Raw genomic sequence first — 57,671 nt, forward strand, 5'->3', positions numbered from 1 at the left:
TGGCGTTTTTCCTGTACTGGGGCGACAAACGCAAGGCCCAAGCCGAAGGCCCGCGCGTGCGCGAAAATATCCTGCATGCCGTGGAGCTGGCGGGCGGTTGGCCGGGGGCGCTGATTGCCCAGCAGGTGTTTCGCCACAAGACGCGCAAGGTGTCGTATCAGGTGCTGTTCTGGGTGATTGTGTTGCTGCACCAAGTGTTCTGGCTGGACCAGCTGTTCCTGGGCGGCACGCTGCTCTCGGTTTTATAGTGTTGAGGTGTCTGGGATATTTCCTACGCGATTGCGGGAGGCAGCTTACCCAGACGGCCCTGTAAACCGGCAACAGGCTCGCGTTATGCTTCGGGCACTTGAGCGCACGGGGCCCACACGAATGTCTTTTTCAGATTCATTGCTACATCATTCGGCAACTGAGCTTGCAGCGCTGATTCAACAGCGCAAGTTTACTTCCACCGCCATCGTCAGCTTTTACCTTGCGCGTATCGAGGCGCTCAACCCCTCGGTCAACGCGCTGGTGCAGGTCTGTGCCGATACGGCGTTGGCCGATGCCTGGGCGGTTGATCGTGCTATCGCCCAAGGCGAGTATGGCGGCGTGTTGCAGGGCGTTCCCTTCACGGTCAAAGATGTTTTCGATACCCGTGGGGTGGTGTCGGCAGCGGGTCTGGTTGATCGGGCTCATTATTGTCCTCAGCACGATGCTGTTGCAGTGACGCGCATGAAAGCGGCCGGCGCCATTCTTTTGGGTAAAAGCAACTGCCCGCCGGGCGGTGGCGGTGGAGTGACCGATAACCCGGTCTACGGCGCTACCCGTAACCCCCATGCGCTGTCCCATGGCCCCGGCGGCAGCAGCGGTGGCGAAGCTGCTGCGGTGGCTGCCGGCCTTTCGCCGCTGGGGCTGGGCAGCGATTCGGGTGGCAGCCTGCGCATACCGGCGCATTTTTGCGGGGTCAGTACCTTGAAGCCCACCACGGGCCGGGTGCCCAACACCGGGGTTTTCGATCACCCGGGTGGGTTGAGTGATAGCCGCAGCCAGATCGGCCCGATGGCCCGGCATGTCGAAGACCTGGACCTGGTGTTCCGGGTGATCGCCGGTGAGGATGGGCACGATTGTGGGGTGATTCCAATGCCGCTGCCGGATATGCCTCCACAGGCACTGAATGGTTTGCGCGTCGCCTGGTACAGCGAGGGCGGTATCGAACCGATAGACACGTGCACCCAGGTCACGCTACAGGTGGCTGCCGACCTGCTGGCGGGTGCGGGCGCCGTGGTCCGTCAGGCGTTCCCTTCGGCATTGCGTAATGCTCGCGATATTACCGAGCGCTACTGGGCAATGGGCAAAGGCTCCGGGGCACAGGCGATACAGTTGCTCTCGGATTGGGATCAGTTTCGCAGTGCCATGCTGGGGTTCATGGCGGACTACGACATTATCCTGTGCCCGGTTGACGCGGCCCCGGCGCCGCTGTTGGGCACCGCCCGGCCAGGGTTGTTCAGCCATACGCTGCCATACAGCCTGGCCGGTTGGCCCTGTGTGGTGGTGCGCGCCGGTACTGCTGACTCGGGTTTGCCGGTGGGTGTACAGATCGTTGCACGGCCCTGGCACGAGCATTTGGCGCTGGGGGCGGCGATGGCCATTGAGCGCGCACTGCCGTTTGCGCGTTGAACCATCAATCCAGCTTCAGTCCCACCTGCGCGCGCTTGGGCAATTTGCTTACCACCAACTGGTGCGAGCGCTGCAACAGGCCACGCAGTTCCTCGGCGCCCAGCGGGTAGGGCGTGTTCATGATCACCCACTGCGCCCGCGCCAGGTACGGCGCGGGGTGGATGCCAGGGCGGTCCACATGGCCGAGGAACAGCTCCTTGTCGACCTTGAACGCCAGCGAGTCACCGCGCAGGTTCTGCAGGGCGAACATCTTGTTGCCGGCAATCGAGAACACGCGCACGCCGCCCCATTTGTAGTCTTCCCGCGCGCCGGGCAGGCCCAGGCAGAATGCCGCGACTTGTGCTTCGCTCATCTTCATAGCAAACGGTCTCCGCAACCCTTGAAGGCTTCTTCCAGATAGTCGATCCAGGCCCGAATCGCCGGTAACACGCCACGGCGGTGCGGGTAGACCGCCTGCAACCAGCCGCCCGGCGAAGACCATTGCGGCAGCAACTGCACCAATTGGCCGCTGGCCAGCTCCTCTTCGCAATACATCATTGGCAGCAGGGTAAAGCCCAGGCCCTGCAAGGCGCAGGCTTTGCGCACGATAAAGTCGTCGATGCCCAGGCGCGCTTCCATGGATAGGTTTTCGGTATTGCCCTGCGGGTCGATCAACCGCAAGTGCACCAGGCGATCGGCCTCAAGCGCAGCGAGTACCGGCAATTGCTTGAGATCGTCCGGGGTGTTGATTTGGCGGCCTTGCAGGAACTGCGGGCTGGCCACCAAGACTGTCTGGGCCTGGCGCAGGCGCTTGGTCACCAGCAACGGGTCTTCATCGCCCAACTCGCGCACGCGCAGGGCCACATCGATACCTTCGGCCACCAGGTCGACGCGTCGGTTGACCAGGGTCATCTCCAGCTGCACCAGTGGGTGAGCGGCGAGAAAGCCGGCAACGATGCCTGGCAACATGTGCTGCGCCATGCCCACCGGACAACTCACGCGCAGGCGCCCGCGGGGTTCGCTGGACATGCTGGCCACGGCCTCGTCGGCCATTTCCGCTTCCAGCAGCATCGCCTGGCAATGGCGCAGGTAGCGCTCGCCGACGGCAGTGAGGGTCAATTGCCGCGTGGTGCGTTGCAACAGGCGGGCGCCAAGGCGTTCTTCCAGTTCAGCGATGCGCCGCGACAGCCGTGACTTGGGAATCCCCAGCAGCCGGCCGGCCGCCGCAAAGCCGCCGGCTTCGACGACTTTGGCGAAGTAGTAGAGGTCGTTGAGGTCTTGCATGGTCAACCTATTGTCCTGTCAGTGGGACGAACTATCCGCGTGTGGCGTGCGCAAATCCAGCCTAAAAAAAGCCAGCACCTTGCAGGCACTGGCTTTTGGAGGGTGAGAGGGCTTAGAACTGCGCCCCCGCCATCAACACATACTTCACGTGCACGTACTCCTCGATCCCGTAATAGCTGCCTTCACGCCCATAGCCGGACTGCTTGATGCCACCAAACGGGACCGACGCCGTGCCCACAGAACCCGAGTTGAGGATCACCATGCCGGCCTCCAGTTGACGTGACAGGCGCAACGACCGGCCCAGCGCGCTGGTGTAGGCATAGGCCACCAGGCCGAACTCGGTCTGGTTGGCGCGGGCGATGACTTCTTCTTCGTCCTTGAACGAGTAGACGGCGAACACGGGGCCGAAGATCTCCTCGGTCGCCAGCGGTGAATCGTCCTGCAAGCCGGTCAATACGGTCGGTTCATAGAACAGCCCGCCCTTGGCGTGGGGTTTGCCGCCCATCAGCACCTTGGCGCCCGCCGCCTTGGCGTCCTCGACCAGACGCACGACTTTGTCAAAACCCAGTTGATTGACCAGCGGCCCGACCACAAAGCCTTCGCGCAGGCCCTGGTCCACTTCGATGTTGGCGACGGCAGCCTTCATGCGTTCGATAAAGTCTTCGAGAATGCTCTGCTGCACAAAGATCCGGTTCGGCGAGATGCACACCTGGCCCGAGTTGCGCAGTTTGGCGCCGACCAGTCCTTTTACCGCCTCATCCAGGTTGGCGTCCTCAAACACAATAAACGGCGCATTGCCGCCCAGCTCCAGGGTCATCTTCTTGATAGTCGCTGCGCACTGCGCTGCGAGCAATTTGCCCACACCGGTGGAGCCGGTGAACGAGATCTTGCGGATACGTGGGTCGCCAGTGAGGATCAGGCCGATCTCCTTGGGATCACCCACCACCACTTCAAGCACACCGGCTTCGATACCGGCCTTGCGTGCGTAGTCCAGCAGCTTGAGGGCGGTGAGCGGTGTGTCTTCGGCGGGCTTGATCACCATGGTGCAGCCGGCGGCCAGGGCCGTGGCGACTTTGCGGGTGATCATCATGAACGGGAAGTTCCACGGCGTAATGGCCGCTACGGGGCCGATGGCTTCTTTGGTCACCATGACATTGGCATTGCGGTCGTGGGTGGGAATGGTGTCGCCGTAAACGCGTTTGGCCTCTTCGGCGTACCACTCGATAAAGCCCAGGCCATAGTCGATTTCACCTCGGGCTTCGCTCAGGCACTTGCCGTTTTCACGGCACAGCAGTTCGGCGAAGGCCTCCTTGTCCGCCTTAACGCTGTCGTGCCAGCGGCGCAGAATGTCGCTGCGCTCCTTGGCGAGTTTGCCGGACCATTCGGGGAAGGCGGCGCAGGTGCGGTCAACGGCGGCCTTGACCTGGGCTGAGGTGTGCTTGGTCACACGGCCGATTTCTTCGCCGGTGGCAGGGTTGTAGACGATAAGCATGGGCAAACTCCGAAGGCTGAAAGTGCTGTTTCAGGCTACGGAACACTGCGGTTTGAGCGAATATCCATTCCAATGTGCTGATTGCCTATTCCTATGAGTGCATAGCCATATCGGTGTTTGCGCAGTACCGTGCTGTTTTCGCCAGGAGCCATGCGCCATGGGCCGCACCCAAAAAATCATCGAGCTGATGGGGCGCTTGGCGCCTGTCGAAGGCTATAACCTGAGCGCTCTGGAGGATGTGCGTTTCCTGCGCTCAAATCGGCCGCTGCACCGGGTGTCGGTGCTGTACGACCCCGGCATCGTGATCGTCTGCCAGGGGCGCAAGCGCGGTTACCTGGGTGAAGAGATTTACCTGTACGACGCCCAGCATTACCTGGTGGTGTCGGTGCCGGTGCCGTTCACCATGGAAACCGAGGCCAGCGAAGCAGAGCCGATGCTGGCGGTGTACTTGCGCCTGGATTTCACCCTCGCCGCCGAATTGATGTTGGCGCTGGATGCGTTTCCCGAATTGCTCGAAGCCAAGCCGCGCGGCATGTATTCCTCGCCTATGGACGACAAACTCAGTGAGTCGCTGCTGCGGTTTCTCGAAGCCATGAGTGCGCCGATGGAGGCACAGGTTCTCGGCCCCGCGCTGATGCGCGAGATCTACTACCGCATCCTTACAGGCGAGCAGGGCGGTTCGATGCGCGCCGCGCTTAACCGCCAAGGCCAGTTCGGCAAGGTGGCACGCGCAATCCGCAAGATTCATGGGGACTACCACCAGCACCTGGACGTGGAAGCGTTGGCGCGCGAGGCGATGATGAGCGTGCCGAGTTTTCACGCACACTTTCGCACGGTCACCGACACCTCACCGATGCAATACCTCAAGTCCACGCGCCTGCACCAGGCGCGTTTGCTGATGCTGCGCAACGACATCACTGCCGCCACGGCATGTGCCCAGGTGGGCTATGAAAGCGCCTCGCAGTTCAGCCGAGAGTTCAAGCGCTTGTTCGGGCGTACGCCCCAGGAGGAGATTCAGTGGATGAAACGCACCTATGCGCTGCCGGCGCCTACGTCGGCATCGATTTATGTGTCTTCGCACTGAGTTGGCGAGCTGATTGTCCTGCTGGCAGGACGAACAATCACATTTGTGCCGTCTAATCGACTATTGGGTTCATGTGTAGGATTAACTTCATTCGATCGCCCAGCCGCGATCCTCACTTGGAGAACCCGCATGAAACTGTTGCATATCGATTCCAGCATCCTCGGCGACAACTCGGCTTCGCGTCAGCTCAGCGCTGGTGTGGTCAAGGCCTGGCAAGCGGCTGAGCCAGGTGTGGAAGTGACCTATCGTGACTTGGCTGCCGAAGGCATCAGCCACTTTTCCGGCCTGACCCTGGGCGCCCTGGGCACCGCTGCCGAATTGCGCGACGCCGTACAAAAACACGAGGCCGAACTGAGCGCTACGTCCCTGGCTGAATTCATCGCCGCCGACGCTGTAGTCATCGGTGCGCCGATGTACAACTTCTCGGTGCCGTCCCAGCTCAAGGCCTGGATCGACCGTATTGCCGTGGCCGGCCAAACCTTCCGTTACACCGAAGCCGGCCCTGAAGGCCTGTGCGGCGGCAAGAAGCTGATCATTGTTTCCACCGCTGGCGGTCTGCATGCGGGCCAGGCGAGCAATGTGGGGCACGAGGATTACTTGAAACTGGTGTTTGGCTTCCTCGGCATCACTGATATCGAATTTGTCCGCGCCCAAGGCCTGGCGTACGGTGAAGAAGTTCGCAGCAAGGCCTTGAGCGACGCCAACGTAGTGATCAACGAACAATTGTTCGCCGCCGCGTAAGGCTTGTGTAAAGTTCGCCTCTGTTCGGTTCCAATCTGAACCGGGGCGCCTAAACTCTGTATTCTGATCGCCTGAACGCGACCGGAGTACGGAGTTTTTTCGTTTACCCGCTGTCATTACTTTGGCCCAGGTTATGCACGCATGGGTTTATCACCCGGAGCGAGTGCCTTGGCCCATGGACTTTTCAAACCGACATACCGCGGGTGTTGAACGTGGTCGCGCAGCAAAGGTGGACATCCCCATGATGCGTCTTTGTGCTGTTTTGGTTCTTTCCCTGCTCGGTGGCCTGATTTCAGTGCACGCCGCCCCGGCGCCGCACCCGCATTGGAGTGTGGGCTTTCATCGCATGAGTTTTCTCGACCCGCTGGATCAGCAGCCGATGAATGCCATCGCGTTTTACCCGTCTACCGACGATGAACATTCCACGCAGTTGGGTCCCTACCACGTGGCCGCCACCCAGGACTCCAAAGTCGCTATCGGGCGTTTCCCGATGCTGATGCTGTCCCACGGCAACACCGGTACACCGCTGGCGCTGCACGACCTGGCCACTTCGCTGGCGCGCAAAGGGTTTGTGGTGGTGGCCGTTTTGCATCCCGGCGACAACTACAAGGATCACAGCCGCCTGGGCACGGTGAGCAACTTGTACGGGCGGCCGATTCAGATTTCCGCAGCCATTACCGCGACCCTGGGCGACACGATGCTGTCGCCGTTCGTCAATGTCGACCAAGTGGGGGTCATCGGTTATTCCGCCGGCGGCGAAACCGCGCTGATCCTGGCCGGTGCCAAGCCGGATTTCGACCGCCTGCGCCGCTATTGCCAGGAGCGCCCGGAAGACCGCGACGCCTGCACCACCAAAGGTGAGCTGGTGGTCGACCGTGAAGACCTGCAGCCGCAAGCCGACCCGCGTATTCACGCCTTGATGCTGATGGCGCCGTTGAGCCTGATGTTTGGCCGCCACACGTTGGCCGATGTGCACGTGCCGGTGCTGCTCTACAGTGGCGACGGCGACAAGCTGGTGGCCGTGGACAAGAACGCCGCTGCCCTGGCGCGCAAACTGCCGCAGCCGCCGGATTTCAAACTATTGGCCGGGGCCGGGCACTTTGTGTTCATGGCGCCGTGTGACAGCGACCAACTGCTGGCCATGCCGGCGATTTGCACGGATGCCGACGGTGTCGACCGCGAAGGCATCCACCGCGACCTGATCTCGGAGGCGGGGCGCTTCTTCGTGCATACCCTGGGTCAGTCGACCCGCGCCGGTTTGCAGACCGCTGATCAGTAAGCGCGGCGCTTGAGCTGCACGGTCAGGCACAGGGCCGTGACCGACAGCAGCGCGGCGCAGAAGAAGATCCAGCCATAGCCGAGGTTCAGTGCCACGGCGCCCATCAATGGCCCGGCAATCGCCAGGGCCAGATCAAAAAACACCGCATACGCACTCAGCCCCGCGCCACGGCTGCTGTTGGGCACTTGCTTGATGGCCTCCACGCCGAGCGCCGGGTACACCAGCGACAAACCGAAGCCGGTCAGCCCGGCGCCGATCAGCGCCACACCGGTGGAGGGCGCCAGCCACAACAGGGTCAGGCCGACGGTCTCGATGGTCATGCAGGCAATCGCCGCGCTGAACCCGCCGAAGCGGCTGATGGCGGAGATAAACACCAGGCGCGACAAGATAAAACACACGCCAAACACCGTCAGGCAGTACGCCGCACCGACCCAGCCACGGTTGAGGTAATACAGGGTGATAAAGGTGGTCAGCGTGCCGTAGCCGATAGACGCCAGGCACAGGCTGGCGCCAAACGGCGCGATGCGCCCGAACACCGACCAGAACGGCAGCCGCTCGCCACGCACCACCGGCACCGACGGTTTATTGCGGATCAACACCAGGCCCAAGGCGGCCAACACGGACAGCGCGACGCCCAGGCTGGTGTAGCCATAGTCGGCCACCATCACCACGCCCAGCGGCGCGCCAATCGCGATGGCGCCGTAGGACGCGATACCGTTCCAGGAGATCGAGCGCGCCGTGTGTTCGGCACCGACCGCGCCCATGCACCAACTGATGGTGCCAACGCCGATCAGGCCTTGGGCCACGCCGAGCAACAGCCTGCCGACGATCAACACCCCAAGGCTCACGGCGGGGATGCTTTCAAGCAAGGTTGCGAAAAATGTCAGCACGCCACTGACCAGGATGCCGGCCAAACCCAACACAATGGCGCGTTTGGTGCCGACGTTATCCGACATGCGCCCAGCCATCGGGCGGCTGAGCAGGGTGGCCAGGTATTGCGAGCCGATGGTGACCCCGGCGACTACGGCGCTGAAGCCCAGTTGTTCATGCACATAGCCTGGGATCACCGCAATTGGCAGGCCGATGCAGATAAACGCGATAAAGGTGTAGAAGACAATGGAGACGATCTGCAGGGTGATCGACAGGGAGCTGGGGGCGGCGGCAGGCATGGTCACTCATTCGCGGGCGGGCGGTGAGGGCATGATGGCAAGGGCGTGGGGGAAAAGGAAGCTGGCTAACGGGTTTTGCTGAAGAGGCCCGTCATCATAAGCCGGTCTATTGTGGTGAACAGGCTCGATGTGGCGAGCAGGCTTGCCCTGCGCTGGGCTGCGCAGCGGCCCTAAAACCAAACACCGCGTTTTGCCTGGCAGAACGCGGTGTTTTTTATTGGGGCTGCTTCGCAGCCCAGCGCAGGGCAAGCCTGCTCGCCACAACAAGCCGGCTAGCCGCGGGGGCTTAGAACACCACGCCTTGGCTGCGCAGGTAGTCGTCATAGGTGCCGCTGAAGTCGATCACGCCGGTGGCGCTCAACTCGATGATGCGGGTGGCCAGGGACGATACGAACTCACGGTCGTGGCTGACGAAGATCAGCGTGCCCGGGTAGTTTTCCAGTGCCAGGTTCAGCGCTTCAATGGATTCCATGTCCAAGTGGTTGGTGGGTTCGTCCATGATCAGCACGTTCGGCTTTTGCAGGATCAGCTTGCCGAACAGCATGCGGCCTTGCTCACCACCGGAAATCACCTTCACCGACTTCTGGATCTCGTCGTTGGAGAACAGCATGCGGCCCAGGGTGCCACGGATCATTTGTTCGCCTTGGGTCCACTGGCCCATCCAGTCGAACAGGGTGACGTCGTCTTCGAAGTCATGGGCGTGGTCCTGGGCGTAGTAGCCCAGCTCTGCGGCGTCGGTCCACTTGATGCTGCCGGCGTCCGGGGTCAGTTCGTTGACCAGGGTGCGCAGCAGGGTGGTCTTGCCGATACCGTTCGGGCCGATGATCGCCACGCGCTCGCCGGCTTCAACCTGGAAGCTGAAGTCCTTGAACAGCGGCTTGCCGTCGAAGCCCTTGGCCATTTTTTCGACCATCACAGCCTGGCGGTGCAGCTTCTTGTTCTGCTCGAAACGGATGAACGGGCTCACACGGCTCGACGGCTTGACCTCGGCCAGCTGGATCTTGTCGATCGCCTTGGCGCGGGACGTGGCTTGCTTGGCTTTAGAGGCGTTGGCCGAGAAGCGGCTGACGAAGGATTGCAGTTCGGAGATCTGCGCCTTCTTCTTGGCGTTGTCCGACAGCAGCTGCTCGCGGGACTGGGTCGCCACGGTCATGTACTCGTCGTAGTTGCCCGGGAACAGGCGCAGCTCGCCGTAGTCCAGGTCAGCCATGTGGGTGCACACGCTGTTCAGGAAGTGACGGTCGTGAGAGATGATGATCATCAGGCTGGAACGCTGGGTCAGGATGTTTTCCAGCCAGCGGATGGTGTTGATGTCCAAGTGGTTGGTCGGTTCGTCGAGCAACAGCACTTCAGGGTCGGAGAACAGCGCCTGGGCCAGCAATACGCGCAGTTTCCAGCCTGGTGAGACTTCGCTCATCGGGCCAAAGTGCTGCTCCAGCGGAATACCCAGGCCCAGCAGCAGTTCACCGGCGCGGGATTCGGCGGTGTAGCCGTCCATTTCGGCGAATTCGGTTTCGAGCTCGGCAACGGCCATGCCGTCTTCTTCGCTCATTTCCGGCAGCGAGTAGATGCGGTCACGCTCAGCCTTGACCCGCCACAGCTCTTCGTGGCCCATGATCACGGTGTCGAGTACGGTGAATTCTTCGTAGGCGAACTGGTCCTGGCGCAGTTTACCCAGGCGCACGTTTGGCTCCAGCATGACCTGGCCGCCGGACGGCTCGAGGTCGCCGCCGAGGATTTTCATGAAGGTCGACTTGCCGCAACCGTTGGCACCGATCAAACCATAACGGTTGCCGGCGCCGAATTTGACCGAGACGTTCTCAAAGAGCGGCTTGGCGCCGAACTGCATGGTGATGTTAGCTGTGGAGATCAATTACTTTACCTATCAATGAGTTGCGAGCGTGGCGGCATGAGCCTTCAGGCATGCGTCAACAGCGACATCAAGGCGCGAAACCCGGTCGCTGAGCAGAAAATTTTGGCTGTGTGTTGGAATTTGGCGCGCATTGTCGCATATGTCAGGCGACAGTTGTATGGCAGGCGAACGATGGTTTCTCCAAGGTCTCCGGCATCGCCAGCCATAACAGCGCCAAGGCCACGGCCGCCACGCCTGCCAGGGTCAGGAATGCCGCGTTGTAGCCGGCCTGTTGCACCACGAAACCGGCCAGGCTGCTACTCAACGCCGCACCCAGGCCAAACACCGTGGACAGCGCGCCGAGGCTAACATTAAAGCGCCCGGTGCCCTGGGTAAGGTCCTTGACGATCACCGGGAACAGCGCGCCAAAGATCCCCGCGCCGATGCCGTCGAGCATCTGTACCGCCACCAGCCAGTAAGGATCACTGGACAAGGTGTAGAGCACGCCGCGCAGTGGCAGGATCAGGAAACCTGCGAGCAGCAGCGGTTTGCGACCCCACACATCGGCCTTGAACCCCACCAGCCAGGCCATCGGCACCATCACCAACTGCGCGGCGACGATGCACGCCGAGGTCAGCGGCGTAGCCATTTGCAAGTTGATCTGCGCAAGCTTCTGGCTGACCAACGGCAGCATCGCCGCATTGGCCAGGTGGAAGAGGGCGCAGCAGATGGCGAATACCAGCAGCGGCCGGTTGGCCAGCAGGACTTTCACACCGGACGGTTGTTCGTGATCGCTGTGGTGGGCCGGGTCAAAGCCCCTGGCGACTTCATGGTCAATCGCCTTGGCCGACACACAACTCACGGCCACGATACTGGCCAGCGCCATAAAGGCCATCAAGTAAAACACCACCACCGGGCCGTACAGGTACGCCAGGCCGCCGGCCAGCAGCGCTGCCACAGCATTGCCGGCGTGGTTGAAGGTTTCGTTGCGCCCCGTTCGGCGGGTGAAGGCGCGTGGCCCGGTAATTCCGAGGGAAATGGCCGATATGGCCGGTGCAAACACCGAGGCGGCCACGGCACTGGCGGCCTGGGTCAAGGCCACCCAACTGAAGGCGCTGACAAATGGCAGCATCAGGCAACTGATGGTCACCAGGATGGCAGCCGCCGCAATCACCGCGCGCTTGCTGCGTGTGCGGTCGATCAGCGCGCCCGCCGGGCCTTGGGTGACCAGTGCGGCGATGCCCGCCAGGGTCATGACCACGCCGATGCTGGCCGGGTCCCATTTGTGCACGGCCAGCAGGTAAATCGCCAGGTAAGGCCCGAGGCCGTCGCGCACATCGGCCAGGAAAAAATTGAGGCTGTCCAGGGACAAGGTATTACGCAAGTCAGAGTGATTGGCCACGGCGTTGTCTTCGCAAAGGGTGTTCAGGGGCTGGACACTCATTGGGCTAGTGACCCGTGGGCCTGAACAGAAGTTTCGCTGCCGCTGAGGGTTTCATCTGGCGGGCGTTTGGATTATTTTCCGTAGCCCGCTGAAATGACTCCCTGGAGACGCAATGGACATGCCCTCAGCCCAACAGGCAATCGCCGATAATAAGGCCGCCTGGGACGCCTCTGCCGCGCTGCACAAAGATACTGCGACCTGGAACACCTTGCTGCAATCAGTCGTTGAGCCGGCTTTTTCCTGCCTCGACCCCACCATCACCGCGTTGTTGCAAACCGTCGGCGTTGCCGGCAAGTCGGTGGTGCAAGTCGGCTGTAACAACGGGCGTGAAAGCCTGTCGCTGTTTGGCCTGGGCGCGCGCGAGGTGGTGGGTGTCGATCAATCGACAGCCTTTCTGGCGCAAGCTCGGGAGTTGGCTGATATTTCCCCGCATAACCCGCAATTCATCGAAGCCGATATCCATCACCTGCCTGAGCGTTTGCTTGGCCGGTTCGATATTGCCTTGGTGACGATTGGCGTACTCGGCTGGATGCCGGATGTGGCGCTGTTCATGCAGCACGTGGCCAGTACCCTCAAGCCCGGCGGCACCCTGGTGATCTACGAGACTCACCCTTTCCTGGAAGTCTTCGACCCTCAGGCCAGCAACCCGTTTTTGCCCGACAGCTCGTATTTTCAACGCGATCCGTTCGTGTTGCAGGCGTCAATTGTGTATGAAGGGCTGACAGAGGTGCCTGGGCCGACGTCCTACTGGTATGTGCATACCCTGGGCAGCGTCGTCACCGCGGCGATTGCGGCGCACTTGCAGATCGAGCATCTGCAGGAGTATCCGCACTCCAACCGCGAGGAGCTGTATGACCAGTACGAGCACCAGTCGGCCCAATTGCCGTTGTGTTTCACCCTGACGGCCATCAAGCGCGCCGTTTGAGCGGGTTTTTCGCGCTCAAAAAAAGGCCCGCGAGAGAAGAGGCGGGCCAAGTGATTCACTGGAGTAGGTGGCCTTACGCTAAAGGCCAGGAAGTAAACACCGTGTGAAAAGCATGTCGGCGTTTCGGATGGCATGCGGTTTTCAGGTGCGGCGCACGAAGGTGCGCATGGTTTGCCCTGGCCCGGTGCTGAAGACCGTTGGGCGGGGCATGCCTTCATCCGCTGCGATAAACACAAAATTATCGCCCTCGAGGCGATAACTGGCGGGTAACGCTTTGCCGGCGTCATCGCCCATGGAATCTACCCAGGTAATACGTTTGGGCGTGGTGCTGCTGTCCAGGGAAAACCGGCCAGCCAGCAATACGTTGCCAGCGACGGTTCGGACTTCGAACTGATCACCCTCAATCGTGGTAATGGCGCCTGGCGCGCTGTGTGCGTCCGCAGGGTTGAGTACGCCGCTGTCTTCCAGGGAAGTCTGCTCCCAGGCGCCCTGAAGCGCGGTGAAGTCCGGGTCTGGTTGAAGTTTCATGCAAGTTCCTTTTGCTGGAGATTGATTGATTGGCGCGATGGTAACTGAAAGGGGATTGAACCTGGTTGGATGCCGAGTTTTTTGTGGGTTGCCAGCGCAACCGCCTGCGCTGTAAATAGCCTCACTCTGGGCTTGCATCCAGGCAGGCGCACGTGAGTCCTACGCGTTGCGTAGACAGCTTTTCACAATTCTTAGTTAACCTTTGGTTACAAACTGTGGCTAAATAAAGGTCTAAGGCGTGGTTTAGGAAGTGACTCGTCCGGCCAGCCGCCACTATGTAATCGTGATTTCAGGTGCTGCTTATTTATCCTCGGCCGTTGTGGGCATGCAGGAGCAGCCTGTTCTCTTCTAACTTGTGACGAATCCCTTGAAACTCATCATTGTTGTTCTCTACGTTGCCTCCATTGCGTATGTTCACCTGCGTGGCAGAGTGCGACACAAGCTGGGTCGCCAGCTTAGCGATCACTCGACGTTCCTTGCGCCGATCAACTGTTTCCTCTACTTGTTTTCCAAGCAGCCAAGCCGTCCGTTTCTGTCGCCCAGCGACTTTCCGGACCTGAGCCCGCTGCAGGAGCACTGGGAGGAAATCCGCCAGGAAGGTCAGAACCTGATGCGCGCGGGCGAGATCAAGCGCTCGGACCAATACAATGACGTGGGTTTCAACTCGTTTTTCAAGTCGGGCTGGAAGCGCTTTTACCTTAAGTGGTACGGCGACAGTCACCCGTCGGCGATGAAGCTGTGCCCGCGTACCACTGAGCTGGTGCAAGGCATTGGCTCGATCAAGGCGGCGATGTTTGCCGAGCTGCCGCCGGGCTCCAAGCTGGTGCGCCACCGTGACCCGTATGCAGGCTCTTATCGTTACCACCTGGGCTTGGACACGCCGAACGATCCGGGTTGCTACATCAATGTGGATGGCGAGAGTTACTACTGGCGGGACGGTGAGCCGGTGATGTTTGACGAGACTTACATTCACTACGCGGAAAACACTACGCAGCAGAACCGCATCATTCTGTTCTGTGACATTGAGCGCCCGATGAAGTACCGCTGGGCGGCGGCGTTTAACCGTTGGTTCAGTCGTAATGTAATGGCGGCTGCGGGTTCGCCTAATGATGAGGGTGACAAGACCGGTGGTTTGAACCGCGCGTTTACGCGGTTGTACAAGATTCGTTTGCGTGGCAAGGAACTGAAAAAGCGTAATCGTGCGCGGTATTACCTGGAAAAATGGGCGATTTTCGCTGGGTTGGCGCTAATTTTTATCCTGATCTGATCTGATCTGCCTGCTGCTCCAAGTGTGGGAGCTGGCTCGACAAGCCAGCCCCCACATTTGATCGCGTGCAGCTCTGCTGTTGCCAAGGTGAACCGCCGTCAGGGCGCAACCCTTAGCCGCCGTTACCCCAATAACGGGTATGCACTCATCCGCCACACTCAAACTCCCCCCGCAAATGTTATTCACGACCTGTTCACTCGATAAACGACACCCCCTCAAACATACCCATTGAACGACTGTTCAGTTTGCACTATGTTGACCGCATCCACCCGTTTGCACACAACCGGGTTCGCGCTTTTTCTTCTTGAACGAGAGGCTCTGGCATGCGGTTTTCCCCCTTCGTCGAACGAATTGCAGGGCAGGGCGTCGCCGCCTGGGACATCCACCACGCCGCGTTCCAGGCTGCCAGCCAGGGCGAAGACATCATCATCCTCAGCGTCGGCGACCCCGATTTCGCCACGCCGGCCTTCATCACCGAAGCCGCAGTCAGCGCATTGCACAGCGGTGACACGCACTACACCGAAATCCCCGGCCGCGCCGCCCTGCGCGAGGCTGTGGCGGCGCGCTACAGCAAGACCCTGGCACGCTCACTAAACGCCGACAACGTGATCATCGTGCCCGGCGCACAGAACGCGTTGTTCATCAGTTCCCTGTGCCTGCTGCAAGCCGGTGATGAAGTGCTGGTGCTCGACCCGATGTACGTCACCTACGAAGCCACGCTCAAAGCCAGTGGCGCCACCCTGGTGCGCGTACCGTGCTCGCCGGAGTCCGGGTTTCGCCTGGATGCACAACGCCTGGCTGCCGCCATCACCCCGCGCAGCCGTGCCATCTTCTTCTCCAACCCCAATAACCCCACCGGCGTGGTGCTCAACCGGCAGGAACTGCAAGCGATAGCCGACCTGGCCACCGCCCACGACCTGTGGGTGGTGGTGGATGAGGTCTACGAAAGCTTGGTGTTTGACGGCCAATACCACAGCCTCGCCGCGTTACCCGGCATGGCCGAGCGCTGCATCGTGATTGGCAGCCTGTCCAAATCCCACGCCATGACCGGCTGGCGAACCGGCTGGTTGATCGCCTCGCCGGAAATGATCGCCCACGCCGAAACCCTGGTGCTGAGCATGCTCTACGGCCTGCCGGGTTTTGTGATGGAAGCCGCCACAGCAGCCGTGCTGGCCCATGATGACGTGACGGTGGGCATGCGCGACATCTACCGGCGCCGCCGTGACTTGGTCGTGGCCGGCCTGAGTGCGTGCCCGGGCATCAAGGTACAGGCGCCGCAAGCCGGGATGTTTGTGCTGGTAGACGTGCGTGGCACGGGCCTGGGGTCGTTGGATTTTGCCTGGCGCCTGTTCCGCGAGGCGGGTGTTTCGGTGCTGGATGCCGCGGCGTTTGGCGAGCCGGCGCAAGGGTTTGTGCGGCTGTCGTTCACCTTGGGCGAAGCACGCCTGGCCGAAGCCTGCCAGCGTATCGCCAGGTTCGTCGCCAAGCTTGCGGGCGAGCCGCGTGTGGCGCCGACGCCTGAGATCGACGTGCTGCCGCCTGTCGAAGCGCGCAAGATGATTGAGGTGATCGACCTGCACAAGCGCTTCGGCAATATCGAAGTGCTCAAAGGCATCTCGCTCACGGCCAACGAAGGTGAGGTGATTTCGCTGATCGGCGCCAGCGGCTCAGGCAAAAGCACCTTGCTGCGCTGCATCAACATGCTTGAAGTGCCCGACCAGGGCAGCATCCATGTCGACGGTGAAAGCATCAAGCTCAACTACGGCATGCCCGGCGCGCCGCTGGTGGCCGATGCCAAGCAATTGGTACGCATCCGCTCGACCCTGGGCATGGTGTTCCAGAACTTCAACCTGTGGCCGCACCGCACCGTCCTCGAAAACCTTATCGAAGCGCCCACCCAGGTGCTGCGCGAAAGCCGTGCCGAGGCCATCGAGCGCGCCGAAGCCTTGCTCGACCGCGTTGGCCTGGCCGCCAAACGCAATGAATTCCCGGCGTTCCTGTCCGGCGGCCAACAGCAGCGTGTGGCGATTGCCCGCGCGTTGGCCATGCGTCCCAAAGTCATGCTGTTCGACGAACCCACCTCAGCCCTCGACCCCGAACTGGTGGGCGAAGTGCTGCGTGTGATCCGCTCCCTGGCCGAAGAAGGCCGCACCATGATCCTGGTCACCCATGAAATGGCCTTCGCCCGGGATGTGTCCTCCAAAGTGGCTTTTCTGCACCAAGGCTTGATCGAAGAAACCGGCACGCCGGACGCGGTGTTCCTCGACCCACGCAGTGAGCGTTGCCGACAGTTCGTCAACGCGCATCAAACTCGCTAACTCCAGAAAAAGACGGGGCAAATCATGAAATGCAAACGCATGGCAACGTGGTTGGGCAGTGCAGTGTTGATGTTGACCGCAGGTTTTACCCTGGCGGCAGAAAAACCCATCGTGTTCGCGGTGGCGGCCGAACCCTATCCGCCGTTCACCGTAAAAGGCGGTAACGGCCAGTGGTCGGGCTTTGAAGTGGACCTGATCCACAAGCTGTGTGAAGGCATGAAAGCCGAATGTCAGATCAAGGAAGTGGCGTGGGACGGCATCATTCCGTCGTTGCTGGCGAAGAAAATCGACGTGATTTTCTCCTCGATGTCGGTCACCGATGAACGTGAAAAACAAATCGCCTTCAGCCGCGCCTATTACGATTCACTGCTGGGCGTGGCAGGCCCCAAAGGCGCTACGGTGGACATCACCCCCGAAGGCCTCAAGGGCAAGTTGATCGGCGTGCAGATCTCCACGGTCAGCGCCAACTACCTGAAGAAGTACTACGAGAACATTGCTGACCTCAAGTACTACGACACCCAGGAATCGGCGAATGCCGACCTGATCGCCGGGCGTATCGACTACATGATGGCCGACGACACCGCCATCGCCATGATGGTCAAGACCCCGGAGGCCAGCGGCCTGGCGCATATCGCCAGCGTGCCCTACGACCCGATCATCGGGCGTGGCGTCGGCGCTGGTTTGCGCAAGGAAGACACCGCGCTCAAGGCACGCCTGGACAAAGCCATCGGCGAACTGCTGGTGAGCAAGGACTATGACGACTTGTCCCAGCACTATTTCGGCCTGTCGGTCAGCCCGTGCAAGCGCGGTGACACGCCGGCCTTTGTGAGCAAGACCTGTGACAGCCCCTATCAGCAAATCGCCCAGAAGACCGAATAATGCTCGATCTCCTCAGCTTTGGTGACCAAGGATGGGGCAACGCACTGCTCAAAGGGTTATGGATGACCCTGCAAATCTCCGTTGGCGCGTTTGCCGTGGGCTTGCTGATCGGCCTGGTGGTGGCCTGCGCCAAGCTCAGTGCGCCGCGCCCGATTGCGCTGTTGATGCGCGGGTACACCACGGTGTTTCGCGCGGTGCCGGAACTGCTGCTGATCCTGCTGCTGTATTACGCAGGCTCCATGGGCCTCAACGCGTTGATGCTGTGGCTGGGTTTTGCCCAGGTCAACATCAGCGGGCCGTTGGTGGCGATCCTGGTATTGGGGCTGGTACAGGGCGCCTATGCGTCAGAGATTTTCCGCGCGGCAATCCTGGCGATTCCCCACGGCCAGATCGAAGCGGCGCGGGCCTTCGGCTTGAGCGGCTTTGGCCTGTTTCGCCGGGTGACCTTGCCGATCATGGCGCCGTATGCGCTGGCGGGGATGTCCAACCTGTGGATCAACTTGATCAAGGACAGTGCCTTGATCAGCGTGGTCGGTACCAATGAGCTGCTGTACACCGCCAAGCAGGCGGCGGGTTCCACCCGTCATTACTTGCTGTTCTACCTCACGGCCGCCGCCTTGTATTACCTGGTGACGCTGGCTTCCAACTACCTGTCCGGACGCCTGGAACGACGTATTCGTCGCTGGATGCCGGTTGTCGAGTGAGGCGCGCATGCCTGAGTGGATAAGTTACTACGCCGGGCTGATCGCCAAGGGCTTGCAGACCACCTTGTCATTGCTGTTGATCAGCGCCGTGCTCGGTTTTGCCCTCGCGGTGCTGGTGGCTCTGGCGCGGTTATCACGGCGCAAATGGCTGGCGCGCGGTGCGCTGGCCTACACCAGTGTGCTGCGCGGTACGCCGCTGCTGATCCAGATCTACATTTTCTACTACGGCCTGGGCAGCCTGTTTGCCCAGTTCCCGATGATCCGCGGCAGTTTTTTGTGGCCGTTCCTGCGTGACGGCTACTGGTACATCGTGTTCGCCCTGGTGTTGTCGGTGGGCGCCTACGTCGGTGAAGTGATTCGCGGTGGCCTGCTGGCGGTGCCCAAGGGCGAGATGGAAGCCGCTTCGGCATTTGGTATGACCCCGCGCCAGGCCCTGCTGCGGGTGCGCTTGCCACGGGCAATGCGCCTGCTGTTGCCGACCTTGGCCGGTGAGACGGTGATGCTGCTCAAATCCACCGCGCTGGCATCGACCATTGCCGTGGTCGACCTGCTGGGCGCGGCTAACGTCGTACGTGCGCAGACCTTGCAGATCTATCAACCCTTATTGTTGGTGGCCGGTGTTTACCTGTGCCTGACCTTCCTCATCGAGGGCGTCTACGCCATCGCCGAACGGCGCGGCACGCCGCTGCGCAGGTCGGCGGGATGAAACAGGACGGCGCGCTGCAAGGGATAGCCCTGTGCTCATTGGCCTACGCGTTTCTGGCGTTGCAGGACGCGGTGATCAAATGGCTGGTGGCCGATTATTCGGTGTTCAGCATTCTGTTCTGGCGCAGCCTGGTGGTGGTCGGTGCGTGCGTGATCGCCGGGCGCATGGGCTTGTTGCGTCGGGCGTGGAGCTCGGTGAGCCGCAAGCTGCTGATCATTCGTGGGCTGCTCTCGCTGCTGGCGTGGTTGCTGTATTACACCGCCGCCAAGGACCTGACCCTGGCGGAAATGACCACCTTGTATTTCTCCGCGCCGGTCATGGTCACGCTGCTGGCTGCGCTGATCCTCAAGGAGCGCGCCAGCCGTGGGCAATGGGTGGCGCTGATCATCGGGTTTGTGGGTGTGGTGATCGCCTGTCGCCCCAGCAACATGCTCGATCCAGTGCCTATCGCGCTGACCCTGGCGGCCGCGTTGTGCTGGGCGTTCACCTATATCCAGCTGCGCCAGGTCGACCCGGCAACCTCGGTGCTGGAGCAGATGCTGATCACCAATGTGGTGTTCGTGGTTTGTATGGCGCTGACCTTGCCCTGGACCCACACGCCAGCGCCGACCCCGGCCTGGTTGGGGATGCTGGCCGCAGGTCTGGTCGGCGGCATAGGTCAGTTCCTGTTGTTTGCGAGTTTCCGCCGGGCCACGGCGACCTTGCTGGCGCCGTTCGAATACACCGGGTTGATCTGGGCGTTTTTGCTTTCGAGCCTGATCTGGGGCACGTCAATGGATGTGTCGCTGATCATCGGCGCCGTGTTGATCGCGGTCAGCGGCACCCTGGCCATGCTCAGCGCCCGCCACTCGGAATCACAAGATGTGGTCGGCGCCGAATGCTCCGTAACGCAACCCCTGTACCCAGCAACGACAGATGTGCAGCCCGTTGGCGGGGCTGAAAGTACCGGGGTTCAGACACCCCTCGAGCCAGAGCCCGTCGAGCATCGCCGATAGGCCAATGGCGGCCAGGTGGCTGTCGTGGATCAGCAGGTTTTCGCTGCGGGCCAGGTCGTCCAGCAGCTGTTGGATCAGCGCCAGGTAGGCGCGGTAGCTGTTTTCGTGGGACTGGTTTACGTGGGGCGAGTGGCGGATCAGGCTCCAGAACACCACCCACACGCCGAGCAGGTCGGGGTCCATCACCCGTGGCGAAAACGACGCGCTAAGAAACGCGTCCAGGCGCGCAGCGGCGCCTTCGGCCAGCTCGACTTGCGCCCATAACGCGCTGGTCAGCTCATTGGCGAGCTTGTGGTAAGTCTCGGCGATCAATGCGTCGATGCTGCCGAAATGGTGGTTGAGCAAACCCACCGAAACGCCGGCTTCGGCGGCAATGCGGCGCACGGAAATCCCGGCGTGGCCGTCACGGGCCAGGCAGGTAAGGGTCGCGGCAACCAATAAGTCGCGGCGTTCATCGGGGTCGGCGCGGCGCAGTTTGGGAGGGTCGATGGTCACGGGCATGCCTTTGATAAAAGACCAGGGTGCTCAGGTTAATTGAACGTGTGTTCAATCTCTAGCGATTAAATGATCAGAGGAGGGCAAGGCATGGCAAAAGACCTTTCGTGGCAGGTGCCAGGCGATGCCGGCAACACACTGCACATCGGCGCCTGGCGCTTTGAAGGCGACGGCAGTGGCCCCAAGGTGCACCTGCAAGCGGGTGTACACGCCGATGAAATCGCCGGAATGCTGGTGCTGCACCAACTGCTGCCGCGCTTGCAGGCGTGTCAGGCCCAGGGCCGCCTGCGCGGCAGTGTGACCGTGGTGCCCCAGGCCAACCCCTTTGGCATTGGCCAGTTTCGCCAGGGCAAATTGCTCGGGCGTTTCCATGAGGCCACCGGGCAAAACTTCAACCGTGCGTTCGATCATTCCCTGGCCATGGAGCGCCCGGCGAGCAATCTGGCGCATTGGCAAAAAAGTTTAGTGCAGTTGGCGTCCGACGCCGACCTGGTGCTGGACCTGCATACCGACGATGAGGCCTTGCCGTACCTTTACGTTCATCGCAGTTTCTGGCCTGAACAAGGCCTGGCATTGGCGGCCGCGTTGCAGGTCGAGGTGGTGATTGTCTGGGATGAAGGCGGTGACGGCTCTTTTGAAGAAACCATCATCAACCATGGCGCGCCGCGCTTGGCCGCGACTGTCGAATTGCGCGGGCAGGCCGATGTCAGCGATGCGCTCGCGCAACAAGACGCCGACGGGCTGTGGGCGTGGCTGTGCATCAATGGCGTGATTGATGAAGTCGCCACGATCAGCGAATGGCAGGGCGAAGTGGTGGACATGGGCTGCATGGAAACCGTCCTCGCGCCCTGTGCCGGCGTGCTGGTGTTTGAAAAAAGCCTGGGTGACCTGGTTGAAGAGGGCGAGCGTTTCGCGCGCATTATAGGCTGCCCTGGCGACCCGTCTTCGGAAGTGTTTTTGCAGGCAGCGCAAACCGGCCGCATGGTGACACGCCACCGTGAGCGCCGGGTGGCCCAGGGGGCGGTGGTGGCCAAATTCACCGGCACACGGTTGTCGGACAGCTACAGCGGCGGTGTGCTGGACCCTTAGATCTCCAGACCTACACATAACCCTTGTGGGCGCGGGCTTGCTCGCGAAAGCGGAGTATCTAGAGAAGGACGTGTAGACTGACCCACCGCATTCGCGAGCAAACCCGCTCCCACAATTTACCTTCGTAATCGGCAACCAGGTCGCCTTCGATCAATGGATAAGTGGGCTATACCTACAGTTCAGGACCATCGACGATGACTGCCAGGGAGTTCAATGATGAAATCAAGGCTAATGATCAGCACGCTGTGCGTTGCAATTGCAATGGTCGGCTGTGCCAGCAAGGTAACGCAACCGGACGAATATTCAGGCTTTCTCTCGGACTACAGCCACCTCAAAGAGGCGAAGTCGCCTTCAGGGGCCGAGGTGATGCGCTGGGTTGATCCCGAGCTGAGTCTGAATAACTTCACGGCGGTGTTCATCGAACCGACGCAGTTTTACCCCAAGCCCCAAGCTACTGCGAAAATTCCCGACAGCACCCTCAACGGCATCAACACCTATTACAACCAGGCGCTCAAGCGTGAGCTGGCCAAATCGCTGCCGCTGGCCAACGCGCCAGGCCCAGGTGTGATCGTGGTGCGCGCGGCCATTACCGCCGTCAGCAGCAAGACCGAAAGTCTCAAGCCCTACGAGTATGTCCCTGTGGCGCTGGTGGCTGCTGCAGTGAGCACCGGCACCGGCATTCGTGACCAGGAAACCACCCTGGGCACTGAAGCGCAGTTCCTCGACGGTGGCAGCGGCAAAGTAATTGCCCAGGTGGTGCGCAAAGGCACCGGCAAGCCGTTGTCCAACGACTCGCAGGTGATGAAGGCCGATGACGTAAAAAGCGTGATTGACGGCTGGGCGTCGGACTTGCATCAGTCCTTTGTGAAGCTCAAAAAGCCCTGACTACTAACTGTGGCAAGGGCGCAAGCACCCTTGTTGGCCTGATGTCTTCAGGCGCGTGCCCGCCCTTGCGCACGGGCACGCTGCTTTCACCCGAGCATTATTTAAGCGGTGTCAGTGGCGGCAGCTTCCATTGGCCATTCCCCACCTCAGGCTTGGGCAGGTAAATCCGCAGTACGGCGTAAAACGGACCGGGCGGGGCCGGCAACCAGTTGCTCTGTTCGGCCTTTGGCGGCTCGTGATGCTGTAAGGCCAAGGTCAGGCCACCGTCGGCGTCCAGTTTGAGGTTGGGCAGCATCGCTGAGTTGATCAGGTAGCGCTTCTTGAGGTTGGGCGCCAGCAGCTTGGTTTTGGCGTCGTACATGGTCAGCGACCAGAACGCTTCGGCCGGTGGCAGTTGGTCCTTGGCAAAGTGCACGGTGTAGCTGTGGCGTGCGCCGTTGACCGGTTTGCCTTCGCTGTCGACGAAGTAGCTCATGTAGATGGCTTCGTCGGTGGAGTTGCCGAAAATCCCCATGTTTGCGCCGGCATAGCGGTACAGGTAGTTGTTTTTCAGGCGGTCACGGCTGCCGAACAGGTCGCTGCTGGTGACTTGGTGAGTGTCGATTTTGTCTTTCTTGAACGCGGCGAACTCAGCGCGGCCATCGGCAATCCCATCTTCCAGGGCTTTGCGCTGTTCAGCGGTCAGGTCTTTGACCTTGAAGGGCGCGCCGGGGGCGATGCCGATCCTGGCAAAGCGCGTCATCAGGTCTTTCTCGCTGTCCTGAGGCGCGGCAAAGGCCAGCATGAAGTTGAGGTAACGAAACAGCTGCGGGCCTTCGGTCATGGTTGCCATGGGTTTGGGCCATTCGATCTTCGCTACTTTGGCCGGCGCAGGCTGTTTCACGTAGGCACTCAGCGGCTGCACTTTGTAGCCATTCTGGATCTGCTTGACCTTGTTCAAGTCCTTTTCATCAAACAGCTGCGTGCGGTACAGCGCATAGGCAATGTTGCTTTCGCTGTAGATCACGCGATCGACGTCGACAGGTTGCTGACCTTTCCAGTCCGGCCCGGCGATCATGTAGTGGCCACCATTGTTGCCGGTGCTGCGGGTGCCCAGGTAGGCGATGTTCTGGGTGTATAGATCGATCAACTGCACCGAGTAGTAACGGTTGTCTTCAATCTTGGGCAGCGTCAGCACCAACGGCTCTTTGCGCAGGTCCATCCACACGAAAGAGTAGGGTGTGTCCGAGTTCGGGGTGACGAATGCGGTGTCCCTGGGTGTGAACACCTGGGCGGTGTTGCCGATATGATTGAACGGTGCCTTGTAGTTGGCACCGCCTTTATCAACGGCCTGGGTGTAGAGCGTCTTGTACATCTCCACTACCGGGTAGCCATACAGGTAGGCTTCCTTGGCAATGGCCCGGGCTTCAGTCGGGGTCGCCGTGAAATCGGCCCAGGCGCCGGTGCTCATGAGTATCGAGAGGCTCGCCAACAGCAGGCGCGTCGGTTTTCCAATCATGTTGTTGCGTCCTTCCTGAGTGCTTTTTAGAGGGCGTGGGATCAAAGCCCAGAGTTTCCTGTTTTATTGGCCGAACGTCACGTTAATCCCTGCAAACAACGTGAACTGAGTGACTCCGTCGGCCTTGCGTGCCGCTGTCCATGGCGGTTCGACAAAAGCGCCAAGGATATGACTGCCGGCTTTCCAGGCCGTGCCCGTGCCCAGTCGATGGGAATGTAGTGGATGTGGGGGTGTTCACGGTTTTGAGTGCCGCAGTTGTGGGCATTGCCTGTGAGGCAGTGCCCTCAAGCGGCAGGCAACATCGATTTGACCTTGTCACGCAGTTGATCAATGGAGAACGGCTTGGCAATTACCTGCATACCTGCGGGTACGTCGATGTTTTCGGCATAGCCGCTGGCGAACAGGATCGGCAGGCTAGGGCGAAGCACGCGTACTTGGGTGGCCAGATCCTTGCCGCTCATGCCTGGCAGGCCCATATCGGTCATCATCAGGTCGATATGCTGATCGGCATCTTCAGCCATCTTGAGGGCCTGTTCGGCATCGGCAGCCTCAAACACCGAGAACTCCAACTCTTCGAGTACATCGACGATCAGCATGCGCACGATGGCGTCGTCTTCGACTACAAGGATGGTGGAGGGGGCAGCGCACATAGGGGGAATTCCTGAAAAATGGAAGGGCAGGTGTCTGTCGGTTGTAAGACCGTTCTCTACTGAGTCACGGCCATCTCGGCAAGTTCCATTGGTGGGGCATTGTGAAGGGAAAGGGGGCAAATGTCGCGTGGCATGCAGGCGGTGTGCTGAGCGGGCAATGCGTCAATGACACGCTACAAGCGGGCCATTGACACCAGGGGGTCAAGCGAAAGTCAAAGTGTGGTGTTAAACAGGGCATACGGTTTGTTGTAGGGCACCGTCATAACAAAGTCTCCATCACTGAATTCGCTGATGTGGTACTCCGGCACACCTTTGGTCACCGCCACGGGATCAAGGGTGCCCGCCGTCTTCCCGCTGTTCAAGGAGACTTCCAAGCCTTTTCGCATTGAGGCTTCATTTGGAAAAGTTGCAAGACCGAAGTTTGGATTAAAGAAAAACCATTCCTTCTGGTTGTTTTTATCGAGCGTGACGCCCGCCAGAAGCCCATGGTTCTGGGTGCTGATCTTCAGGAGCGTGGGAGGGCTTGCGGTACTTAAACGCGCAGCAACGTCGGTATACGGCACTTGGCTGACGCGTTGAATACCGTGAAACTGTTCGCGGAGCACCTGATGCATTTCGTTCAGCTCTTTGCGAAAGGCCTGAACCTTGGTGTCGTTAGCATTCCTGGCGGCTTTGAAAAAGTTATTGATGAAGGCGTCCCTGCGGTTGTTAAGAATGGCCAGCGCCATCGTATTCACCAGGGCTGCACACTCACCATTGGACGCCAGGTCAGTTTGGCTGAGATAGAAGTTCTGCGGCATGATGTAGGCCTTGCCACCTTCGGCCAGTACTTCCGCTTCAAACGTCTTGAAGCTCTCAAGACTCTGGATCGCCATGCGCTTTTCTATCTCTTTGGCCAATGTGCCGATGGCTTCGGGATTCCCGGCCTTGCTGACGGCCAAGCTTTTTATCTGCGAGACCCTCATGCTTGAGTGATAGCCCGGGATATCGTCGACAACCCCGGAAAGACCTCGAGCGTAAGCAACTGGGTTGCTTTGTTGCGCTGCCTGTAAGGCTTGCCTGAACTGATCTCCGGTTGCATTTGGTACGGGAGCGACATAAGTGGCCAGCCAATCTATGAAGTTGTTGTTTATTTCACCATTGGCCGCGACGGTTACAGGTTTGAAATCGGTGAGCCCGGTACCATACGGTTGTTGCGTGCCAGGGTTATAGCTATACCACTTGCCCTTTTGAAACACCGCCGCCTCTTCAACAGCCCGCCCTGCACGTTTGAAGGTCCCCGTCGCCACTATGCCGTGGGTATTACTGGCTGCCTTGAGCGCGCTGATAGCATCGGCACCTTTGGACAACAGGTAATTGCCGCCTTTACCCAATAGCTTGAGGCCTCCAACCGCCAAATCACCCAAACCACTCACGGGGTTGAGCAGGCCGAGCGTGGAGGCGCCGATAATCTGGACGGCCTTTAACCCCTTGGCGCCCGTGGAAAGAGCCGAGCCGCCTATCTTGATCAATTTTCCTGCGGTGGCGGCACCGGCACTCAGGAACCCGAAGATATCCAGTGTCAGGTCGAATATTCCATCGCCATAGTTGCCGTTCTGAAAGTTGATGACGGCTGATCTGAAAGGAATCAGATTTAACAGGAAATTACTCAGTGGTTTTGGCCCGCCCTGCAATGTATCCAGGGTAGTCTGGCCGCGCGCCAGTTCTTTTATCGCGGGGTCGTCGAGTTCAAGGTGTTCGGCAAATACTGTGCCTATGCGATGGGAGCGCTCGCTATTGAAGCTATCCAAGGGGCCGTCCTTTACCGGTTGCTCCGTGCTCAGACGACTGTCTGCCCCCTCGAGCTTGACCTGATTGACGGTAAATACCCTGTTGGCAATCATTGGCTTGGGTTGCGTGATCCTGGACAGCGGCACCTCTTCAATCGTGCCGCGGTTCAGGTCGATTTCGTAGGTAGTTATCTGCCCCTCCAGCTCAACCTTGACCAACAGTTCCGGTTGATTTTTATCTGGCGTGCTGCCCCAGAAGCCGGTCGACAGCCTGGATGTGCGCTCATAAAAAAACTCGAGCTTCCCGAAATCGAATTTTTCTCGGTCTTCTAAGAGAAGTTGGGAGATCATGTGCTGAACGGTCGTAGCGACCGCGTCCTTTTTATCAGCGATTGCGCGTGCAAATTGCTGATCGAACGCCTCCTGGACGCCAAACCTTGGGTTACTGTTCAAGGCTTCCAATGGGATACGCGGGTCAGTTGACATAAAGGGGCGCGGATTCGGCATGTCCATCATGGCGATGTCCAATAGCGAATGCATGCCGCCCAGCCCGACTTGACCGGGCTCCCCGCGATATTGGTCTGTACCGAGCACCTTCAAGTCGAAAAGCGCTCCGAGGTCGCCAAATCGCTCGATGAGCTTGGTCCGCGCAATACCTTCTCGCGTGGGTAGTGCTTTGTCCAATGTCTGGCTGGCAACCAACCGCTTGCTGACTTGTCTGTTGAATTCATCCTTGAGGGTATTGAGTCGTTCGGGGCTATAGCTGTCCTCTGCATTTGCAACGAATACACCGTTGGCGACTCCCCAATCCACCAGTGCGCGGGTCTGAGCGTGCGCATTCGCAGCCGATGGTGCACATTTTTGTGCATCGCACATGACCTCGGCAAAGGTCATATTGGCGACGGTACCTGGCCGCTCGGCTTCGATAGCCGCGGCCGCAACCGTCAGGTTGAACCACGCCACGCTGCCGATTTTTACACTGTCGGGAATATCTTTAATCAGAAACTGCGGCGCTACCCTGGACAGCAACAGATGGGTAGCGAGTTTGACCGTGCTGGAATTGGCGCGGCCATTTTTCTCAAGATGACGGCTCAAACACGCGGTAACCTCTGAGGGTCGCTGCCCCCAGTGATCAGGGGCATGCAAAGGCCATTCGGCGATTTTGTTGCGCTCAGGTGCCCTGAGTGAATCCGGGTCGAGCCCCAGGTGAATCGCCGCTAATACGTAGTCGTAGAGGCTGTTGTCCGTGGCCGCGCCCTGCAGGTGGGCCTGCAAAGCCAGGCCGAGTGCTCGGGCCTTAGGCGAGTCGAGCAGCTTTTGTATCGTCACGGTCGGGTCTTGCAAGTCGCTTTGGCTCACCGAACTGCCGCTCAGCAGATAGGTCAGTACGCCATTGCCATGGGGTGGCAACGGCAAACCTGGCAAACCTGTTGTGTCGGATTTGAGGAAGGCGCGAATGCTGTGCTGGTCCGCCTTCGCCATGGGCATTGGCCAGGTGAGAGCGCCACCGAAATCACCCAGGGGATGCTGTAAGGCCTTTTGCTCCAGTTTCTGCGCGAGTGCCGCCATCTCATCGACCGTGCGCGGCAGTTCAAAACCCAAGTGCGTGATCACTGTCGCCAGGGTTTGCGCTGCCGGCTGCACGTGGGCGTACGCCGAGTCTTTATGGGGCGTCAGACGACTATTGTTCAACCCGAATGAGACATTGTCCGGGGTAACGGGCTTGCCATACGTCCGGGTATCAATGCCGCGCAGTTGCTCGGCCAGGTTGCGCAGGTTCTGCTGGTCTGCCAGTTGTGTGCGCAAGGTGGCGGGGGCAGGTGTTTGAACCGCGTGTGGGGAATCTGAGGCGGTCGTAGTGAACGTGTGTGAAGCGTCTTGCGCAACCGGCGCGGGAGCTTCGACGACAAAGGCGCTGGGGTTGTCTGCCAGTGTGCGGGTAGGGGCGGTTATGCTCATTGGGGGTACCTTGGGGGGCAAAAAAGACGCCTTCCAAAAGATCTTCCGTGTTCGTGAGGCGCTGTCCTGAGTGCCGCAACCCTTCACCTACGTTCCGCCGCATCTGTATGCACGTATGTAAGGGGTCTGATGAAACCGGCCCGAATTGGCGTGTAACTCACTCGCAGCCTGTAGGCCAGCGCTTCAAAACAACGCACAAACATAGCCTTGCCCCCTGATATTCGGGCAAACTCCCCCTTTTTCTGCACTTGGCCAAGGCATGCCCATGACTCCCGCGTCGTCCGTCGATGAAAAGAGCTTCCGTACCCTGTTGAGCCGAAACGTCGCGTTACCCTTGGGCGTCGGCGTGCTCAGCGCGGTGTTTTTCGTCTGCCTGATCACTTATTTGCTGTCGGTTATCCAGTGGGTGGAGCACACCGACCGGGTTATCAATAACCTCAATGAGTCATCCAAACTGACGGTGGACCTGGAAACCGGCCTGCGTGGCTTTCTGATCACTGGCGACGAGCATTTCCTCGACCCTTACGAAGTGGCCAAGCCCCGCATCATTGGTGACCTGCGCAACCTGCAGGAGCTGGTGGCGGACAACCCACAGCAGGTCGACCGCCTCAAGCGTCTGGAGTCGATGCAATACGAGTGGAACAAGTACGCCCAATCGATGATCGACTTGCAGCGCAGCAGTGGCGATTACCGCGGGGCGGTGCAGGCCGGCCGCGGCAAGAGCCTGACCGACGCGATTCGCAACGAATACACGGATGCGGTGGCGATGGAGCAAGCGTTCCGTGTCACGCGCAATGCCGATGTCACCCGCACCACGATCATCAGCGTGACCTTGTACCTGGCCTTCGTGCTTGGACTGAGCGGTTTTCTGGCCTACATCGGTAGAAAGAATTTAATTGCATTGTCAGAGAGTTACAGCGCAAACCTCGCGTCACAACAGAAGATCGCCCGGCGCCTGGAGCAACAGGCCTGGCTGCGTAACGGCCAGACCGAACTGGCCGAACAGGTGCTCGGCCAACTGACGCTGAACATGCTTGGGCGCAATATCCTGCAGTTTTTCGCCCAATACATGGGCTCGGCGGTAGCGGCGCTGTATGTGCGCGAAGAGCACGGCGGCCTCAAGCGCGTGGCCACCTATGGGTTTTCCCGCGAGCAGGAGCAAAAAGAGCAGGCGATCTATAGCGACGAGGGCATCGTCGGGCAGGCCGCCCAGCTTGATCGCCTGATTCGCCTGGATGATGTGCCGGTGGATTACTTCAAGGTCAGTTCCGGCCTGGGCGAAGGTTCGACCCGCAGCGTACTGGTGGTACCGACCAGCGACGATGATCGCGTCAACGGCGTGATCGAACTCGGCTTCCTGCGCCCGTTGGATGATCGTGACGTCGAGCTGCTGGAGCTGATTGCCGGCAATATCGGCACCTCCATCGAAGCGGCGCGCTATCGCCAACGCCTGCAGGAAGTGCTCGCCGAAACCCAGCAGCTCAACGAAGAGCTGCAAGTGCAGCAGGAAGAACTCAAAACCGCCAACGAAGAGCTCGAAGAACAGTCACGTATCCTCAAGGAGTCCCAGGCCCATCTGGAAACCCAGCAGGCTGAGCTTGAGCAGACCAACGAGCAACTGGCCGAACAGACCCAGACCCTGGCCGAACAGCGCGACGCCATGGATCGCAAGAACGTCGAGTTGAACAAGGCTCAACTGGAACTGGAAGACCGTGCCGACGAGCTGCAGCGCTCCAGCAAGTACAAGTCCGAATTCCTCGCCAACATGTCCCACGAGCTGCGCACGCCGCTCAACAGCTCGTTGATTCTGGCCAAATTGCTCGCCGAGAACCCGCAGGAAAACCTCAGCACCGAGCAGGTCAAGTTTGCCGAGTCGATCTATTCGGCGGGCAACGACCTGTTGAACCTGATCAACGATATTCTGGATATTTCCAAGGTCGAAGCCGGCAAGCTGGAAATGCGCCCGGAAAACTCCAGCGTGGCGCGCCTGGTCGATGGCCTGCGCGGGATGTTCGAGCCGCTGGCGGCTGACCGCAAGCTGGGCTTCCAGGTGGACATTCAAGCGGATGCGCCGCCGATGCTGTTCACCGACCGCCAGCGCCTGGAGCAGATCCTCAAGAACCTGCTGTCCAACGCGGTCAAGTTTACCGAGCAGGGTGATGTCAGCCTGTCGGTATCCCGTGCACTAGGGGAGGGCGTAGCCTTTACCGTGCGCGACTCGGGCATTGGCATCGCGCCAGACCAGCAGGAAAGTATCTTCGAAGCCTTCCGCCAGGCCGATGGCACCACCAACCGCCGTTACGGCGGCACCGGGCTGGGCCTGTCGATCTCCCGTGATCTGGCGACCTTGCTCGGCGGCTATATCAGCGTGACCAGCGAACCGGGCAAGGGCAGCGTATTCACCCTGGTACTGCCGGAGCAATATGTAGAGCGCGAGGAAGGTGCCGCGCCGATCGAGCCGCCGCGCCAAGTGGTGGCGGCACCTGCACCCAAGCCCATCGCGATCTCGCCGCTGCCGGTGGCCGATGCCAAGCAGATTCCGCGCTTTGCCGACGACCGCGACAAGGCACCGTTCGCTACCCGCTGCATCCTGGTGGTGGAAGATGAACCCAATTTCGCCCGCATCCTTTACGACCTGGCCCACGAACTGGGCTACAACTGCCTGGTCGCCCACGGCGCAGACGAAGGCTACAGTCTGGCCGAGGAGTACATCCCGGACGCGATTCTGCTGGACATGCGCCTGCCCGACCATTCCGGGCTGACCGTGTTGCAACGCCTCAAGGAGCACGCCAATACCCGCCACATTCCCGTGCATGTGATCTCCGTTGAAGACCGCGTCGAAGCCGCCATGCACATGGGCGCCATCGGTTATGCGGTGAAGCCGACCACCCGCGAAGAGCTCAAGGACGTGTTTGCGCGCCTGGAAGCCAAGCTGACCCAGAAGGTCAAGCGCGTGTTGCTGGTGGAGGACGATGACCTGCAGCGCGACAGCATTGCCCGCCTGATCGGCGACGATGACATCGAAATCACCGACGTCGGCTACGCGCAGGCCGCCTTGGACCTGCTGCGCACTAACGTCTACGACTGTATGATCATCGACCTCAAGCTGCCGGACATGCTCGGCAATGAGCTGCTCAAGCGCATGGCCACCGAGGATATCTGCTCGTTCCCGCCGGTGATCGTGTACACCGGGCGTAACCTGACCCGCGACGAAGAAGCCGAGCTGCGCAAGTATTCGCGCTCGATCATCATCAAAGGCGCGCGCTCACCTGAACGCTTGCTGGACGAAGTGACACTGTTTCTGCACAAAGTCGAATCCCAGCTGTCCCATGACCGCCAGAAGATGCTCAAGACCGCCCGCAGCCGCGACAAGGTCTTCGAGGGGCGCAAGATCCTGCTGGTCGACGACGATGTGCGCAACATCTTCGCCCTGACCAGTGCCCTGGAGCACAAAGGCGCGGTGGTGGTGATCGGGCGTAACGGTCATGAAGCCATCGACAAACTCAATGAAGTCGAGGATATCGACCTGGTGCTGATGGACGTAATGATGCCGGAGATGGACGGTTACGAGGCGACTGCCTTGATCCGCCAGGACCCACGCTGGAAGAAACTGCCGATTATTGCAGTGACGGCCAAAGCCATGAAGGACGATCAGGAACGCTGCCTCGCGGCGGGCTCCAACGATTACCTGGCCAAGCCGATCGACCTGGACCGGCTGTTCTCGCTGATTCGCGTATGGCTGCCAAAGATGGAACGCATTTAAGTGGAGCAAGTTTTCTTGGAAAAAAGCAGCGACATTGAGCTGCGCCTGCTGATTGAGGCGATTTACCTCAAGTACAGCTACGACTTTCGCGACTATTCCGGCGCGTCCGTCAAGCGCCGCGTGGCCCACGCACTGCGCCAGTTCGATTGCGCGACCATTTCTGCGCTGCAGGAGCGGGTGCTGCATGATCCGACGGCGTTCATGCAGTTGCTGCAGTTTCTGACGATCCCGGTGAGCGAGATGTTTCGCGACCCGTCGCACTTTCTGGCGATTCGCCGGGAAGTGGTGCCGCTGCTCAAGACCTACCCGTCGATCAAAATCTGGATCGCCGGGTGCAGCACGGGCGAGGAGGTGTACTCCATGGCGATCCTGCTGCGCGAAGAGGGTTTGCTGGAGCGCACCATCATTTACGCCACGGACATCAACCCGGCGTCCCTGGACAAAGCCAAGCAAGGGATTTTCTCCCTGGAGAACGTGCGTGCGTACACTGCCAATTATCAGCAGGCGGGCGGCCAACGTTCATTTGCCGACTACTACACAGCGGCTTACGATTACGCGATCTTCGACAAGACGCTGCGCGAGAACGTGACCTTTGCCGATCACAGCCTGGCAACCGATAGCGTCTTCTCAGAAACTCAGTTAATTTCATGCCGTAACGTATTGATTTATTTCAATAAGAAGTTACAGGATCGAGCGTTTGGGTTGTTTCATGAATCGCTGTGCCATCGCGGCTTCCTGGTGCTGGGCAGTAAGGAAACCCTGGATTTCTCCGCCTACAGCAAGCAATTCGAACCCTTGGTCAAACAGGAACGGATCTACCGAAAATCATGAGCGAGGCCGCAACTAACCCGCCACGCGGGATTGAAGCCATCGTCGTCGGCGCCTCCGCCGGCGGTGTTGAGGCGTTGCTGACGATTTTTGGTACGTTGCCCGACACCTTCAGTTTGCCGATTATTGCCGTGTTGCACCTGCCGGATGAGCGCCGCAGCCAGCTGGCCGAAGTCTTTGCGCGGCGCCTGAGCATTCCGGTGCAAGAAGCACGCGACAAGGAAACGATTACGCCAGGCACCCTGTATTTCGCCGGCCCCGGCTATCACCTGTCGGTAGAAAGCGACCGTAGCCTGTCGATGAGCCAGGAAGACCGCGTGCACCATTCGCGGCCGGCCATCGATTACCTGTTCGCCTCGGCTGCCGACACCTACGGCAACAGCCTGCTGGCGATTCTGCTGACCGGCGCCAACCAGGATGGCGCGCGTGGCCTTGCCCACGTCAAAGACTCGGGTGGCACCACCATCGTCCAAGAGCCCACAGAAGCACGTATCGCCGTGATGCCCTTGGCGGCGCTGGCCTTGCACACACCTGATCATATTCTCACCTTGAGCCGGATTGGCTCACTGCTGGCTTCCCTGGAATCTTCCCCATGTTAAGTACTGTCCAGGCCAAACTGCTGATCGTCGACGATCTGCCGGAAAACCTGCTGGCCCTTGAGGCGCTGATCAAGCGCGAAGATCGGCAGGTTTTCAAGGCCTTGAGCGCTGACGAGGCCTTGTCACTGTTGCTGGAGCATGAGTTCGCCATGGCGATTCTCGATGTGCAGATGCCCGGCATGAACGGTTTCGAGCTGGCCGAACTGATGCGCGGCACCGAAAAGACCAAGAACATCCCGATCGTGTTCGTCAGCGCCGCCGGCCGCGAACTCAATTATGCCTTCAAAGGCTATGAAAGCGGTGCGGTGGATTTTTTGCACAAGCCGCTGGATATCCATGCGGTGAAGAGCAAGGTCAATGTGTTCGTCGACCTGTACCGCCAGAGCAAGGCCATGAAACAGCAGGTCGAAGCCCTGGAGCGCAGCCGCCGCGAGCAGGAGCTGCTGCTGACGCGCCTGCAGGCCACCCAGGCGGAGCTTGAACAGGCTGTGCGCATGCGTGACGACTTCATGTCGATCGTCGCTCACGAAGTGCGCACACCGCTTAACGGGCTGATTCTGGAAACGCAGCTGCGCAAGATGCACCTGGCTCGGGATAACGCCGCCGCGTTTACCCTGGACAAGATGCACGCCATGGTTGACCGCGACGAGCGTCAGATCCAGAGCCTTATCCGTCTGATCGAGGACATGCTCGACGTGTCGCGCATCCGCACCGGCAAATTGTCGATTCGTCCGGCGCGCTTCGACCTGGCGCAACTGGTGCGCAACCTGGTGAAAAACTTCGCCCCGCAAGTGGCATCCGCCGGTTCTTCGATGCACCTGGTTGCCGATGAACCTGTGGAGGGCAATTGGGATGAGTTCCGTATTGAGCAAGTGGTCACCAACCTGCTCACCAACGCTTTGCGTTACGGTGCCAAAAGCCCAGTGGATGTGCGTGTGTACACCGAGCACGGTGAGGCGCGCGTCGAGGTGCGTGACCGTGGCATCGGCATCAGCGCAGACAACCAGAAGCGCATTTTCCAGCAATTCGAACGCGTTTCGGCCAGCCATGTAGCGGCAGGCCTGGGCTTGGGGCTGTTTATTTCCGAGCAGATCGTGACGGCCCATGGCGGCACCATCGAGGTGGAAAGCCAGATAGGCGAGGGCGCGTTGTTCAGGGTGTGCCTGCCACTTGGCGAGCCGCAATGAAATCAATCGTCGCCTCGACGCAACCTCTGCGTGACCCCATGGTCGTACTTGCAGCAACTGACCGGACAAAGGCTTCCCATGAGTGAAGATGCACAAGATGTCGTACTGATCGTCGAAGACGACGAATCCATTATGTTTGTGCTGGGTGAATACCTGGCAGGCCTGGGCTACCGGGTGCTGAAGGCGATCGATGGGGAGCAGGCCTTCGAGATTCTGGCGACCAAGCCGCACCTGGACCTGATGGTCACGGATTACCGCCTGCCGGGCGGGATTTCCGGGGTGCAGATCGCTGAGCCTGCGATCAAGCTGCGACCTGAATTGAAAGTGATCTTTATCAGCGGTTACCCGCAAGAAATACTCGACTGCAACAGCCCGATCACGCGCAACGCGCCAATCCTGGCCAAGCCGTTTGATCTGGACACCTTGCAAGAGCATATCCAGCGCCTGCTGGCCTGAAGCAATAGGGCTGCCTCGCAGCAGCCCTATTGCTTGATCATCTCACGCACCTTGGCCGTCAGCAGGTCGAAGGTGAACGGCTTGGTGATCAGTTGCATCCCTGGGTCCAGGAACCCGCCGCGCACCGCCGCATGCTCGGCGTAGCCAGTGATAAACAATACCTTGAGCTCCGGGCGCAATTGCCGCCCGATTTCTGCCAGCTGTCGCCCGTTCATGCCGGGCAAGCCCACATCACTGATCAACAGGTCAATGCGTTGGTCGGATTCGATGATCGGCACGGCGGTATTGGCATCGCCAGCCTCGACAAAGGCATAGCCCAATTCCTTGAGCACTGCGCTGACCAGCACGCGTACGGCGGCGTCGTCTTCGACGATCAATACTGTCTCACCGGCATTGGCGAATGGCAGCAGTGCCGGGTTGGTGACGGCGTCCGCGACGCGCTCACCGATAAAACGCGGCAGGAACAGGCTGACTGTCGTGCCCTTGCCGACTTCACTATGGATGGTGACATGGCCATGGGATTGGCGGGCAAAGCCGTAGATCATCGACAAGCCGAGGCCGGTGCCCTGGCCGATCGGCTTGGTCGTGAAGAACGGGTCGAAGACGCGACCCAACAGACTTTCGGGAATACCACAGCCGGTGTCGCTGACGCTCAGTTCCACGTAATCGCCTGGCAGCAAGGTGCCATAGGCGGCCGTGAACACATTGTCGAGGTGGCGGTTGGTGGTCTCAACGGTCAGGCTACCGCCGCTGGGCATGGCATCGCGCGCATTGATCACCAGGTTGAGCAGGGCGCTTTCCAGCTGATTGGGGTCGGCCTCGGCGGTCCAGAGTTCATCGGTCAGACGCATGTCCAAGGCGATGCTTTCATTGATACTGCGTTGCAACAGTTCGCCCATGGAGCTGACCAACTGGTTGATCTCCACCGGCTTGGAGTCCAGCGACTGGCGACGTGAGAACGCAAGCAGGCGATGGGTCAGGCCGGCGGCGCGGTTGGCCGAGGTGACACCCAGGTCAATCAGACTGTCCAGATCGTCCAGTTTTCCACGCGCGACCCGCCTTCGCAGCAACTCCAGGCTGCCGATAATACCGGTAAGCATGTTGTTGAAGTCATGGGCGATACCGCCGGTCAACTGGCCGACAGCCTCCATTTTCTGTGACTGGCGCAAGGCTTCTTCGTTGTTGCGCAATTGCGCTGTGCGTTCTTCAACCTGCTGCTCAAGGGTTTCCAAAGTGCTTTGCAGGCGCTGCTCGCTCTCGCTCAAATCAACCAGGCGGTCACGGGCCTCGTATTGGCGGCGCCGCCCACGCAGTGCCGCGCTCACCAGACTGATCAGGGTTACCGGGTGGAAAGGGCGCTCCAGAAAGGTCACGTTGCCCAGCAGGCCACTCAGGTGGGATGAGCCGTTCTGTTCACGGCCGCCATGGTGGGTCATCAGCACGATGGGCAAATCGGACCAGGCCGGCTGCTCATGCAGGTAATGCAGCAGGGGCTCCAGATCGACACCACGCAGGGCTTCAGCGGCAATCACCAACATACCGACGCCTTGCCCAAGTGCTTCGCAGAGTTCAGTCAGGTTCCCGGCAACCATGCCGGTGTAGCCGGCTTCCTCGAGCATCATCAGCGCCAGGGAGCCGTCACGGCCCAGTGGCGCGAGAATAATTGCGCGCTCGGAGAGGGGAGAAAGGCCGGTCACACGCCCTCTTCCTTGAGCAGTGGGGAACCGGCGCCCATATAAGTCGGGATACCGCGCAGTACGCCCTGGAAGTTGTCGAGCGGCTCGCCCACTGTCAAACCACTGCCGCCGATACGGTATTCACGAATGGTGGACTCGTGGCTGCCGGTACGTTTCTTGATGATCGAAATGGCCCGGCGGACCTTGCCGAGTGCTTCGAAATAACGCAACAGGATCACGGTATCAGCCAGGTAAGTAATATCGACGGGGGCCTGCATGTCGCCTACCAACCCATGTTGGGCCACCGTCATGAACGTCGCCGCGCCGCGACGGTTCAGGTACAGCAGCAACTCGTGCATATGCAGGATCAGAGAGTTTTCCTCAGGCATCGCCGCCTGGTAGCCGTTGATACTGTCGATGACCACGGTCTTGATCCCACGTTCATCGACGCAACGCCTGACTCGGTGGGAGAACTCGCCTGGCGACAGCTCTGCCGCGTCCACCTGCTCGATCAGCAGGTTACCGGTGTCTTGCAGCGCGGCGAGGTCGATACCCATATTTTTCATGCGTTCGAACAACAGGCCCAGCTCTTCATCGAAAATAAACAGCGCAGCTTTTTCACCACGCGCCACTGCGGCGGCGGCAAAGATCATCGAGATCAACGATTTGCCGGTACCGGCCGGGCCGAGGATAAGCGTGCTGGAGCCGGTTTCTACGCCGCCGCCCATCAAGGCGTCCATTTCACGGATGCCACTGCTCAAAGTCTGACGCACGTAACCACCACGATGCTCGGCGGCCACCAGGCGCGGGAACACGTGGATGCCGTCTTGCATGATGGTGAAGTCGTGAAAGCCACCACGGTATTTCTGGCCACGGTACTTCACCACGCGGATGCGGCGGCGTTCAGCGCCGTAAGTGGGCGTCAGCTCTTCCAGACGAATTACGCCGTGGGCCACGCTGTGCACGGTTTTATCCAGGGATTCGGTGGTCAGGTCGTCAAGCAGCAGCACGGTGGCGTCATAGCGCACAAAGTAGTGTTTGATCGCCAGGATCTGGCGGCGATAGCGCAGCGAGCTTTGCGCCAGCAGGCGGATTTCCGAAAGGCTGTCGACCACCACGCGGGTGGGCTTGATCCGTTCCACCACTTCAAAAATCTGCCGGGTTGCCTCACCCAGTTCCAGGTCGGAGGAATACAGCAGGCTTTGCTGGTGCTCGGCGTTGAGCAGGCTTTCTGGCGGGGTCAGCTCGAAGATGTGAATGTTGTCGTCCAGGTCCCAGCCGTGGGACTTGGCGCCCTGACGCAACTCGCGTTCGGTTTCTGACAGGGTGATGTACAAGGATCGCTCACCGTTTTTCGCGCCGGCTTGCAGAAAGTGCAGCGCTACGGTGGTTTTCCCGGTGCCGGGTTCGCCTTCCAGCAGGAACAGGTGGCTGCGTGATAGCCCCCCGGAAAGAATGTCATCAAGACCTTCGATGCCGGTGGCCGCCTTTTCACTGAACAGCTCTTTGGATGTAGACAAGAAGTGCCCTCGGGTCACGTACAAGTAAAGGGAGGCGCGTCGGCTTGGACGCGCCATATTTACTTGACCGTAGCGGGTTGTGGCGGTTCAACCTGTCGTATAAATCGTGGTGGATTTGTGACCTGCGCCAAAGCGCTGCTTGTGTGTGGGAGCTGGCTTGCCTGCGATAGCATCACCTCGGTTTATCTGTCAGACCGAGGTGTCTGCATCGCAGGCAAGCCAGCTCCCACATAGCGCGCGAAACTAAAGCCCTTGCTGCAACGCCGGATCATCCGGATTCTGCTGCTCCAGCTGCGCCAGTAACACCTGCACATTCTGTAACTGCCCGGTTTCCTTCCAATAGCTGACCAGCAACACACGCGCCTTGCGATTGGCGGGGTGGCGCTGGACGATTTCTTCCAGCTGACGCTGGGCGGCGTCCACCTCTTCCTGGTCGTGCAGCGTGGTGGCGAGGTCGAAGCGGTAATCCTGATTGTCAGGCTCAAGCTCCACGGCTTTGGACAGGCCAAGCAACGCGTATGGCCGCTCCCCATGGTGCAACAGCCACATGCCCAGGGCGTGTTGCAGGTAGGCCGACTCCGGATGTGCCGCCAATTGCCGCGCCAGCAACTGGCGGGACTCATCGGTCTTGCCCTGCTTATCGAGCAATTCGATTTGTGCGACCACAGCTTGCAGGTTGTCCGGTTGCAGGCGCATGGCCTGCTCCAGTGCATGTTGCGCGTCCGGCAGCAGGGCGCTGTGGATGTACAAGCGCGCGAGCTGAATCCAGCCTTCGGCGGTTTCGGGCTCAGCCTTGAGCTTTTTCACAAACTCATCGAGCACTTGCTGCAAAGGCCCGAAATACAGGCCCAGGGTATCCGGCGACAGGCCGAGCAGGGCATTGGCGGCGGCAAAACGCACGGCTTGTTCAGGATCGTCCAGTGCCGGGCCAAGCAGTAAGGTGCGTTGGCCGCTGGGCACCAGGCCAACAATACTGTGAATCGCCGCTTCACGAACCAACGGCGACTCATCAGCCAGGTCTTTATCCGCCAGCTTCAACGCCTGAGGGCTTGGGTAATTGGGCAGTTCGGCGTGCAATGCGGCGCGACGTTCAGGCGACAAGTCCGGGCGGCCCAGCTGTTGATACAGCACACGGGCGGCGCCGGGTTCGCCGTTACGTGCTTGCTTCAACGCCTTGGCGTAACCATGGGCGATCGCCGGCGGCACGGCCACCGGAGTGGAGCGGGAGAAAAACCAGGTGACCAGGACAAGCAACAACAGGGCGCACAGGCCGACGATGGAGTAACGGCGTGACTTTGACATGCAGGCGTCCAAAAGCTGGGGGCAGCTAATCGCAAAGCCTCAAGCTTCGGTCAGACCACGACGAGTGTCAAACCCGTATCAGCCGAGCACGTATTCCACTGGTTCCAGGGCAGGAGGCAGATTGATCTCGCCCAGGGCGGCGAGAATCTCGCGCTCCAGGGTGCGCACTATCGCATTGCAGGGCAGATCGTTTTCATCGAAACCGAACGGGTCTTCCAGATCATCACCGATTTCATCCAAACCGAAGAACGTGTAGCTGACGATGGCGGTGAACACCGGCGTCAACCAGCCCAGCGGTTCGGCCATGGCGAACGGCAGCAAAATGCAGAACAGGTAGATGGTGCGGTGCAATAGCAGCGTGTAAGGGAAGGGCAGTGGCGTGCTTTTGATCCGCTCGCAGGCGGCCTGCACCAGGCTGAGGCTGACCAGCCGGGTTTCCAGCTGGGTGTAGCGCCATTCACTGATCACACCCTGTTCGGCCAGCCGCGAAAAGCGCGCGCCCAGTTGTTGCAGCACGTTGTCGGGAAGATTGGGATGCGCCCGGTCAACAGTTATCCAGGGTGTGATAACGCGGGCCTCGTCTTCATGGCGCAGGTGCGCGACCAGGCCGTGGGCAAACCCGCACACCCCACGCAGCAGGCTGGCGCGCTCGGGTGAGTTGCCCAGCACTTGGGTTTCGCGGATCAGCGAGCGCACCTCAATGATCATCTGCCCCAGCTGCTTGCGGCCTTCCCACCAACGGTCGTAGCAGGCGTTGTTGCGAAAGCTCATGAAGATCGACAACGACAACCCGAGCAAGGTGAACGGCGTGGCATTGACCTTGGAGAAGTAGGCCGGGTGCAGGGTCTCCACCAGCACGATCACTGAAGCCAGCAACGTGACCATCAGGCTGCGCAAGGCAATGCGCTTGGCAATCGAACCTTTAAGGGAAAACAGGATACCCATGAGGTTGGGTTTGGGGCGGACGATCATCGGGACACGGCTTCTTTGGCGGCGCAGGCCTGGAGATTAGGAGTTTGCGCCCAGAGCGTCCAATCACTGCGGCTGACCGGCTGATAAGCCGGATCAATGATTGGCCAAACCAGTCAGCCAAGTTGAAGGCTTTGACCATTGCCGCCAAAGCGCTCTAGAGCGACTATTTCAGCGATTCTCGTCGTGAAAAATGTCCTGAAAATAAAAACACACAAGGATTTGGAACCATGCGTGAGTATTTGGCTGCCACCACTGCCTTCGACTACCAGCACACCGTCAACGCCGCCCTGTCCGGCAACCTGCAAGCCCTGAATGCCTGTGTGGAGTGTTGCGATCGCCACGCGCTGCCGGGGCGCATTGCGTTGTTTTGGGAAGGTAAGGATGGGCGCAGCGCCAGTGTGACCTTCACCCAATTGCAGGACCAGGCGGCGCGCTTTGCCAATTTCCTCCTGGCCCAAGGCGTGCAACGGGGTGACAAGGTGGCGGGGCTGCTGCCACGCACGGCAGAGTTATTGGTGGTGGTGTTCGCCACCTGGCGTATCGGCGCGGTGTATCAGCCGCTGTTTACCGCCTTCGGACCCAAGGCCATCGAGCATCGGCTGAACAGCTCCGGCGCCGTACTGGTGGTCACGGATGCGGTCAACCGCCCCAAGCTGGCTGAAGTCGAAGGCTGCCCGACCATCGTCACGGTGGCCGGGGACAAGGGCGAAGGCATCGTGCGCGGCGACTACAGCTTCTGGGCTGAACTGCCGAACTATTCGAATACCTGCGAACCGGTGCTGCTGGGCGCAGAAGCCCCGTTCCTGCTGATGTTCACCTCGGGCACCACCGGCCCGTCAAAAGCCCTGTCGGTGCCGCTCAAGGCCATTGTCGCCTTCCAGAGCTACACCCGCGACGCGGTGGATTTGCGCCCCGAGGACGCGTTTTGGAATGTCGCCGACCCGGGCTGGGCCTATGGCATCTATTTTGGCGTGACCGGGCCGTTGTCCATGGGCCACCCGATTACGTTCTACGATGGGCCGTTCACCCTGGAAAGCACCTGCCGGGTGATCAATAAATATGGGATTACCAACCTCACCGGTTCGCCCACCGCTTACCGTCTGCTGATTGCCGGTGGCGAACAGTTCGCGCGCGCTATCAAGGGCAAGCTGCGTATCGTCAGCAGCGCCGGCGAGCCGCTGAACCCGGAAGTGATCCGCTGGTTTGCCGACAACCTGGGCGTGACCATTCATGACCATTACGGCCAGACCGAACTGGGCATGGTGCTGTGCAACCACCACGGCCTGGAACACCCCGTGCATGTCGGCTCGGCAGGCTTTGCCTCACCGGGCCACCGCATTGTGGTGCTCGATGATCAGAACCAGGAATTGCCGGCAGGCCAGCCCGGCATTCTCGCCATCGACCGTGAACAGTCGCCGATGTGCTGGTTCGCCGGCTACGACGGCGTAAAGACCAAGGCGTTTGTCGGCAAGTACTACCTCAGTGGCGACACCGTGGAGCTCAACCCGGACGGCAGCATCAGCTTTGTCGGGCGCAGTGACGATGTGATCACCACGTCCGGCTACCGCGTAGGGCCATTCGATGTCGAAAGCGCACTGGTCGAGCACCCGGCCGTCATCGAAGCCGCTGTGGTCGGCAAACCCTGCCCGGAGCGCACCGAGCTGGTCAAAGCCTTTGTGGTGCTCAACGAACAGTACCGCGCTACGCCCGAGCTGGCCGAGGAGTTGCGCCTGCACGTGCGCAAGCGTTTGGCGGCCCACGCCTACCCACGGGAAATCGAATTTGTCAGCGACTTGCCCAAGACCCCGAGCGGCAAGCTGCAACGTTTTATTTTGCGTAATCAGGAAATTGCGAAGGCACAGGCCATCGCCTGATCCACTTTTAAGGAAACAATGATGCAGATTGAAAACAAGGTATTCCTGGTCAGCGGCGGTGCTTCGGGCCTCGGCGCGGCCACCGCTGAGATGTTGATTGCCGCTGGTGCCAAGGTGATGCTGGTCGACCTGAACGCCGACGCTGTGGCGGCCAAAGCCAAGCAACTGGGCGATAACGCCCGCAGCGCCGTGGCCGATATCAGCCAGGAGGCCGCCGCCGAAGCGGCCGTACACGCCGCCGTTGCAGCCTTTGGCGGCCTGCACGGCCTGGTGAACTGCGCCGGAGTGGTACGCGGCGAAAAAATCCTCGGCAAAAATGGCCCACACGCCTTGGCCAGCTTTGCCCAGGTGATCAACGTCAACCTGATCGGCAGCTTCAACCTGTTGCGCCTGGCGGCTGCCGCCATCGCTGAAACCGCGGCGAACGCCGACGGTGAGCGCGGCGTGATCATCAACACCGCGTCGGTAGCCGCCTTTGACGGGCAGATAGGCCAGGCGGCGTATGCCGCCTCCAAAGGCGCCATCGCCAGCCTGACCTTGCCCGCTGCCCGCGAACTGGCGCGCTTTGGCATCCGCGTGATGACTATTGCCCCGGGCATTTTCGAAACGCCGATGATGGCCGGCATGACCCCCGAAGTGCGCGATTCCCTGGCCGCGGGTGTGCCATTCCCGCCACGCCTGGGCAAACCGTCCGAGTACGCCGCGCTGGTACGCCACATCATTGAAAACAGCATGCTCAATGGCGAGGTGATCCGTCTCGACGGCGCCTTGCGTATGGCAGCCAAGTAAGGAGAACACCCCATGAACGATCCGATTGTTATTGTCAGCGCCGTGCGCACACCCATGGGCGGCTTCCAGGGCGACCTCAAGGGCCTGACCGCGCCGCAACTGGGCGCTGCCGCGATCCGCGCCGCCGTCGAACGCGCCGGGATTGCCCCGGATGCCGTGGACGAAGTGCTGTTCGGCTGCGTGCTGCCCGCAGGCCTGGGCCAGGCGCCTGCGCGTCAAGCGGCGCTGGGCGCCGGGCTGGACAAGGCCACGCGCTGCACCACCTTGAACAAGATGTGCGGCTCGGGCATGGAAGCGACCATCCTCGCCCACGACTCGCTGCTGGCCGGCAGTGTCGACGTGGTGGTCGCCGGCGGCATGGAAAGCATGTCCAACGCGCCGTACCTGCTCGACCGCGCGCGCAGCGGCTACCGCATGGGCCACGGCAAGGTGCTTGACCATATGTTCCTCGACGGCCTCGAAGACGCCTACGACAAGGGCCGCCTGATGGGCACCTTTGCCGAAGACTGCGCCGAGCACAATGGCTTCACCCGTGAAGCCCAGGACGCCTTCGCCATTGCCTCGCTGACCCGCGCGCAAGAGGCCATCACCCATGGCAGCTTTGCTGCTGAGATCGTCCCGGTGCAGGTCACCGTCGGCAAAGAGCAAAAGACCATCCTGCATGACGAGCAACCGCCCAAGGCCAAGCTGGACAAGATCGCCAGCCTGAAGCCGGCGTTCCGCGAGGGCGGCACGGTGACGGCGGCCAACTCCAGCTCGATTTCCGATGGTGCGGCGGCGTTGCTGTTGATGCGCCAGTCCGAGGCGCAACAGCGTGGCCTCAAGCCCTTGGCGGTGATCCACGGGCATGCGGCCTTTGCCGACGAGCCGGGGCTGTTCCCGGTGGCGCCCGTGGGTGCGATTCGCAAGCTCATGAGCAAGACCGGCTGGAACCTGGGCGACGTTGACCTGTTTGAAATCAACGAAGCTTTCGCGGTGGTCAGCCTGGTGACCATGAGCAAGCTGGAAATCCCCCACAGCAAGGTCAATATTCACGGCGGCGCCTGTGCCTTGGGGCATCCAATTGGTGCTTCCGGTGCGCGCATCCTGGTGACGTTGCTCTCGGCCCTGCGCCAGAAAGGCCTCAAGCGCGGGGTTGCCGCCATTTGTATCGGCGGCGGTGAAGCCACGGCCATGGCCGTCGAATGCCTGTATTAAGGACTCAACATGCTGCCCAATGACGAACAACTGCAAATCAGCGAAGCGGCCCGGCAATTTGCCCAGGAACGCCTGAAACCCTTCGCCGCCGAGTGGGACCGCGAGCACCGTTTCCCCAAGGAAGCCATTGGCGAAATGGCCGAGCTGGGCTTTTTCGGCATGCTGGTACCGGAACAGTGGGGTGGTTGCGACACGGGCTACCTGGCCTACGCCATGGCCCTGGAAGAAATTGCCGCCGGCGATGGCGCGTGCTCGACCATCATGAGTGTGCACAACTCGGTGGGTTGCGTGCCGATCCTCAAATTCGGTAACGAGCAGCAGAAACAGCAGTTCCTCACGCCGCTGGCCAGTGGCGCCATGCTCGGTGCCTTTGCGTTGACCGAGCCGCAGGCAGGCTCCGATGCCAGCAGCCTGAAAACCCGCGCACGCCTTGAGGGCGACCATTACGTGCTCAATGGCTGCAAACAGTTCATTACCTCCGGGCAGAACGCCGGGATCGTGATTGTGTTTGCCGTCACCGACCCGGCCGCAGGCAAGCGTGGGATCAGCGCGTTTATCGTGCCGACCGACTCGCCGGGCTACACGGTGGCGCGGGTTGAAGACAAACTCGGCCAACATGCGTCCGACACCTGCCAGATCCTCTTCGAAGACGTAAAAGTCCCAGTCGCCAACCGTTTGGGCGAGGAGGGCGAAGGCTACAGGATCGCCCTGGCCAACCTCGAAGGCGGCCGCGTCGGCATCGCCTCGCAATCGGTGGGCATGGCCCGCGCCGCCTTCGAAGCCGCGCGTGACTATGCCCGTGAGCGCGAAAGCTTCGGCAAGGCGCTGATCGAACACCAGGCCGTGGCCTTCAGGTTGGCCGACATGGCCACGCAAATCGCGGTGGCCAGGCAGATGGTGCATTACGCCGCAGCCCTGCGTGACAGCGGCAAGCCGGCCTTGGTCGAGGCGTCGATGGCCAAGCTGTTTGCTTCGGAAATGGCCGAAAAAGTCTGCTCGGCCGCCTTGCAAACCCTGGGCGGTTACGGTTACCTGAGCGACTTCCCATTGGAGCGGATCTACCGCGATGTGCGGGTCTGCCAGATTTACGAAGGCACCAGCGATATTCAGCGCATGGTCATCTCACGCAACCTTTAAGGAGCCGATACATGAGTTACGAAACCCTTTTGCTCGAAGTCCAGGGCCGCGTCGGGCTGATTACCCTCAATCGCCCGCAAGCCCTGAACGCCTTGAACGCCCAGTTGGTCAGCGAGTTGAACCAGGCACTGGACGGCCTGGAAGCCGACCCGCAGATCGGCTGCATCGTGCTGACCGGCTCGAAAAAAGCCTTCGCCGCCGGCGCCGACATCAAAGAGATGGCCGAGCTGACCTACCCGCAGATCTACCTCGACGACCTGTTCAGCGACAGCGACCGCGTCGCCAACCGCCGCAAGCCGATCATTGCTGCGGTCAACGGTTTCGCCCTGGGCGGCGGCTGTGAACTGGCCTTGATGTGCGACTTTATCCTGGCCGGTGACGGCGCCAGGTTCGGCCAGCCGGAAATCAACCTCGGCGTACTGCCCGGCATGGGCGGCACCCAACGGCTGACCCGCGCCGTGGGCAAGGCCAAGGCCATGGAAATGTGCCTGACCGGGCGCTTTATTGATGCCGTTGAAGCTGAGCGCTGCGGGATTGTGGCGCGCATTGTGCCGGCCGATGACCTGCTTGAAGAAGCGCTGAAAACCGCGACCTTGATTGCCGGCAAGTCCGTGCCGATCAGCATGATGGTCAAGGAAAGCGTGAACCGTGCGTTTGAGGTGAGCCTGTCTGAAGGCGTGCGCTTTGAGCGCCGCGTGTTCCATGCCGCGTTTGCCACCCAGGACCAGAAGGAAGGTATGGCGGCATTTGTGGCCAAGCGTGCGCCGGAGTTCAAGGACCAGTAACCCGGCCGTAAACACTGAAGATCAAAAGGTGGGAGCTGGCTTGCCTGCGATGCAGACACCTCGGTTTATCGGTTAGACCGAGGTGATGCTATCGCAGCGGTGCGACGATTCGACAAGCCAGCTCCCACATTGGTCTTGTGTGGCTTTTAGAGCTGGTAGTTCTTCAGCTCCCTGGCAATCACCATCCGCTGAATCTCGCTGGTGCCTTCGTATATCTGCGTAATCCTCGCATCCCGGTAGTAGCGCTCCACCGGGTAGTCCTCAAGATACCCATACCCGCCATGGACCTGCATCGCCGAGGAGCAGACCTTTTCGGCCATCTCCGAAGCAAACAGCTTGGCCTGGGAGGCTTCCGACAGGCACGGCTTGCCGGCGCTGCGCAGACGTGCGGCGTGCAGGATCAGCAGGCGGGCGGCATTGAGCTGGGTCTGCATGTCGGCCAGCAGGTTGGCAATGCTTTGGTGCTCGATAATCGCCTTGTTGAATTGCACCCGATCACGCGCATACGCCAGCGCCGCCTCAAACGCCGCACGGGCGATGCCCAACGCTTGGGCGGCAATGCCGATGCGTCCACCCTCGAGGTTGGACAGGGCGATGGCCAGGCCCTTGCCGCGTTCACCCAACAGGTTGGCTTCGGGTACTGTGCACTGGTTCAGCGTGACGGCGCAGGTGTCCGAGGCACGAATGCCCATCTTGTGTTCGGTACGGTCGACCACAAAGCCTGGTGTGTCAGTGGGCACCAGGAAGGCAGAAATACCTTTCTTGCCCAGTTCCGGGTCCGTCACCGCAAACACAATGGCCAACTTGGCGCGCTTGCCATTGCTGACGAACTGCTTGGCACCGGTGATCACCCACTGGCCGTCGCGCAGCTCGGCGCGGGTGCGCAGGTTATGGGCTTCGGAACCGGCCTGAGGCTCGGTGAGGCAGAAGCAACCAATGGCCTGGCCGCTGGCCAGGTCAGCCAGCCAGGTGTGTTTCTGCGCATCGGTGCCGTAGTTGAGGATTGGCCCGCAACCGACTGAATTATGGATACTCATGAGTGCGCCGGTGGCGCCATCACCGGCGGAAATCTCCTCGACGGCCAGGGCATACGCCACGTAGTCGACATAGGTGCCGCCCCATTCTTCCGGCACCACCATGCCCAGCAAGCCGAGTTCGCCCATCTTCGCGACCAGGGCGTCATCGATCCAGCCGGCTTTTTCCCAGGCTTGCGCATGCGGGGCGATTTCGCCACGGGCAAAGTCGCGCGCCATGTCGCGAATCATCACTTGTTCTTCAGTGTATTCAATATCTTGCATGGCTTATTTCCCACTCTGCTTGAAGTCGCTGAAGAAGCTCTCGACATGGCTGGCGTCCAACTCATGGATCGTCGCGGGGCTCCAGTGCGGGGTTTTATCTTTGTCGATAATCAACGCGCGAACGCCTTCGATCAGGTCGCCGCGTTCGAACCACTGGCGATCCAGGTGCAATTCCAATGCGAAGCACTGCTCCAGCGACAAGCGCCGGCCACGGCGCAGCATCTGCAGGGTAACGGCCATTGCCAGCGGCGAGCGGGTCTGCATCAGGGCGGCGGTGCTGAGCGCCCATTCGTGGCTGTCGGCGACAGTGACTTGCTGCAGTTGCTCGACCATGCTCGGCACATCCGGCAACGCAAAGAAGTGGTCGATCGCCGGGCGCAGCGCGGCCAGCGGGGCGTCGGGCAATTGTTGTACCGCGAGCTTTGCCAATACGCCCTGCAGGTCCTTGAGCGGCGAATCCTGCCATTGCAGGTGGTCGAGCTTCTGATCGAGTTCGGCGAGTTTCGCGCTGTCGATACACCAGTCCGCCAGCCCGCAGTACAGCGCATCGGCGGCGCGAATCTGCACGCCGGTGACCCCAAGGTAAACCCCCAGCTCGCCAGGGATGCGCGAGAGGAAATAGCTGCCACCTACGTCCGGGAAATAACCAATGGCCACTTCCGGCATCGCCAGGCGGCTGCGCTCGGTCACCACACGCAAGTCGGCGCCTTGCACCAGGCCCATGCCACCGCCGAGGACAAAGCCGTCCATCAGGGCCAGCACGGGCTTGTGGTAATGGTGAATTGCCAGGTCGAGGGCGTATTCCTCGACGAAGAAGTCCTGGTGCAGGCTGTCGCCCTGCTTGAAGCTGTCGTAGAGAGAGCGAATGTCGCCACCGGCGCAGAACGCTTTTTCACCGGCACCGCGCAGGGCCACGGCATACACCTGCGGATCGCTCTCCCAAGCCAGCAGTTGTGTGGTCAGGCTGCGGACCATCTCCAGAGTGATGGCATTCAAGCCAGCGGGGCGGTTGAGGGTGAGGTGGCCAATATGGTTACGGACTTCGGCCAGCACCTCGCCCTGAAGAATCCTGGTGTGGCTTGCTTCGGATGAAACCTGAGCAGTCATCACTAACTCCCTGCTTTTATTGTTCTTTATCAAGATGTTCGCGCACGAACTATCTCGCGATCGTACCAGTGCAAATTTGCCCAGTACAACCCGGAATCATGCAGGTCGTTTTTGCATTTATGCAGCGCTGCGGCGACCCAGCACTTCACCGATGCTGCGGCGCCGGGCATGCCCTTCAGCCGCATGAATCAGTTGCTCCAACTCCGTCGGCTCCACATCAAAGAACCGTTCCATCTCGGCCAGGGCCAGTTTCAGATCGGCTGCCGTGATGGCGGCATCTGTCACCGGCGCTGTGCTGCCCAGGACCACGGCGGGCGATTCGATCGCGCCTTTGGGGTAACGCGTGCGTGTCACGTTGTTATAGGCCAGCGCACCGGCCAGCAGCGCGCCAGCCCCGAGCATCACCGGCCCCACTTCCTGCCAACCCAGAGCAATAGAGGCCGGATCGGCGAGCACCAGCGTCATGGCCAAGCCACCGGCGGGCGGGTGCAGGCAGCGCAGCCAGCAAATCAACACGACGGTCATGCCCGCAGCCAGGCATGCGCTGCCCAGCGTGCGGCCAAGCACCCGCGCCACCAGCAGAGCCACAACGGCAGCGCACAAGTAGCTGCCGATAATCGACCAGGGCTGTGCCAGCGCACCGGAGGACACGGCAAACAGCAAAACCGCCGATGCCCCCAGCGGGCCGAGCAGGTGCAAGGCGACTTCCATACCGAATACCTGGGCACACACCCAGACACTCAATAGCGTGCCCAAGGCCATGCCAATGGCGGCGCGGCTCCATTCGGCGGGGCGGGTATTGATTGCAGCGGGTAACCAGCGAGCGAGCATCGACACGATCCATAAAGCAGCAGACGAAAAAAAAGGCTCGCCTGGTTGCCCGGATAAGCCCTTTGAACGTTCCAACATTTGGGGGAGGAACCTGTGCAGTGTGCCGAGCTTGATGCCATGGCGCCAATGCATATTAATGAGGGTTAAATGCAAAAATAATGCAGTTAGTGACCCTCGTCATAGGTGATCCGATGCGTCGGTTGCGGCAGCGGCGTGCTGATGCGTCCGAGTACGCGGCTATCAGCCTCTTCGTTGAACAGCTGCCTTTGCAGGTTCTCTCGCAAGGCAGGGTCGTCGGCCAAAGGCCCCTTCAATGCCACCAAGGCATCGCGCAATGCCATCAATCGATCCAGCCTCGGCGCAGGGATAAGCAACAGGTCTTCTGGCACGGCATTGCCCTTTTGATCAAGCAGGTCTGTGTGCGTGGAAGGCTGACGGCGCCCGGTAGTAGATAGTTAACGCACATGACAAAGGAGTCTACATTTGGGTTCCGGGCATCGAAAGGCAAAGTGCGCCAGCGTTTACGCATAGCCATGTAGGGGCTTTCCGGGCAGTCATAACGAAAAACGCCCACTCTTGAAGGAGTGGGCGCTGTTTCCGTCAGACCACTGTCAGCGTAATTACGGCGCGCTGACTTTCTCTAGATGGAGCAACACATACGGGTCTTTGTCGAACTCCCCGGTGAGTGTCGGTGTGATCGAACGCAAGCGCGGATCCTGCAGATTTTCGAAGTCTTTCGTGCTCATTACCAGCCATGCCGGACCTTGCAGTGGCGCCAGGTCTGCAGCCGACTGGGTAAACAGCGGCACCTTATCGCAGTTGAAGTTGACCATGAACTTGATGGCTTTTGCATCTTTGCCCAAGCCATGCAGCACCACGGGGGCCGGTTGCTGCATGATCTGTTCTTTGACGCCAAGGCTAAATGTGCGGGTGTCGTAAAGCGTACGCTCCAATGGCTCGACCACCACAATGTAGGTCGACCACAGCGCCAGCACCGCCGCGAGTGCCGACCCCAGCGGGCGTAGACGCGCCTTGAGCAGTGACAACAGCGACACTATTTGCAGCACGCCAAGCACGCCGAGGACCAAGCCCAGGTTGTCCAGCTGTGCCGGGTAACGCTTGCGCGCCACCACCAGCCCGATCACCAGCAGCGCCGGCAGCAGCGTCCAGATGCCCAGCATCAAGCCGCGCAGCCAGGCGAACAGCCGCCCCTGGGTGACCTGGAACGGGTAGGCCGCAATGATCGCCGCCATGGGCAGCATTGGCAGGATGTAACGTGCCTTCTTGGCCTGAGGGACCGACAGGCCGAGCATCACCAGCAAACCTGCCGCCGCGCAATACAGCACCAGTTTCAGTGCCGGGTCGGGTGACCGACGACCGCCGCTGGCGACTGCCAGCAGCACCAGCAACGCCAGTGGATAGGCCAGCGCATAGTTGCCCATGGAGCTGGTGAAGTAATACAGCACGCCGCTGGAACCTTCGGTGCCGTCCATGCGCCCCAGGAACTGCATGCGGATCACGTCCTGCATGAAGTCCTCGCCACCACTGAGCTTGGCCAGCAGCAGCAACAGGCCGACACACGCCGCCAGCACTGCCAGGGCGATAAAGCCGAAGGTGAACAGTTGGCGCCATTGGCGGTTGATCAGGTAATAGCTGCACAGCACGCCAGTGGGGATCACCAGGCCGATTGGCCCACGCACCGCAAAGCCCAGGATCAGCAGCAAAAACAGCCAATGCAAGCGTTTGGCTGCCCCGAAGTGGTCATGGGCATAGCCCAGATAGAACACGGTCAAGGCGATGGCCGCGAGCATCTGGTCCAGCGACACCGCGCGGGTTTCACTGATGAAGGTGCTGCTGAGCAGCAGCATCGCGATGCTGAGCAAGCCCCAGCGCGTGGAGTAGGGCGCCGTAAGGCGATACGCCAGCACCACGATCACCGCCGAGGCGATGGAGGTGGGCAACCACGCGGTGAGGCTGCTGACCTCGCCAAACGGCAGGGACAACAGCCAGGTCAGCAGGGTCGAGGTCGCCAGGTAGTCCGCGTAAGGCTGGCCATAGGTGGTGGGGAAAAAACTCGGTCCATGGCGCAGCATTTCCTGGGCAAACACCACGAAACGCGAGTCAAAGCCGATGATTGCCTGGTGCCAGTTGCCGACAATAAACAGCACCAGCGCCAGGAGCCCGAGCCCCAGCGACTGATTGCGGATCGTTGCTGTAAGCAGCGGCGATTGAGCTTTGTTCACGTCTTTAGTCTTCCTTGGCTGGCGCTACCCAGTTTTGCTGTGGAATCGGCAGCTCGCAGGAGTCGCCACGGCCCATCGGGAAATATTTGAAGCCCTTGCGCGCCAGGCGCTCGCCGTCGTACAGGTTGCGACCGTCGAAGATCACCGGGTTTTTCAGGCGGGCGTGGATCAGTTCGAAATCCGGCGCCTTGAATTGCTGCCACTCGGTGCACACGATCAACGCATCGGCGCCGCTCAAGGCCGATTCCGGCGTGCCCAGCAGGGTCAGACGCGACTCGTCACCGTAGATGCGCTGGGTTTCCTGCATGGCTTCGGGGTCGAACGCACGGACATTGGCGCCGGCCGCCCACAGGGCTTCCATCAGCACGCGGCTTGGGGCATCGCGCATGTCATCGGTGTTGGGCTTGAAGGCCAGGCCCCACAAGGCGAAGGTCTTGCCTTGCAGTTCGCCTTTGAAATACGCATTGATACGCTCGAACAGCTTGCTCTTCTGGCGCTGGTTGATCGCTTCGACCGCTTCGAGAAGGTCGCTGGAGCAGTTGGCTTCCTTGGCGCTGTGGATCAGGGCGCGCATGTCTTTGGGGAAGCACGAACCGCCGTAGCCGCAGCCCGGGTAGATGAAGTGGTAGCCGATGCGTGAGTCGGCGCCAATGCCCAAACGCACGGCTTCGATGTCGGCGCCCAAGTGTTCGGCCAACTCGGCGATCTGGTTGATGAAGCTGATCTTGGTGGCCAGCATGCAGTTGGCGGCGTACTTGGTCAGTTCGGCGCTGCGCAGGTCCATGAAGATGATGCGGTCATGGTTGCGGTTGAACGGCGCGTACAAATCACGCATCACTTCGCGCACTTCTTCGCGTTCACAGCCGATGATGATGCGGTCCGGGCGGCGGCAGTCGGCAACGGCCGAGCCTTCCTTGAGGAATTCGGGGTTGGAGACGATATCGAACTCCAGGTGGCGACCGGCAATGTGCAGGTTTTTTTCGATATGGGCCCGCAGCGTGTCGCCCGTACCGACCGGCACGGTGGATTTTTCCACCAGGATCACCGGTTCCACGCGATGGCGGGATACGGCATCGCCCACCGAAAGCACGTACTTGAGGTCGGCCGAGCCGTCTTCGTCCGACGGCGTGCCCACGGCGATAAACAGCACCTCACCGTGTTCTACTGCGAGTTTTTCATCATAGGTAAAGTGCAGGCGCCCGCTTTCCAGGTTTTCCTTGACCATGGCCGCCAGGCCCGGCTCGAAGATGGTCACGTGGCCTTTTTGCAGCGACTCGACTTTGCTCTTGTCCACGTCCATGCAGATCACATCGTGACCGACTTCGGCCAATACGGTGGCCTGTACCAGACCGACGTAACCGCTACCAAATACACTGATTTTCATGGGGCATTCCTGGGGCTTGCAACGCTAGCACGACGAGAGTTAATAACCAGAACACCGAGAATGACCAAGGCCACCCCCAGGGTTTTTGAAAGCGAAAAATGTTCGTTGAACACCGGCAGGCTGGCCGCCAGCAGGTACACCAGCGCGTAGCTGATGCTTAGCAGCGAATAGGCGCGGCCCAGGGGCAAGTGCTTGAGCGCGCCGAGCCAGCACAGCATCGACAGCGCATAGGCGATGATCGCCAGGATCACCACGCCCAGGGCGCCAAGATCAATCGATTGACTGTTAAACGCATTGAGCCACTCAGTGGGCAACGGCAGGCGCGTCATGCTCCAGCGCATGCCCAATTGAGCAGCACTGACCAGGCCAACACTGCCCAAGGCCAGGGCAAACCCTTGTGTGCGGCTCATACGTGACGCCCTAGCAGCACAACGCCGCCAATCACCAGCGCGACACCCAGCCAATGACGGCCATCGATCTGCTCATGGAAGACAAACCGCGCCATCAGTGTCACCAGCACAAAATTGAGGCTGAGCATGGGGTAGGCGATGCCCACTTCCAGGCGCTGCAACACCAGCAGCCATACCAGCAGGCCAAGGCCCAGGCACACCAGCGCCGACCACAGCCACGGCGAGCGCAGTTTCGGCGCCCAACCGTCGGGCTGGTCACGCCAGCTTTCTACCGCAAACTTTTGCGAAACCTGGCCCATGCAGGTGAGCAGGCAGGCGCTCAACAGGAGAAGCAAGGTGATCATTGCGCAGCCTGTGGGAAGATCAGGATGACGATATTGCCTTGCTCATAGCGCTTGCCGTCTTGGGGCAGCAGGTTCACTTCGGCCACTTCATCGTCGCCCTTGACCCGCATGACGACGCCAACCGAGCCTTTTTTACGCGCCTCGCTCATCCATTGCTGGACGTCGGCGGTGCCGATCTTGCGATAGGCAGTGTCTGGATAGGCAATGCCGTACTTCACTTCACCGACCGTGTTGTACAGCGCAACGTCCGGGCGGCCCAGGCGCCACGACAGCGCCGAGGCAGCGCCAAGGTCATTGCTGAGCAGTGCCGCGGTGGGTTGCAGTTCGGGCAAATGGTCGATGATGAACTGGTCCGGGGTCTTGTTATAAACCACCGAATGCGGAAGGGCAGCCGGCACCAGGGCCACCAGCAACCAACTGCCGATGGCCGGCGCAGCCCATAGCTTCAATGGGCGTGCAGCTTGCAGCAGGTTGACCACGATCCAGCCGAACAGGAAAGTAAACACCAGCACCAGGCTGAAAGTCTCCTGACCCGGCTCATACACCGGTTTTTTCAATTGGAACCAACTGATGGCCAGCAACGCCACGATTCCGATAGCCAGGTTCAACCAGCCGTTGATGCGCAAGGCGCGGCCATGGCCCTTGGCCAACTTGTCGCTGAGCGTCGACCCTATCAACAGGGCCAAGGGCAGCAGGCACGGCATGACATAGGACGGCAGCTTGCCTTTGGCCAAACTGAAGAACGCCAGGGGCATCAACAGCCACAGCAGCAGGAACGCGGTCTTGGGCAGGCGCTTTTCCAGCCAGGCCTGTTTGACCGTGGACGGCAGCAGGGCGATCCATGGCAACGAGAACGCAACCATCAGCGGCAGGTAGAACCAGAACGGCTCGGCATGCTGGGCGTCATCGCCGGCAAAGCGTTGGATGTGCTCATGCCAGAAGAAGAAGTTCCAGTAGTCCGGCTCTTGCAGGTGCACGGCGAGTGCCCACGGCAGGCTGACGATAATTGCGACGGCCACAGCGACCACACCATAGCCAAGCAATTCACGAAAGCGTTTCTGCCAGATAGCGTAGGGCAGGGCGATCAACACTGGCAGCAGCCAGGCAAGAAACCCTTTGGTCATGAAGCCCATGCCGCAGGCAAAGCCGAGCAATGCCCAAGACCCCAAGCGGCCGTTGCGCGTGGTGCTGTCGAAGCAGAACCACAGCGCAACGCCGGTGAGGTTGACCCAGAAGGTGAACTGCGGGTCCAGGTTGGCGTAACCACCAAGCAGCGCCACGCTGACAAAGCTCATGTACAGCACGCTGCTGACCAAGCTTTTTTGCGGGTTGTTCCACAGCCGGCGCGAGACCAGATAGACCAGCAGGATGCTCAGCCCGGTGCTCAAGGCCGACGCAAAGCGCACGCCGAACAGGTTCTGCCCGAAAATCGCTTGGCCCAGCGCGATCATCCAGTAGCCGGCAGCGGGTTTTTCGAAGTAACGGATACCCATGAAGTGCGGCGAGGCCCATTTGCCGGTCAGCAGCATTTCCTGGCTGATCTGCGCGTAACGGGTTTCATCCGGGATCCACAGGCCATGGCTGGCCAGTGGCAACAGGTAGAACACAGCAAACGCCAACAGGAGCAGGGGCAATGCCCAGCGCCGGATCATGCCTGCTGTACTCCGAGCCAACCCTCGCGGCCGCTGAGCGCGCCGCGTACCAGCTGTTGCTGGGGCAGGGTGGTCACATCCGCGGGCAACAGGTCGCCCAAGGGTTTGAAGTCAATGCCGCGCTGCCCGGCCTGGGCGAGCAGTTGGCGAAAATCTTCAGCCATCAGAATCCCTTCTACTTCTGCGTGGATCGTATAGACGTTCAGCTTCGACTCGGCGAACCGGTCAAGAATGAAGCCGTTGAAATCTTTGGCAGCCACCACCGGCCCGACGACTTCGTCGAAGGTCGGCAGGTCTACCGGAATTTGTGGGGTGCCCGCACTGCCATCGGCCAGGGTTGGTCGAAACAGGCTGGTGCCCCGGCAATCACTGTTGTAGCGAAAGTTGAAACCTTGCTTGGCTTGCACCACGCGCTCATCGGCGCGCCAGCCGGCGGCTGCGGAACAGTCGATGCGTTCACCCAGGATGTCGCTCAGGGTGTCCACGCCACGACGGATCTGCTCGACCAGCTGTGCGTCGCTCCAGCGCCCGGTGTTGGCTTGCCAACCGTGATGGTCCCATGCGTGCAGGCCGACTTCATGGCCGGCGGCCTTGGCCTGGCGCATCAAGTGCCCCAGGTCACGGCCGATCGGCTTGCCTGGCCAGGCGGTGCCGGCCAGCAAGATGTCCCAGCCATACAGGCCGGCAGCATTGGAACGCAGCATCTTCCACAGAAATTGCGGGCGGATAAGGCGCCACAAGTGGCGCCCCATGTTGTCCGGCCCGACGCTGAAGAAGAACGTCGCTTTTACCCCGGCTTCATCCAGGGATTCGAGCAACCGCGGCACGCCCTCACGGGTGCCACGGTAGGTGTCGACGTCGATTCGCAAGCCTGCCTGCATTACTTCTTGTCCGCGATTTCGAGCATGGCTTCTTTGAGGAAGAAGTCCAACGTGTTGCCGATGGTTTCGCTCATCTCAACGGTTGGCTCCCAGTTCAACAGGCGCTTGGCGTTTTCGATGCTTGGCTTGCGGTGCGCCACGTCCTGGTAACCGGTACCGTAGAACGCCTTGCTTTCTACGTCGCGGAAACCGGCGAACGGAGGGAAGTTGCTGCGCAGCGGGTGAGCTTCGAACTGACGCAGCAGTTCTTCGCCCAGCTGACGGATGCTGGCTTCGTTTTCCGGGTTGCCGATGTTGATGATCTGGCCGTTGCAGATATCGTTGTCGTTATCAATGATGCGTGCCAGTGCTTCGATGCCGTCGGCGATGTCGGTGAAGCAACGCTTCTGCTCACCACCGTCGAACAGGCGGATCGGGGTACCTTCCACCAGGTTCAGGATCAGCTGGGTGATGGCACGGGAGCTGCCGATACGTGCCGAGTCCAGACGGTCAAGGCGCGGGCCCATCCAGTTGAACGGACGGAACAGGGTGAAGTTCAGGCCCTTGTCGCCGTAAGCCCAGATCACGCGGTCCAGCAGTTGCTTGGAGACCGAGTAGATCCAGCGCTGCTTGTTGACCGGGCCAACCACCAGATTGGAGGTGTCTTCGTCGAAGTACTGGTCCTGGCACATGCCATAGACTTCGGAGGTCGACGGGAAGATCACGCGCTTGTTGTACTTGACGCAGTAGCGAACCAGTTTCAGGTTCTCTTCGAAGTCGAGTTCGAATACGCGCAGCGGGTTACGGGTG

General features: G+C 60.5%; 49 protein-coding genes and 1 pseudogene (2 of these 50 only partly in view). 24 read left to right on the top strand and 26 right to left on the bottom strand.

The features are described from left to right. Positions 1-248 carry the 3' portion of a DUF1294 domain-containing protein gene (locus AB4P96_RS16450; RefSeq protein ID WP_017138822.1) on the top strand. The gene continues 136 nt to the left of window position 1, outside the view, so only the last 248 of its 384 coding nucleotides appear in the window; its start codon lies off the left edge, out of view; its stop codon occupies positions 246-248. A 121-nt stretch (positions 249-369) separates the two neighbouring features. Then, positions 370-1,656 carry an amidase gene (locus tag AB4P96_RS16455; protein WP_236458996.1) on the top strand — a complete coding sequence of 429 codons (1,287 nt, stop codon included), beginning with the start codon at positions 370-372 and terminating at the stop codon, positions 1,654-1,656. Between the two features lie 4 nt (positions 1,657-1,660). On the opposite strand, the gene AB4P96_RS16460 is transcribed toward AB4P96_RS16455, so the two are convergent. The 3 genes from AB4P96_RS16460 to AB4P96_RS16470 all read right to left on the bottom strand — a co-directional run bounded on the left by AB4P96_RS16460 (position 1,661) and on the right by AB4P96_RS16470 (position 4,411). Further along, complete coding sequence (locus AB4P96_RS16460) at positions 1,661-2,014, bottom strand: MmcQ/YjbR family DNA-binding protein (protein WP_017138820.1); 354 nt, start codon at positions 2,012-2,014, stop codon at positions 1,661-1,663. Beyond that, positions 2,011-2,919 (bottom strand): LysR substrate-binding domain-containing protein, encoded by a 909-nt coding sequence (locus AB4P96_RS16465; RefSeq protein WP_017138819.1) that lies wholly within the window; start codon positions 2,917-2,919, stop codon positions 2,011-2,013. Before AB4P96_RS16465 ends, AB4P96_RS16460 begins: the two co-directional genes overlap by 4 nt. A 112-nt stretch (positions 2,920-3,031) precedes the next feature. Beyond that, the gene (locus AB4P96_RS16470) at positions 3,032-4,411 is read right to left on the bottom strand and encodes an NAD-dependent succinate-semialdehyde dehydrogenase (RefSeq protein ID WP_176992188.1); all 1,380 of its coding nucleotides are present in this window, start codon (positions 4,409-4,411) and stop codon (positions 3,032-3,034) included. 157 nt (positions 4,412-4,568) lie between these two features. Here AB4P96_RS16470 and AB4P96_RS16475 point away from each other — a divergent pair, with 157 nt between their 5' ends. The 3 genes from AB4P96_RS16475 to AB4P96_RS16485 all read left to right on the top strand — a co-directional run bounded on the left by AB4P96_RS16475 (position 4,569) and on the right by AB4P96_RS16485 (position 7,515). Then, complete coding sequence (locus AB4P96_RS16475) at positions 4,569-5,495, top strand: AraC family transcriptional regulator (RefSeq protein WP_169986125.1); 927 nt, start codon at positions 4,569-4,571, stop codon at positions 5,493-5,495. Positions 5,496-5,624: 129 nt separating this feature from the next. Further along, positions 5,625-6,236, top strand: a complete 612-nt coding sequence (locus tag AB4P96_RS16480; protein ID WP_017138816.1) for an FMN-dependent NADH-azoreductase — start codon at positions 5,625-5,627, stop codon at positions 6,234-6,236. Between the two features lie 241 nt (positions 6,237-6,477). After that, positions 6,478-7,515, top strand: coding sequence for a dienelactone hydrolase (locus AB4P96_RS16485; RefSeq protein ID WP_017138815.1), 1,038 nt, complete (start codon positions 6,478-6,480; stop codon positions 7,513-7,515). On the opposite strand, the gene AB4P96_RS16490 is transcribed toward AB4P96_RS16485, so the two are convergent. From AB4P96_RS16490 to AB4P96_RS16500, 3 genes are all read right to left on the bottom strand, one after another. After that, complete coding sequence (locus tag AB4P96_RS16490) at positions 7,509-8,684, bottom strand: MFS transporter (RefSeq protein WP_017138814.1); 1,176 nt, start codon at positions 8,682-8,684, stop codon at positions 7,509-7,511. The genes AB4P96_RS16485 and AB4P96_RS16490 overlap by 7 nt on opposite strands. Before the next feature lie 286 nt (positions 8,685-8,970). After that, entirely contained in the window at positions 8,971-10,557 is a 1,587-nt protein-coding gene (locus AB4P96_RS16495; RefSeq protein WP_074854431.1) for an ABC-F family ATPase, read from the bottom strand. A 142-nt stretch (positions 10,558-10,699) separates the two neighbouring features. Then, entirely contained in the window at positions 10,700-11,938 is a 1,239-nt protein-coding gene (locus AB4P96_RS16500; RefSeq protein WP_099549900.1) for an MFS transporter, read from the bottom strand. Between the two features lie 154 nt (positions 11,939-12,092). Here AB4P96_RS16500 and AB4P96_RS16505 point away from each other — a divergent pair, with 154 nt between their 5' ends. Further along, on the top strand, positions 12,093-12,905 hold the full coding sequence (locus AB4P96_RS16505; protein ID WP_017138811.1) for a bifunctional 2-polyprenyl-6-hydroxyphenol methylase/3-demethylubiquinol 3-O-methyltransferase UbiG: 813 nt from the start codon (positions 12,093-12,095) through the stop codon (positions 12,903-12,905). A 141-nt stretch (positions 12,906-13,046) separates the two neighbouring features. On the opposite strand, the gene AB4P96_RS16510 is transcribed toward AB4P96_RS16505, so the two are convergent. Then, on the bottom strand, positions 13,047-13,433 hold the full coding sequence (locus AB4P96_RS16510) for a TIGR03067 domain-containing protein (protein ID WP_395599797.1): 387 nt from the start codon (positions 13,431-13,433) through the stop codon (positions 13,047-13,049). Positions 13,434-13,800: 367 nt separating this feature from the next. Here AB4P96_RS16510 and lpxO point away from each other — a divergent pair, with 367 nt between their 5' ends. From lpxO to AB4P96_RS16540, 6 genes are all read left to right on the top strand, one after another. Further along, positions 13,801-14,700 carry a lipid A hydroxylase LpxO gene (lpxO, locus tag AB4P96_RS16515; protein ID WP_395599798.1) on the top strand — a complete coding sequence of 300 codons (900 nt, stop codon included), beginning with the start codon at positions 13,801-13,803 and terminating at the stop codon, positions 14,698-14,700. 323 nt (positions 14,701-15,023) lie between these two features. Beyond that, positions 15,024-17,018: an aminotransferase class I/II-fold pyridoxal phosphate-dependent enzyme gene (locus tag AB4P96_RS16520; RefSeq protein WP_395599799.1), complete on the top strand. Its 1,995-nt coding sequence runs from the start codon at positions 15,024-15,026 to the stop codon at positions 17,016-17,018. Between the two features lie 24 nt (positions 17,019-17,042). Then, on the top strand, positions 17,043-17,897 hold the full coding sequence (locus AB4P96_RS16525; protein WP_026013821.1) for a transporter substrate-binding domain-containing protein: 855 nt from the start codon (positions 17,043-17,045) through the stop codon (positions 17,895-17,897). Continuing rightward, positions 17,897-18,601 (top strand): ABC transporter permease, encoded by a 705-nt coding sequence (locus tag AB4P96_RS16530; RefSeq protein WP_099549733.1) that lies wholly within the window; start codon positions 17,897-17,899, stop codon positions 18,599-18,601. The genes AB4P96_RS16525 and AB4P96_RS16530 overlap by 1 nt, the downstream gene beginning before the upstream one ends. A gap of 7 nt (positions 18,602-18,608) precedes the next feature. Then, entirely contained in the window at positions 18,609-19,307 is a 699-nt protein-coding gene (locus tag AB4P96_RS16535) for an ABC transporter permease (protein ID WP_017138806.1), read from the top strand. Beyond that, on the top strand, positions 19,304-20,302 hold the full coding sequence (locus AB4P96_RS16540) for a DMT family transporter (RefSeq protein ID WP_099549734.1): 999 nt from the start codon (positions 19,304-19,306) through the stop codon (positions 20,300-20,302). The genes AB4P96_RS16535 and AB4P96_RS16540 overlap by 4 nt, the downstream gene beginning before the upstream one ends. Here the strand turns inward: AB4P96_RS16540 and AB4P96_RS16545 are convergent. Beyond that, positions 20,258-20,803, bottom strand: a pseudogene (locus AB4P96_RS16545) (TetR/AcrR family transcriptional regulator); the annotation flags it as partial. The gene AB4P96_RS16540 and the pseudogene AB4P96_RS16545 overlap by 45 nt on opposite strands. A gap of 84 nt (positions 20,804-20,887) precedes the next feature. Here AB4P96_RS16545 and AB4P96_RS16550 point away from each other — a divergent pair. After that, a complete protein-coding gene (locus AB4P96_RS16550) occupies positions 20,888-21,886 on the top strand; it encodes a succinylglutamate desuccinylase/aspartoacylase family protein (protein WP_099549736.1) in 999 nt (332 codons plus the stop codon). A gap of 216 nt (positions 21,887-22,102) precedes the next feature. After that, a complete protein-coding gene (locus AB4P96_RS16555) occupies positions 22,103-22,771 on the top strand; it encodes a DUF3313 domain-containing protein (protein WP_395599800.1) in 669 nt (222 codons plus the stop codon). A gap of 97 nt (positions 22,772-22,868) precedes the next feature. Here AB4P96_RS16555 and AB4P96_RS16560 read toward each other — a convergent pair whose 3' ends face one another. The 3 genes from AB4P96_RS16560 to AB4P96_RS16570 all read right to left on the bottom strand — a co-directional run bounded on the left by AB4P96_RS16560 (position 22,869) and on the right by AB4P96_RS16570 (position 28,647). Beyond that, entirely contained in the window at positions 22,869-24,269 is a 1,401-nt protein-coding gene (locus AB4P96_RS16560; RefSeq protein ID WP_017138799.1) for a DUF1254 domain-containing protein, read from the bottom strand. Positions 24,270-24,553: 284 nt separating this feature from the next. Further along, positions 24,554-24,919, bottom strand: a complete 366-nt coding sequence (locus tag AB4P96_RS16565) for a response regulator (protein ID WP_017138798.1) — start codon at positions 24,917-24,919, stop codon at positions 24,554-24,556. A 212-nt stretch (positions 24,920-25,131) separates the two neighbouring features. Continuing rightward, positions 25,132-28,647 (bottom strand): hypothetical protein, encoded by a 3,516-nt coding sequence (locus tag AB4P96_RS16570; protein WP_395599801.1) that lies wholly within the window; start codon positions 28,645-28,647, stop codon positions 25,132-25,134. A 265-nt stretch (positions 28,648-28,912) separates the two neighbouring features. On the opposite strand from AB4P96_RS16570, the gene AB4P96_RS16575 reads away from it, so the two are divergent. From AB4P96_RS16575 to AB4P96_RS16595, 5 genes are all read left to right on the top strand, one after another. Next, on the top strand, positions 28,913-32,410 hold the full coding sequence (locus AB4P96_RS16575; RefSeq protein ID WP_170037428.1) for a response regulator: 3,498 nt from the start codon (positions 28,913-28,915) through the stop codon (positions 32,408-32,410). Beyond that, positions 32,411-33,241, top strand: a complete 831-nt coding sequence (locus tag AB4P96_RS16580; protein ID WP_017138795.1) for a protein-glutamate O-methyltransferase CheR — start codon at positions 32,411-32,413, stop codon at positions 33,239-33,241. After that, positions 33,238-33,837, top strand: coding sequence for a chemotaxis protein CheB (locus tag AB4P96_RS16585; protein ID WP_017138794.1), 600 nt, complete (start codon positions 33,238-33,240; stop codon positions 33,835-33,837). The genes AB4P96_RS16580 and AB4P96_RS16585 overlap by 4 nt, the downstream gene beginning before the upstream one ends. Then, positions 33,831-35,024: a hybrid sensor histidine kinase/response regulator gene (locus AB4P96_RS16590; protein WP_017138793.1), complete on the top strand. Its 1,194-nt coding sequence runs from the start codon at positions 33,831-33,833 to the stop codon at positions 35,022-35,024. The genes AB4P96_RS16585 and AB4P96_RS16590 overlap by 7 nt, the downstream gene beginning before the upstream one ends. Before the next feature lie 78 nt (positions 35,025-35,102). After that, on the top strand, positions 35,103-35,480 hold the full coding sequence (locus AB4P96_RS16595) for a response regulator (protein ID WP_003217591.1): 378 nt from the start codon (positions 35,103-35,105) through the stop codon (positions 35,478-35,480). A 26-nt stretch (positions 35,481-35,506) separates the two neighbouring features. Here the strand turns inward: AB4P96_RS16595 and AB4P96_RS16600 are convergent, their stop codons facing one another. From AB4P96_RS16600 to AB4P96_RS16615, 4 genes are all read right to left on the bottom strand, one after another. Beyond that, a complete protein-coding gene (locus tag AB4P96_RS16600) occupies positions 35,507-37,177 on the bottom strand; it encodes an ATP-binding protein (protein WP_395599802.1) in 1,671 nt (556 codons plus the stop codon). Continuing rightward, positions 37,174-38,676: an ATPase domain-containing protein gene (locus tag AB4P96_RS16605; RefSeq protein ID WP_138451583.1), complete on the bottom strand. Its 1,503-nt coding sequence runs from the start codon at positions 38,674-38,676 to the stop codon at positions 37,174-37,176. Before AB4P96_RS16605 ends, AB4P96_RS16600 begins: the two co-directional genes overlap by 4 nt. A gap of 243 nt (positions 38,677-38,919) precedes the next feature. Then, positions 38,920-39,978, bottom strand: coding sequence for a HEAT repeat domain-containing protein (locus tag AB4P96_RS16610; RefSeq protein ID WP_017138790.1), 1,059 nt, complete (start codon positions 39,976-39,978; stop codon positions 38,920-38,922). A gap of 78 nt (positions 39,979-40,056) precedes the next feature. Next, the gene (locus AB4P96_RS16615; protein WP_170037422.1) at positions 40,057-40,950 is read right to left on the bottom strand and encodes a bestrophin family protein; all 894 of its coding nucleotides are present in this window, start codon (positions 40,948-40,950) and stop codon (positions 40,057-40,059) included. A 227-nt stretch (positions 40,951-41,177) separates the two neighbouring features. Here AB4P96_RS16615 and AB4P96_RS16620 point away from each other — a divergent pair, with 227 nt between their 5' ends. The 5 genes from AB4P96_RS16620 to AB4P96_RS16640 are packed head-to-tail and all read left to right on the top strand — an operon-like array spanning position 41,178 to position 46,732. Further along, the gene (locus AB4P96_RS16620) at positions 41,178-42,824 is read left to right on the top strand and encodes an AMP-binding protein (protein ID WP_395599803.1); all 1,647 of its coding nucleotides are present in this window, start codon (positions 41,178-41,180) and stop codon (positions 42,822-42,824) included. Between the two features lie 21 nt (positions 42,825-42,845). After that, positions 42,846-43,613 (top strand): SDR family NAD(P)-dependent oxidoreductase, encoded by a 768-nt coding sequence (locus AB4P96_RS16625; RefSeq protein ID WP_099549743.1) that lies wholly within the window; start codon positions 42,846-42,848, stop codon positions 43,611-43,613. 12 nt (positions 43,614-43,625) lie between these two features. After that, entirely contained in the window at positions 43,626-44,810 is a 1,185-nt protein-coding gene (locus tag AB4P96_RS16630; RefSeq protein WP_138450501.1) for an acetyl-CoA C-acyltransferase, read from the top strand. Positions 44,811-44,819: 9 nt separating this feature from the next. After that, complete coding sequence (locus tag AB4P96_RS16635) at positions 44,820-45,947, top strand: acyl-CoA dehydrogenase (protein WP_017138784.1); 1,128 nt, start codon at positions 44,820-44,822, stop codon at positions 45,945-45,947. 11 nt (positions 45,948-45,958) lie between these two features. Beyond that, entirely contained in the window at positions 45,959-46,732 is a 774-nt protein-coding gene (locus AB4P96_RS16640) for an enoyl-CoA hydratase (RefSeq protein ID WP_017138783.1), read from the top strand. A 146-nt stretch (positions 46,733-46,878) separates the two neighbouring features. Here AB4P96_RS16640 and AB4P96_RS16645 read toward each other — a convergent pair whose 3' ends face one another. The 11 genes from AB4P96_RS16645 to arnA form a co-directional block, all read right to left on the bottom strand. Then, a complete protein-coding gene (locus tag AB4P96_RS16645) occupies positions 46,879-48,030 on the bottom strand; it encodes an acyl-CoA dehydrogenase family protein (RefSeq protein WP_099549746.1) in 1,152 nt (383 codons plus the stop codon). Between the two features lie 3 nt (positions 48,031-48,033). Then, positions 48,034-49,137, bottom strand: a complete 1,104-nt coding sequence (locus AB4P96_RS16650) for an enoyl-CoA hydratase/isomerase family protein (protein WP_395599804.1) — start codon at positions 49,135-49,137, stop codon at positions 48,034-48,036. A 117-nt stretch (positions 49,138-49,254) separates the two neighbouring features. Next, complete coding sequence (locus tag AB4P96_RS16655; protein ID WP_395599805.1) at positions 49,255-49,968, bottom strand: HPP family protein; 714 nt, start codon at positions 49,966-49,968, stop codon at positions 49,255-49,257. Between the two features lie 164 nt (positions 49,969-50,132). Continuing rightward, positions 50,133-50,309 (bottom strand): type VI secretion system contractile sheath small subunit, encoded by a 177-nt coding sequence (locus AB4P96_RS16660; protein ID WP_138450507.1) that lies wholly within the window; start codon positions 50,307-50,309, stop codon positions 50,133-50,135. A 279-nt stretch (positions 50,310-50,588) separates the two neighbouring features. Further along, positions 50,589-52,211 carry an ArnT family glycosyltransferase gene (locus AB4P96_RS16665; protein ID WP_395599806.1) on the bottom strand — a complete coding sequence of 541 codons (1,623 nt, stop codon included), beginning with the start codon at positions 52,209-52,211 and terminating at the stop codon, positions 50,589-50,591. Positions 52,212-52,215: 4 nt separating this feature from the next. Beyond that, positions 52,216-53,595, bottom strand: coding sequence for a UDP-glucose/GDP-mannose dehydrogenase family protein (locus AB4P96_RS16670; RefSeq protein ID WP_017135719.1), 1,380 nt, complete (start codon positions 53,593-53,595; stop codon positions 52,216-52,218). Then, a complete protein-coding gene (gene arnF, locus AB4P96_RS16675; protein WP_017135718.1) occupies positions 53,592-54,005 on the bottom strand; it encodes a 4-amino-4-deoxy-L-arabinose-phosphoundecaprenol flippase subunit ArnF in 414 nt (137 codons plus the stop codon). Before arnF ends, AB4P96_RS16670 begins: the two co-directional genes overlap by 4 nt. After that, complete coding sequence (gene arnE, locus AB4P96_RS16680; protein ID WP_017135717.1) at positions 54,002-54,349, bottom strand: 4-amino-4-deoxy-L-arabinose-phosphoundecaprenol flippase subunit ArnE; 348 nt, start codon at positions 54,347-54,349, stop codon at positions 54,002-54,004. Before arnE ends, arnF begins: the two co-directional genes overlap by 4 nt. Next, positions 54,346-56,001 (bottom strand): lipid IV(A) 4-amino-4-deoxy-L-arabinosyltransferase, encoded by a 1,656-nt coding sequence (gene arnT / locus AB4P96_RS16685; RefSeq protein ID WP_395599807.1) that lies wholly within the window; start codon positions 55,999-56,001, stop codon positions 54,346-54,348. Before arnT ends, arnE begins: the two co-directional genes overlap by 4 nt. Next, on the bottom strand, positions 55,998-56,882 hold the full coding sequence (gene arnD, locus AB4P96_RS16690; protein WP_099549750.1) for a 4-deoxy-4-formamido-L-arabinose-phosphoundecaprenol deformylase: 885 nt from the start codon (positions 56,880-56,882) through the stop codon (positions 55,998-56,000). Before arnD ends, arnT begins: the two co-directional genes overlap by 4 nt. Further along, on the bottom strand, positions 56,882-57,671 hold the end of the coding sequence (arnA, locus tag AB4P96_RS16695; RefSeq protein ID WP_017135715.1) for a bifunctional UDP-4-amino-4-deoxy-L-arabinose formyltransferase/UDP-glucuronic acid oxidase ArnA. The gene runs 1,202 nt beyond the window's last position; only the last 790 of its 1,992 coding nucleotides appear in the window; its start codon lies beyond the right edge, outside the window — the gene reads right to left on this strand; its stop codon occupies positions 56,882-56,884. Before arnA ends, arnD begins: the two co-directional genes overlap by 1 nt.

This window comes from Pseudomonas sp. B19125, from assembly GCF_044218855.1.
GTDB lineage: Bacteria > Pseudomonadota > Gammaproteobacteria > Pseudomonadales > Pseudomonadaceae > Aquipseudomonas > Aquipseudomonas edaphica.

Bases quoted from the DNA above. Each gene is read 5' to 3' on its own strand.
- AB4P96_RS16455 (WP_236458996.1), top strand. From the start codon at position 370: ATGTCTTTTTCAGATTCATTGCTACATCATTCGGCAACTGAGCTTGCA.
- AB4P96_RS16460 (WP_017138820.1), bottom strand. From the start codon at position 2,014: ATGAAGATGAGCGAAGCACAAGTCGCGGCATTCTGCCTGGGCCTGCCC.
- AB4P96_RS16465 (WP_017138819.1), bottom strand. From the start codon at position 2,919: ATGCAAGACCTCAACGACCTCTACTACTTCGCCAAAGTCGTCGAAGCC.
- AB4P96_RS16470 (WP_176992188.1), bottom strand. From the start codon at position 4,411: ATGCTTATCGTCTACAACCCTGCCACCGGCGAAGAAATCGGCCGTGTG.
- AB4P96_RS16475 (WP_169986125.1), top strand. From the start codon at position 4,569: ATGGGCCGCACCCAAAAAATCATCGAGCTGATGGGGCGCTTGGCGCCT.
- AB4P96_RS16480 (WP_017138816.1), top strand. From the start codon at position 5,625: ATGAAACTGTTGCATATCGATTCCAGCATCCTCGGCGACAACTCGGCT.
- AB4P96_RS16485 (WP_017138815.1), top strand. From the start codon at position 6,478: ATGATGCGTCTTTGTGCTGTTTTGGTTCTTTCCCTGCTCGGTGGCCTG.
- AB4P96_RS16490 (WP_017138814.1), bottom strand. From the start codon at position 8,684: ATGCCTGCCGCCGCCCCCAGCTCCCTGTCGATCACCCTGCAGATCGTC.
- AB4P96_RS16505 (WP_017138811.1), top strand. From the start codon at position 12,093: ATGGACATGCCCTCAGCCCAACAGGCAATCGCCGATAATAAGGCCGCC.
- AB4P96_RS16510 (WP_395599797.1), bottom strand. From the start codon at position 13,433: ATGAAACTTCAACCAGACCCGGACTTCACCGCGCTTCAGGGCGCCTGG.
- AB4P96_RS16520 (WP_395599799.1), top strand. From the start codon at position 15,024: ATGCGGTTTTCCCCCTTCGTCGAACGAATTGCAGGGCAGGGCGTCGCC.
- AB4P96_RS16525 (WP_026013821.1), top strand. From the start codon at position 17,043: ATGAAATGCAAACGCATGGCAACGTGGTTGGGCAGTGCAGTGTTGATG.
- AB4P96_RS16530 (WP_099549733.1), top strand. From the start codon at position 17,897: ATGCTCGATCTCCTCAGCTTTGGTGACCAAGGATGGGGCAACGCACTG.
- AB4P96_RS16535 (WP_017138806.1), top strand. From the start codon at position 18,609: ATGCCTGAGTGGATAAGTTACTACGCCGGGCTGATCGCCAAGGGCTTG.
- AB4P96_RS16540 (WP_099549734.1), top strand. From the start codon at position 19,304: ATGAAACAGGACGGCGCGCTGCAAGGGATAGCCCTGTGCTCATTGGCC.
- AB4P96_RS16550 (WP_099549736.1), top strand. From the start codon at position 20,888: ATGGCAAAAGACCTTTCGTGGCAGGTGCCAGGCGATGCCGGCAACACA.
- AB4P96_RS16555 (WP_395599800.1), top strand. From the start codon at position 22,103: ATGAAATCAAGGCTAATGATCAGCACGCTGTGCGTTGCAATTGCAATG.
- AB4P96_RS16560 (WP_017138799.1), bottom strand. From the start codon at position 24,269: ATGATTGGAAAACCGACGCGCCTGCTGTTGGCGAGCCTCTCGATACTC.
- AB4P96_RS16565 (WP_017138798.1), bottom strand. From the start codon at position 24,919: ATGTGCGCTGCCCCCTCCACCATCCTTGTAGTCGAAGACGACGCCATC.
- AB4P96_RS16570 (WP_395599801.1), bottom strand. From the start codon at position 28,647: ATGAGCATAACCGCCCCTACCCGCACACTGGCAGACAACCCCAGCGCC.
- AB4P96_RS16575 (WP_170037428.1), top strand. From the start codon at position 28,913: ATGACTCCCGCGTCGTCCGTCGATGAAAAGAGCTTCCGTACCCTGTTG.
- AB4P96_RS16585 (WP_017138794.1), top strand. From the start codon at position 33,238: ATGAGCGAGGCCGCAACTAACCCGCCACGCGGGATTGAAGCCATCGTC.
- AB4P96_RS16590 (WP_017138793.1), top strand. From the start codon at position 33,831: ATGTTAAGTACTGTCCAGGCCAAACTGCTGATCGTCGACGATCTGCCG.
- AB4P96_RS16595 (WP_003217591.1), top strand. From the start codon at position 35,103: ATGAGTGAAGATGCACAAGATGTCGTACTGATCGTCGAAGACGACGAA.
- AB4P96_RS16610 (WP_017138790.1), bottom strand. From the start codon at position 39,978: ATGTCAAAGTCACGCCGTTACTCCATCGTCGGCCTGTGCGCCCTGTTG.
- AB4P96_RS16615 (WP_170037422.1), bottom strand. From the start codon at position 40,950: ATGATCGTCCGCCCCAAACCCAACCTCATGGGTATCCTGTTTTCCCTT.
- AB4P96_RS16620 (WP_395599803.1), top strand. From the start codon at position 41,178: ATGCGTGAGTATTTGGCTGCCACCACTGCCTTCGACTACCAGCACACC.
- AB4P96_RS16625 (WP_099549743.1), top strand. From the start codon at position 42,846: ATGCAGATTGAAAACAAGGTATTCCTGGTCAGCGGCGGTGCTTCGGGC.
- AB4P96_RS16630 (WP_138450501.1), top strand. From the start codon at position 43,626: ATGAACGATCCGATTGTTATTGTCAGCGCCGTGCGCACACCCATGGGC.
- AB4P96_RS16635 (WP_017138784.1), top strand. From the start codon at position 44,820: ATGCTGCCCAATGACGAACAACTGCAAATCAGCGAAGCGGCCCGGCAA.
- AB4P96_RS16640 (WP_017138783.1), top strand. From the start codon at position 45,959: ATGAGTTACGAAACCCTTTTGCTCGAAGTCCAGGGCCGCGTCGGGCTG.
- AB4P96_RS16645 (WP_099549746.1), bottom strand. From the start codon at position 48,030: ATGCAAGATATTGAATACACTGAAGAACAAGTGATGATTCGCGACATG.
- AB4P96_RS16650 (WP_395599804.1), bottom strand. From the start codon at position 49,137: ATGACTGCTCAGGTTTCATCCGAAGCAAGCCACACCAGGATTCTTCAG.
- AB4P96_RS16655 (WP_395599805.1), bottom strand. From the start codon at position 49,968: ATGCTCGCTCGCTGGTTACCCGCTGCAATCAATACCCGCCCCGCCGAA.
- AB4P96_RS16660 (WP_138450507.1), bottom strand. From the start codon at position 50,309: ATGGCATTGCGCGATGCCTTGGTGGCATTGAAGGGGCCTTTGGCCGAC.
- AB4P96_RS16670 (WP_017135719.1), bottom strand. From the start codon at position 53,595: ATGAAAATCAGTGTATTTGGTAGCGGTTACGTCGGTCTGGTACAGGCC.
- arnF (WP_017135718.1), bottom strand. From the start codon at position 54,005: ATGAGCCGCACACAAGGGTTTGCCCTGGCCTTGGGCAGTGTTGGCCTG.
- arnE (WP_017135717.1), bottom strand. From the start codon at position 54,349: ATGATCACCTTGCTTCTCCTGTTGAGCGCCTGCCTGCTCACCTGCATG.
- arnT (WP_395599807.1), bottom strand. From the start codon at position 56,001: ATGATCCGGCGCTGGGCATTGCCCCTGCTCCTGTTGGCGTTTGCTGTG.
- arnD (WP_099549750.1), bottom strand. From the start codon at position 56,882: ATGCAGGCAGGCTTGCGAATCGACGTCGACACCTACCGTGGCACCCGT.